38 protein-coding genes are annotated in these 40,410 nt (G+C 60.0%); 14 read left to right on the forward strand and 24 right to left on the reverse strand.

What is annotated here, in order from left to right; translation table 11 throughout:
- Nucleotides 1-13 precede the first annotated feature (13 nt).
- On the forward strand, nt 14-136 hold the full coding sequence (locus ACKLNI_RS02595; RefSeq protein WP_413716966.1) for an integrase core domain-containing protein: 123 nt from the start codon (nt 14-16) through the stop codon (nt 134-136).
- Nucleotides 137-213: 77 nt separating this feature from the next.
- Here ACKLNI_RS02595 and ACKLNI_RS02600 read toward each other — a convergent pair whose 3' ends face one another.
- Nucleotides 214-555, reverse strand: coding sequence for a TraR/DksA family transcriptional regulator (locus ACKLNI_RS02600; protein ID WP_413717437.1), 342 nt, complete (start codon nt 553-555; stop codon nt 214-216).
- A gap of 83 nt (nt 556-638) precedes the next feature.
- On the opposite strand from ACKLNI_RS02600, the gene cysE reads away from it, so the two are divergent.
- Nucleotides 639-1,454, forward strand: coding sequence for a serine O-acetyltransferase (gene cysE / locus ACKLNI_RS02605; RefSeq protein WP_413717438.1), 816 nt, complete (start codon nt 639-641; stop codon nt 1,452-1,454).
- A 140-nt stretch (nt 1,455-1,594) separates the two neighbouring features.
- Nucleotides 1,595-2,662 (forward strand): PLP-dependent cysteine synthase family protein, encoded by a 1,068-nt coding sequence (locus ACKLNI_RS02610; protein WP_413717439.1) that lies wholly within the window; start codon nt 1,595-1,597, stop codon nt 2,660-2,662.
- 48 nt (nt 2,663-2,710) lie between these two features.
- Here the strand turns inward: ACKLNI_RS02610 and ACKLNI_RS02615 are convergent, their stop codons facing one another.
- The 9 genes from ACKLNI_RS02615 to ACKLNI_RS02655 all read right to left on the reverse strand — a co-directional run bounded on the left by ACKLNI_RS02615 (nt 2,711) and on the right by ACKLNI_RS02655 (nt 10,383).
- Entirely contained in the window at nt 2,711-3,058 is a 348-nt protein-coding gene (locus ACKLNI_RS02615) for a carboxymuconolactone decarboxylase family protein (protein ID WP_413717440.1), read from the reverse strand.
- Between the two features lie 86 nt (nt 3,059-3,144).
- Nucleotides 3,145-3,432 (reverse strand): hypothetical protein, encoded by a 288-nt coding sequence (locus tag ACKLNI_RS02620; protein ID WP_413717441.1) that lies wholly within the window; start codon nt 3,430-3,432, stop codon nt 3,145-3,147.
- Nucleotides 3,429-4,730, reverse strand: a complete 1,302-nt coding sequence (locus ACKLNI_RS02625) for a pyruvate dehydrogenase complex dihydrolipoamide acetyltransferase (RefSeq protein ID WP_413717442.1) — start codon at nt 4,728-4,730, stop codon at nt 3,429-3,431. Before ACKLNI_RS02625 ends, ACKLNI_RS02620 begins: the two co-directional genes overlap by 4 nt.
- A 6-nt stretch (nt 4,731-4,736) precedes the next feature.
- Complete coding sequence (locus ACKLNI_RS02630; protein WP_413717444.1) at nt 4,737-5,003, reverse strand: hypothetical protein; 267 nt, start codon at nt 5,001-5,003, stop codon at nt 4,737-4,739.
- Complete coding sequence (locus ACKLNI_RS02635; protein ID WP_413717445.1) at nt 5,000-6,367, reverse strand: pyruvate dehydrogenase complex E1 component subunit beta; 1,368 nt, start codon at nt 6,365-6,367, stop codon at nt 5,000-5,002. The genes ACKLNI_RS02630 and ACKLNI_RS02635 overlap by 4 nt, the downstream gene beginning before the upstream one ends.
- Nucleotides 6,368-6,383: 16 nt before the next feature.
- Complete coding sequence (pdhA, locus tag ACKLNI_RS02640; RefSeq protein WP_413717446.1) at nt 6,384-7,394, reverse strand: pyruvate dehydrogenase (acetyl-transferring) E1 component subunit alpha; 1,011 nt, start codon at nt 7,392-7,394, stop codon at nt 6,384-6,386.
- A 151-nt stretch (nt 7,395-7,545) separates the two neighbouring features.
- The gene (locus tag ACKLNI_RS02645; protein ID WP_413717447.1) at nt 7,546-7,848 is read right to left on the reverse strand and encodes an FtsB family cell division protein; all 303 of its coding nucleotides are present in this window, start codon (nt 7,846-7,848) and stop codon (nt 7,546-7,548) included.
- A 189-nt stretch (nt 7,849-8,037) separates the two neighbouring features.
- Nucleotides 8,038-8,919 (reverse strand): fructose bisphosphate aldolase, encoded by an 882-nt coding sequence (locus tag ACKLNI_RS02650; RefSeq protein WP_413717448.1) that lies wholly within the window; start codon nt 8,917-8,919, stop codon nt 8,038-8,040.
- A gap of 264 nt (nt 8,920-9,183) precedes the next feature.
- The gene (locus tag ACKLNI_RS02655; RefSeq protein ID WP_413717449.1) at nt 9,184-10,383 is read right to left on the reverse strand and encodes a phosphoglycerate kinase; all 1,200 of its coding nucleotides are present in this window, start codon (nt 10,381-10,383) and stop codon (nt 9,184-9,186) included.
- Between the two features lie 170 nt (nt 10,384-10,553).
- On the opposite strand from ACKLNI_RS02655, the gene ACKLNI_RS02660 reads away from it, so the two are divergent.
- The 3 genes from ACKLNI_RS02660 to ACKLNI_RS02670 all read left to right on the forward strand — a co-directional run bounded on the left by ACKLNI_RS02660 (nt 10,554) and on the right by ACKLNI_RS02670 (nt 12,457).
- Nucleotides 10,554-11,060: a peptidylprolyl isomerase gene (locus ACKLNI_RS02660; protein ID WP_413717450.1), complete on the forward strand. Its 507-nt coding sequence runs from the start codon at nt 10,554-10,556 to the stop codon at nt 11,058-11,060.
- Complete coding sequence (locus ACKLNI_RS02665; RefSeq protein ID WP_413717451.1) at nt 11,053-11,616, forward strand: peptidylprolyl isomerase; 564 nt, start codon at nt 11,053-11,055, stop codon at nt 11,614-11,616. Before ACKLNI_RS02660 ends, ACKLNI_RS02665 begins: the two co-directional genes overlap by 8 nt.
- 94 nt (nt 11,617-11,710) lie before the next feature.
- Nucleotides 11,711-12,457, forward strand: a complete 747-nt coding sequence (locus tag ACKLNI_RS02670; protein ID WP_413717452.1) for a YebC/PmpR family DNA-binding transcriptional regulator — start codon at nt 11,711-11,713, stop codon at nt 12,455-12,457.
- 151 nt (nt 12,458-12,608) lie between these two features.
- On the opposite strand, the gene ACKLNI_RS02675 is transcribed toward ACKLNI_RS02670, so the two are convergent.
- Entirely contained in the window at nt 12,609-13,223 is a 615-nt protein-coding gene (locus ACKLNI_RS02675) for a methyltransferase family protein (RefSeq protein ID WP_413717453.1), read from the reverse strand.
- A gap of 91 nt (nt 13,224-13,314) precedes the next feature.
- Nucleotides 13,315-14,568, reverse strand: a complete 1,254-nt coding sequence (gene tyrS, locus ACKLNI_RS02680) for a tyrosine--tRNA ligase (protein WP_413717454.1) — start codon at nt 14,566-14,568, stop codon at nt 13,315-13,317.
- A gap of 58 nt (nt 14,569-14,626) precedes the next feature.
- On the opposite strand from tyrS, the gene ACKLNI_RS02685 reads away from it, so the two are divergent.
- Nucleotides 14,627-15,751: an anhydro-N-acetylmuramic acid kinase gene (locus tag ACKLNI_RS02685; RefSeq protein ID WP_413717455.1), complete on the forward strand. Its 1,125-nt coding sequence runs from the start codon at nt 14,627-14,629 to the stop codon at nt 15,749-15,751.
- Nucleotides 15,752-15,757: 6 nt separating this feature from the next.
- On the opposite strand, the gene ACKLNI_RS02690 is transcribed toward ACKLNI_RS02685, so the two are convergent.
- The 3 genes from ACKLNI_RS02690 to ACKLNI_RS02700 form a co-directional block, all read right to left on the reverse strand.
- A complete protein-coding gene (locus tag ACKLNI_RS02690) occupies nt 15,758-16,174 on the reverse strand; it encodes a cupin domain-containing protein (RefSeq protein WP_413717456.1) in 417 nt (138 codons plus the stop codon).
- Entirely contained in the window at nt 16,171-16,848 is a 678-nt protein-coding gene (locus ACKLNI_RS02695; protein ID WP_413717457.1) for a haloacid dehalogenase type II, read from the reverse strand. The genes ACKLNI_RS02690 and ACKLNI_RS02695 overlap by 4 nt, the downstream gene beginning before the upstream one ends.
- A gap of 340 nt (nt 16,849-17,188) precedes the next feature.
- Nucleotides 17,189-18,223 carry an alpha/beta fold hydrolase gene (locus ACKLNI_RS02700; protein ID WP_413717458.1) on the reverse strand — a complete coding sequence of 345 codons (1,035 nt, stop codon included), beginning with the start codon at nt 18,221-18,223 and terminating at the stop codon, nt 17,189-17,191.
- A gap of 109 nt (nt 18,224-18,332) precedes the next feature.
- Between ACKLNI_RS02700 and ACKLNI_RS02705 the strand changes: the two genes are divergently transcribed.
- A complete protein-coding gene (locus ACKLNI_RS02705; protein ID WP_413717459.1) occupies nt 18,333-18,527 on the forward strand; it encodes a hypothetical protein in 195 nt (64 codons plus the stop codon).
- 64 nt (nt 18,528-18,591) lie between these two features.
- Here ACKLNI_RS02705 and ACKLNI_RS02710 read toward each other — a convergent pair whose 3' ends face one another.
- A complete protein-coding gene (locus ACKLNI_RS02710) occupies nt 18,592-18,858 on the reverse strand; it encodes a hypothetical protein (protein ID WP_413717474.1) in 267 nt (88 codons plus the stop codon).
- Between the two features lie 161 nt (nt 18,859-19,019).
- Between ACKLNI_RS02710 and ACKLNI_RS02715 the strand changes: the two genes are divergently transcribed.
- The gene (locus ACKLNI_RS02715) at nt 19,020-19,316 is read left to right on the forward strand and encodes a YMGG-like glycine zipper-containing protein (protein WP_413717461.1); all 297 of its coding nucleotides are present in this window, start codon (nt 19,020-19,022) and stop codon (nt 19,314-19,316) included.
- Nucleotides 19,317-19,320: 4 nt separating this feature from the next.
- Here ACKLNI_RS02715 and eno read toward each other — a convergent pair whose 3' ends face one another.
- Together eno and ACKLNI_RS02725 are read right to left on the reverse strand one after the other, a co-directional pair.
- A complete protein-coding gene (gene eno / locus ACKLNI_RS02720) occupies nt 19,321-20,598 on the reverse strand; it encodes a phosphopyruvate hydratase (protein ID WP_413717462.1) in 1,278 nt (425 codons plus the stop codon).
- Nucleotides 20,599-21,151: 553 nt separating this feature from the next.
- A complete protein-coding gene (locus ACKLNI_RS02725; protein ID WP_413717463.1) occupies nt 21,152-22,027 on the reverse strand; it encodes a DMT family transporter in 876 nt (291 codons plus the stop codon).
- A 108-nt stretch (nt 22,028-22,135) separates the two neighbouring features.
- On the opposite strand from ACKLNI_RS02725, the gene mutL reads away from it, so the two are divergent.
- The 4 genes from mutL (at nt 22,136) to ACKLNI_RS02745 (ending at nt 29,231) form a co-directional block, all read left to right on the forward strand.
- Nucleotides 22,136-23,962 carry a DNA mismatch repair endonuclease MutL gene (mutL, locus tag ACKLNI_RS02730; protein ID WP_413717464.1) on the forward strand — a complete coding sequence of 609 codons (1,827 nt, stop codon included), beginning with the start codon at nt 22,136-22,138 and terminating at the stop codon, nt 23,960-23,962.
- On the forward strand, nt 23,959-25,203 hold the full coding sequence (locus ACKLNI_RS02735; RefSeq protein ID WP_413717465.1) for a DNA recombination protein RmuC: 1,245 nt from the start codon (nt 23,959-23,961) through the stop codon (nt 25,201-25,203). Before mutL ends, ACKLNI_RS02735 begins: the two co-directional genes overlap by 4 nt.
- Before the next feature lie 140 nt (nt 25,204-25,343).
- On the forward strand, nt 25,344-27,215 hold the full coding sequence (locus ACKLNI_RS02740; RefSeq protein WP_413717466.1) for an extracellular solute-binding protein: 1,872 nt from the start codon (nt 25,344-25,346) through the stop codon (nt 27,213-27,215).
- A gap of 429 nt (nt 27,216-27,644) precedes the next feature.
- Nucleotides 27,645-29,231: a hypothetical protein gene (locus ACKLNI_RS02745; RefSeq protein ID WP_413717467.1), complete on the forward strand. Its 1,587-nt coding sequence runs from the start codon at nt 27,645-27,647 to the stop codon at nt 29,229-29,231.
- Nucleotides 29,232-29,518: 287 nt separating this feature from the next.
- Here the strand turns inward: ACKLNI_RS02745 and ACKLNI_RS02750 are convergent, their stop codons facing one another.
- The gene (locus ACKLNI_RS02750; protein ID WP_413717475.1) at nt 29,519-30,052 is read right to left on the reverse strand and encodes an IS5 family transposase; all 534 of its coding nucleotides are present in this window, start codon (nt 30,050-30,052) and stop codon (nt 29,519-29,521) included.
- Nucleotides 30,053-30,238: 186 nt separating this feature from the next.
- On the opposite strand from ACKLNI_RS02750, the gene ACKLNI_RS02755 reads away from it, so the two are divergent.
- Nucleotides 30,239-31,468, forward strand: coding sequence for an Lcl C-terminal domain-containing protein (locus tag ACKLNI_RS02755; RefSeq protein ID WP_413717468.1), 1,230 nt, complete (start codon nt 30,239-30,241; stop codon nt 31,466-31,468).
- A gap of 22 nt (nt 31,469-31,490) precedes the next feature.
- On the opposite strand, the gene ACKLNI_RS02760 is transcribed toward ACKLNI_RS02755, so the two are convergent.
- The 5 genes from ACKLNI_RS02760 to ACKLNI_RS02780 all read right to left on the reverse strand — a co-directional run bounded on the left by ACKLNI_RS02760 (nt 31,491) and on the right by ACKLNI_RS02780 (nt 40,202).
- Nucleotides 31,491-34,103: a cation-translocating P-type ATPase gene (locus ACKLNI_RS02760; RefSeq protein ID WP_413717469.1), complete on the reverse strand. Its 2,613-nt coding sequence runs from the start codon at nt 34,101-34,103 to the stop codon at nt 31,491-31,493.
- Nucleotides 34,104-34,113: 10 nt separating this feature from the next.
- Nucleotides 34,114-35,322, reverse strand: a complete 1,209-nt coding sequence (locus ACKLNI_RS02765; protein WP_413717470.1) for an efflux RND transporter periplasmic adaptor subunit — start codon at nt 35,320-35,322, stop codon at nt 34,114-34,116.
- 4 nt (nt 35,323-35,326) lie between these two features.
- Nucleotides 35,327-37,690 (reverse strand): ABC transporter permease, encoded by a 2,364-nt coding sequence (locus ACKLNI_RS02770; protein ID WP_413717471.1) that lies wholly within the window; start codon nt 37,688-37,690, stop codon nt 35,327-35,329.
- 5 nt (nt 37,691-37,695) lie between these two features.
- Nucleotides 37,696-38,412, reverse strand: coding sequence for an ABC transporter ATP-binding protein (locus ACKLNI_RS02775; RefSeq protein ID WP_413717472.1), 717 nt, complete (start codon nt 38,410-38,412; stop codon nt 37,696-37,698).
- A gap of 191 nt (nt 38,413-38,603) precedes the next feature.
- The gene (locus ACKLNI_RS02780; RefSeq protein ID WP_413717473.1) at nt 38,604-40,202 is read right to left on the reverse strand and encodes a GMC family oxidoreductase; all 1,599 of its coding nucleotides are present in this window, start codon (nt 40,200-40,202) and stop codon (nt 38,604-38,606) included.
- Nucleotides 40,203-40,410: the final 208 nt, after the last annotated feature.

Consider the following 40,410-nt stretch of genomic DNA (forward strand, 5'->3'; position numbering starts at 1 on the left):
AGCTCAGATCGTCATCAATCACTGGCTCAGGCAGTACAATCACACCCGGCCGCATCAGGCACTCAACATGCGCCCGCCCGTTCCTGAAACCCTATTAGAGAAACCCCTGATCAGTGGCCCATACACAGGGGGCTAGACAGAACCGTGGCTCGACAATGCCGACTATTGTTCCTGTCTCGTTCTGGTATTCGAGGCCCTTTGCAGCAAGAGTTTTCAACCCCGTGCGCAGGAAACGCAAACTGGCACTGTTGGGTCCAATTCAAGTCGGGCAAAGGCTATCTCGTCCCCACAGTCCTGACAGAAGCCGAATTCATCTTCCTCAATCCGCTGAAGTGCGCCGTCGATGCGACGACGTCGTGCATTTCTTCGTCGTTGTGTTGCTTCGGCCATGGCCTGGCGTTGGAGCGCGTCCATCCTGCTGAGACGCCCGACCGACTGCTGGTCAAGAATGACCGTACCACGATCCTCCGCACTTTGTGCATCCTCCCGCAAAAGTTCGGCTCGTTCCCTCAGGAGCCTATCGCGAAAGACTTCGATCTGGGCGACGTTCAGCATCGATTATCCCGGCTTTCAGCCTTTTTCATTGGTTGTGCGCGCCTATCTGTTGTAGAACGCCCCGGCATCGGAAGGAATACGCCATGGCCGAACATCAGCGAAAACCCCGACCTCTTGATCCTGTCTGGGACAGGATTCAGGAGGATGCGAAGGCGGCGATTGCGTCCGAGCCACTTATGGGCGGAATGATCCACACGACTGTTCTGCACCACAATTCGCTGGAAAGCGCGCTATCGTACCGGATCGCAATGAAACTGGCTTCGGATGAGATGCCTTCGCAAATCGTTCGGGAACTGGCAGATGCCGCCTATACCGCCGATCCATCCCTTGGGGATGCCGCGCGTGCCGACCTAGTTGCAGTTTACGAACGAGACCCGGCATGCCACTCGCTGCTGCAGCCGTTACTGTTCTTCAAGGGTTTCCAGGCGATCCAGGCCTACCGGATTGGTCACTGGCTGTGGCGCAATGATCGGAAGGATCTGGCTTATTTTTTCCAGGCTCGCGTCAGCGAAGTGTTCGGTATCGACATCCATCCGAATGCACGTATCGGAAAAGGTCTTATGATTGACCACGCCCATTCCATCGTGATCGGCGAGACAGCCGTTGTTGGTGACAATGTGTCCATGCTGCACTCGGTGACGCTTGGTGGAACCGGCAAGGAAGATGACGATCGCCATCCGAAGATCGGCGACGGAGTTCTGATTGGTGCTGGAGCCAAGGTTCTGGGAAACATCCGCATCGGCAATTGCAGTCGCATTGCGGCGGGATCTGTGGTGCTGCAGGAAGTCCCGCCATGCAAGACGGTGGCCGGAGTTCCGGCGCGCATCGTTGGCGAGGCTGGCTGCGATCAACCGGCGCTGACAATGGATCAAATCCTGAATAGCAGTCCAGGCGATTAGGTTCCGGCAGAAACCATTTTCGCTTGAGTTGTTCGCGGGCGGATTTCGTCCTGAATTGCAGTGCTGTAATGGATTCCGGTGCGTAGAACTTTCACATCTGCTATGGTGGGGGTGAAAATAAGAACGGGGGGACTAGGAACATGGCGATACGACAAACCGATGGTCGCGGAACACTCTACGACAGTATTCTTGATACCGTCGGCAATACGCCGGTCATCCGCATTAACAACATCGCGCCAAAGAATGTGAAGGTCTACGTCAAGTTCGAGGCTTTCAATCCCGCTGGATCGGTCAAGGACAGGCTTGCCCTAAATATCATCGAGGCAGCGGAACGTGACGGTCGACTTAAGCCCGGGCAAACGGTAGTCGAGGCCACAAGTGGAAATACCGGCATCGGACTTGCGATGGTCTGCGCCGCAAAGGGATATCCGCTTGTGGTGACTATGGCCGACAGCTTTTCGATCGAGCGCCGCCGACTGATGAGATTTTTGGGAGCAAAGGTCGTTCTGACGCCTCGTGCCCAGAAGGGCTTTGGCATGTACCAGAAGGCCAAGGAACTTGCGGAAAAGAACGGTTGGTTCCTGGCAAGCCAGTTCGAAACGCCTGACAACGCAGACATTCACGAAAACACGACGGCCCGCGAAATCATCGGAGACTTCGACGGCGAGCGCCTGGATTGTGTCGTCACGGGATATGGTACGGGCGGCACAGTCACCGGAATTGGCCGAGTGCTGCGCAAGGAGCGCCCCGATACGAAGATAATCCTGTCGGAGCCGGAGAATGCTCAGATTGTAGGCTCCGGATACGTCAACGCTCGGAACGAGGCGCATCAACCCACCGAAAGCCACCCGAACTTTCAGCCACATCCGATTCAGGGTTGGACACCGGATTTCATTCCGTGGGTGTTGCAGGAGGCACTGGACAATTCACTCTATGATGAACTGATCCCGGTACCTGGCACGGATGGAATTCATTGGGCCCAGCAACTGGCCGCCAGGGAAGGTATCTTCACCGGCGTGTCGGGGGGCTCCACCTTTGCTGTGACGATGGGACTGGCTGAAGTGGCCCCGGAGGGCAGCGTCTTTCTATGCATGTTGCCCGATACCGGTGAGCGATACCTCTCTACACCACTGTTCGAGAAGATTGCCGAAGACATGACCGAGGAAGAGGTGGCTCTATCTCTGTCGACACCAGGTTTTCAACTCTAGGCGCTGGCGAGGTTTCGACCGAGCAGCACATTCGGTTTCGTCGTGGGGTCAGGCTTCGCGCGATGCGATCAGTTGGTCATATGCCTCCAGTGCCTTGACGCCGTACATATAGGCCGGCCCTCCACCCATCAGAATGGCAACCGCGACCGTATCTGCAATGTCGTCCCGACTGGCTCCGGCTTTGGCAGCCGCCTGGACGTGAAACCCGATACAGTCGACACATTGTTTGGAGATTCCGATTCCGAGCGCGACCAGTTCTTTCTCGCGCACGGTCATGGCGCCGTCCTTCATGGCAGCACGGTGCATGGCGGTGAAGCCGTGTCCTGCGTCTGGTCTCACGCTTCGAAATGCGTTCAGGTTCGCGCTGGTTTCGTCGAGCTGGTGTTTCCAATCCATCCGCCAAGTCCCTTGTCCACATCCAAGAAACGCCTTCGCCCAATCCGGGAAAGGCGTCCTTGTCATGGATCAAGAAACGATCGGACTCAGCCGCGCATCTGGTCGCAAAGGTAGGTCTTTTGACCATCGTTGAGCCGAGCATCCCTCATGCCTACTGCCCAACTGTAGCCCGGCTTGGCATAGAAGTTCGGTCTGTCCGGATCGGGGCGAGGCAGAAGCTCGACCCGACCATCCGGGAAGAACAGCGTCGCTCCGGTCTCGTCGTATATCACCGTCATGTCGGGGCCATTCGGGCAGGTGAAGGTGGCCTCCGAGCGTTGGCTCGAGCAGGCGGAAAGCGCCCCGAGAACGATAATCAGCCAAGTCTTTTTCATGCGAGCATCGCAACTGGATTTTCAAGGTTTTCCTTGATTGCTGTCAGCAGTGCGGCACCGAGGGCTCCGTCAATCACCCGGTGATCGACCGACAGCGTCACGCTCATGACAGTTGCCACAGCCAATTCGCCAGCTTCGTTCACCACCGGTTTCTTGACACCTGCGCCGACCGCAAGGATGGCGCCATGCGGGGGGTTGATGACCGCGTCGAAATTATCGATGCCGAACATGCCGAGGTTTGAGATAGCAAAGCTTCCGCCTTGGTACTCCTCGGGCGAGAGTTTCCGATCGCGGGCGCGGGTGGCAAGGTCCTTCATCTGTGCGGAGAGCGTAGAGAGCGACTTCTGCTCAGCATCGCGCAGCACTGGAGTGAAGAGGCCACCTTCGATCGCGACGGCAACGGCTACGTCAGAAGGCTTCAGCTTCAGTATCCTATCACCCGCCCAGACGGCGTTTGCATCGGGCACTTGCTGAAGAGCAAGAGCGCAGGCTTTGATGATGAAGTCATTGACCGACAGTTTCACACCACGCGATTCAAGCTGTTTGTTCAGCTGGCTCCGGAACTTGAGCAGGGCATCCAGCTGAATATCGCGACGGAGATAAAAATGCGGAATCGTTTGTTTGGCCTCGCCGAGGCGCGCAGCAATGGTCTTGCGCATTCCGTCGAGCTTGATTTCTTCATACTCGCGACCGGTATACATCCGGGCGACCATGTCGGCCGAGGGGCCGCTTGATGCTGTGGTTGCAGATGCGGCCGACGAAGCGGTTGCCGGCGCTGCTGTCGGAGCTGCCCCGGGTTTCGCTGCTTCCACGTCTGCCTTCACGATCCGTCCTTTCGGGCCGGAACCCTTGACCTGGGAAAGGTCTAGTCCCTTCTCCTTTGCGATCCGGCGCGCCAGCGGTGAGGCAAAAACTCTGGAACCGTCGGCGGTGGCTGGCGCTGCCGGAGCAGGGGCCGCCTGCGCAGCTACGGGAGCGGGAGACGCTTCGGCCTTGGGCGCCTCGGAAGACGCTGCTTTCGGCGCCGGTGCGGCTCCGATGTCGTCCGCGCTCTCACCGTCCTGCAGCAAGACCGCAATCGGAGTGTTGACCTTTACGCCCTCGCTGCCTTCGGCGACGATGATCTTGCCAACGATACCTTCGTCGACCGCCTCGAACTCCATCGTAGCCTTGTCGGTTTCAATTTCCGCAAGTAGGTCGCCTGCAGAGACGGTATCGCCTTCCTTGACCAGCCATTTGGCAAGGGTGCCTTCCTCCATCGTTGGCGAGAGGGCGGGCATCAGGATTTCTGTGGGCATCTCGTCTTACTCCTCCACGAGCGACAGCCGGTCGAAGGGAGCACCTACGGACCTGTCGCCATCGGACATTTTCTTGAGCGTTTTCATAATCTTTTCGCGATGAGCCGCGATAAACTGATAAGCGTCGCTGTGTGGCGGCGTGCCCGGTCGGCGTAACCAGTCCACTACCAGCGTCTCGGGAACGAGACCGCGGATCACGCGGTCTCCATCCTCGAAGCTGACGCGGTAGCCGCGCGTTTCCGGGTCTATGCCGTGCACGTTCATGCCGCTCACCGGTACGTCACCGCCTTGACTGCGTCGATGACCTCTTTGGTGCTGGTCAGAGCCAGCTTTTCGAGGTTCGCCGCGTAGGGCATCGGAACGTCTTTGCCGGTGCACTTCAAAACCGGTGCATCCAGGTAGTCGAAAGCTTCACGCATGATCTCCGAGCCGATGTGGTCGGACATTGAACAAACCGGCCAGCCTTCCTCGACGGTAACACAGCGGTTGGTCTTCTTCACGCTTTCAATAACCGTCGCCATGTCCAGCGGGCGCAGGGTGCGAAGATCGATCACTTCGGCTGCGATGCCTTCTTTTGCAAGCTCGTCAGCGGCTTCCAGGGCGTAGTTCATCCCGACACCCCAGCTGACAATGGTCACGTCGTCGCCTTGGCGCCAGATACGGGCCTTGCCAAATGGGATCGTGAAGTCGTCCAGCTTAGGGACGTCAAACGACCGGCCGTACATGATTTCGTTCTCAAGGAAGACAACAGGGTTGGGATCGCGGATCGCTGATTTCAAAAGTCCCTTTGCGTCAGCAGCCGAATAGGGCTGGACGACCTTCAGGCCCGGGACACTGGCGTACCAGGCTGCATAGTCTTGGGAGTGTTGGGCACCTACGCGCGCTGCGGCGCCATTCGGGCCGCGGAATACGATGGGACTGCCCATTTGGCCGCCGGACATATAGAGTGTCTTTCCCGCCGAGTTGATGATCTGGTCGATCGCCTGCATGGCAAAGTTCCAGGTCATGAATTCCACGATGGGCCTCAGACCACCCCAAGATGCGCCAACGCCGATACCGGCAAACCCGTGTTCGGTGATCGGAGTGTCGACGACGCGTTTGGGGCCGAACTCGTCCAGAAGGCCTTGGGAGATCTTGTAAGCGCCTTGGTACTCTGCGACTTCCTCGCCCATCAGGAACACCGTCTCGTCACGGCGCATCTCTTCAGCCATGGCGTCGCGAAGTGCTTCTCGGACAGTTGTCGAGACCATCTCGGTTCCTTCGGGATAGTCCGGTTCCAAGGCACGGCTAATAACGGCCTGGGCCGGTGCTGATACAGGAGCATCGGCCGGTGCGGACGCAACCGCTGCCGTCTCTGCGGGAGCGGAGGCCGGCGTTATATCGTCAGCACTTTCGCCTTCCTCGACCAATACAGCGATCGGCGTGTTCACTTTAACACCTTCAGTGCCTTCAGCGATCAGGATCTTCCCGACGATGCCTTCGTCGACGGCTTCGAACTCCATCGTCGCCTTGTCGGTTTCGATTTCTGCCATGATGTCGCCAGCGGAGACGGTGTCGCCTTCTTTGACCAACCATTTGGCCAGCGTGCCTTCTTCCATCGTCGGGGACAGCGCGGGCATGAGAATTTCAGTAGCCATAGTCGTCTTCCTCCCCTCAGGCGTTTTGCGGCGCTGCGCCGTCAACGTAGATATCGGTCCAGAGTTCGCTCAGTGCGGGTTCCGGGCTCTCCTTCGAGAACTCCGCCGCTTCGTTCACGATATCCTTGATTTCCTTATCGATCGCCTTGAGTTCGTCCTCGGTGGCATCACCATCCAGAAGGCGCTTGCGGACCTGCTCGATTGCATCACGCTCCTCGCGCATCTTCTGAACTTCGTCGCGGGTACGGTACTTGGCGGGATCCGACATCGAGTGACCGCGATACCGGTATGTCATCACTTCCAGAATGTAGGGTCCCTTGCCAGCGCGGCAGTGCTCGACGGCTTTCTCGCCAGCGGCCTTCACGGCCAACACGTCCATGCCGTCAACTTCTTCTCCGGGAATACCGTAAGCCGCCCCGCGCTGCCAGAGAGATGGTGACTTGGTCGCGCGCTTGACGCTGGTGCCCATGGCGTACTGGTTGTTCTCGATCACGAAGATCACCGGCAGCATCCAGAGTTCCGCCATGTTGTAGGTCTCGTACACCTGGCCCTGGTTGGCGGCGCCGTCTCCGAAATACGTGAAGGTCACTCGGTCATTGCCCATGTACTTGTCTGCGAAGGCAAGCCCGGCGCCGAGCGGGACGTTCGCTCCGACGATGCCGTGACCTCCGTAGAACCTCTTCTCAGTCGAGAACATATGCATTGAGCCGCCCTTGCCGGCGCTGAAGCCACCATCACGTCCGGTCAGTTCGGCCATGATACCCTTTGGATCCATGCCACACGCAAGCATATGGCCATGATCCCGGTAAGTGGTGATGCGCCGGTCGCCTTCTTCGGCGGCTGCTTCAAGCCCAACGACGACGGCCTCTTGTCCGATGTAGAGGTGGCAGAAGCCGCCAATCAAACCCATTCCATACAGTTGGCCCGCCTTTTCCTCGAATCGCCGGATCAACAGCATTTCTCGGTAGTATTTCAGGAGCTCCTCTTTCGAGGCATTGGATTTCCGGGTCGCCCGTTTTGCGGCCATCGGCGGCATCCTCCCTTGTGTCGGTCAAAATTAGTTCAGCGTTAAACTATCTATTACAGCATGACGCTGAGGAACGCACGCAGAAAGACGTGAAGGGCCGGAAAAGCAGCTATGCCGTGTCTGCAAGGCTGTGCGCTGAAGCAATGCGAAGTTAATTCAGGACGATTTCGTCCGACCGGATCAGACCGAGGACGTCACGCGCCTGGCTGTCGAGCAGATCAAGATCCAGGTAGGTGTCACTCAATCTTTTGGTCTTGTTCTCAAGCCCTACGACCTCTGCTGCAAGGCGGTCGCGTTCAATTGTCAGTGTCGTGGCCTCAGCTTCGATTTGGACCCTTCGGAACAATCCGAAGTCTCCCTGAACGCTAGCGAACATGAAATATACGCCAAGCGAAAACATTAGCGAAAAGTAGGCTACTACGCCCAATCCAGGTCTCTTGAGTGTGCTCGTCATACTGCCTCTTCAGCTCTCTTTGGAGCTTTTGAAGACACTTGCATGTTCGGAGGATGTTTTGAAAGCAGAAAATTGCATTTTGGCGAAGCTCTGCCGGTCAGCGTTGGAGAAAGAAACGTCGCTGGTAATGGTTGCCGGAGGAGATGGCCCCTCCGGCATTCTGCTCGACCCTGGGCGAGCGAAGTATGATCAGGTGATCGACGCCTGATAGATCGAGTCGATGGTCGCCGCGATGGTTGCGTTGAACTCATCATCGGACTGTGCATCGGAGAGACCCTCCGTAAGCGCGCGACTGAAGCTGGCGATCATTCCGGTGTTCTGGGCCAGAAGACGGTTCGCGTCCTCGCGTGAATAGCCGCCAGAAAGCGCAACAACACGCATAACGTTTTTGTGGTCGATGAGCGGTTTATAGAAATTGGCCTCAGAGGGCAGAGAAAGCTTGAGCATAACTTCCTGATCCATCGAGTCGAGATGCTTCAGCAACTCGTCGCGCAGTATCGCCTCCGCCTCTGCCTTGTCCGCAATCTTGATGTTCACTTCGGGTTCCAGAATCGGCATCAAGCCGTGACCGAGGATCTGCCTGCCGATTTCAAACTGCTGCGCGACGTTGGCGGCGATACCTTCGGTATTCGCTGCGTTGATGACCGAGCGCATCTTGGTGCCAAAAATCCCCTTCGACGCCGCGCGGGAAAGCAGACCATCAAGATCGCCCATCGGCTTCATCAGTTGCACGCCATTGACCTCATCCTCGAGCCCCTTGTCGCACTTGAGGAAAGGGACCACGCCACGGTTCTCCCAGAGATACTGAGCTGCCGGCTTTCCGCCGAACTCTCGGTCCATGGTCATCTCGAAGAGGATGGCGCCAATGACCTTGTCTCCGGTGAAAGATGGTGCATTGACGATCCGTGCGCGCATTTCGTGGATCAAATCGAACATCTCGGCTTCCGAGCTGTATCGGTCTTCTTCGATGCCATAGAGCTTCAGCGCTTTGGGCGTCGAGCCGCCTGACTGGTCGAGCGCGGCGACGAAGCCCTTGCCGGAGCGCATCTGCTCTGCCTGTTTCTGATCCATTTGTGTACTCCCTTCCACATTACTCGCGCCTGTCGTAGTCGCTTGGTTGTCCTCTGACAATCCACTGGTAGCGCTCTCACCCCTGAAGTGGTCGCGTGTGCGCCATTCGGACGCGCGAGCCCGGACACTGTCGGCAAGTTCGCTGCCGGGGTCCATGACTTGGTCCTTCAGGCCCGACACCTTGCTAGTGACCACATCGGCGGCATCACGCAGCCGATTGAGCGGTGTCTTTCTTTCCTGATCACTCATCGGAACCTGTCAATGTCAATTATTGGCGAGGTTCAAGGCAGCGACGCCGGGCAATTCCTTGCCTTCCATCCATTCGAGAAATGCTCCGCCAGCTGTGGAGATGTAGCTGAAGTCATCTCCAACGCCTGCCTTGTTCAAGGCGGCGACTGTATCGCCGCCCCCGGCCACGGAGATCAGTTTTCCGGCCTTCGTAAGTTCGGCGGCTTTGCCGGCGGCGGCATTGGTTGCCGCGTCGAAAGGTTCGATCTCGAAAGCGCCCAACGGGCCATTCCAGATAAGTGTCTTGGCGGCCTCGAAGGCCGCCATGATCCTCTCAACCGACTTTGGTCCGGCGTCCAGGATCATCCGATCACTGGGGCAGGCATCGGCGGGTACGGTCACGTTGTCGGCATTCGAGGCAAATTCGGTGGCGCAAACGATATCGACGGGAAGCAGGATTTCGCAGGCAGCCTCTTCAGCTTTCGAGAGTATCTCTCGGGCGGTTACCGCCATGTCATGCTCTGCAAGCGATTTTCCGACGTCCACGCCTTGAGCTGCAAGAAAGGTGTTCGCCATACCGCCGCCGATCACGAGCGTGTCTACCTTGCGTACGAGGTTGCCCAGCAAGTCGAGTTTGGTTGACACCTTGGCTCCGCCCACGACCGCGACCACTGGTCGTTTGGGCTGACCAAGTGCTGCTTCCAGGGCCTTCAATTCGGCCTCCATCAACCTGCCGGCGGCGGCAGGAAGCAGACGCGCAAGGCCCTCGGTCGAGGCGTGGGCTCGGTGGGCGGCGGAAAATGCATCGTTGATGTAGACGTCGCCGACAGAGGCCAGGGCTTCCGCAAAAGCCGGATCGTTCTTTTCTTCGCCCTCGTGGAAACGCGTGTTCTCCAGCAGAAGGACTTCTCCTAGTCCAAGACTTCCGACGGCGGACTTGGCGGTATCTCCGATGCAGTCGGTGGCAAAGCGAACCGGGATACCAAGGCAGCGTTCCATTTCGTCCCGGATCTGGGACAACGACATCTCGGGAACCACTTTCCCTTTTGGCCGTCCGAAGTGAGCAAGCAATACCGGCTTTGCGCCATGGTCCAGAATATCTCTGACCGTAGGCGCTATCCGTTCGATACGGGTTGCGTCGGTCACGCGTCCCGCCTCAACTGGCACGTTAACGTCGACGCGCACCAGCGCGACCTTTCCAGCCAGTTCGATGTCATCGAGAGTTTTCCAGCCCATTTACGGCCTCCAAATGAATTTTATGCCTTGAGTACGCACTTCGGCGGTCTGGTCAACCGGCGGGATGTCGCGTTTCACGAATTCGGCGACCTGTTGCGTGCCTTTGGGCCTTTTCCTTCGCCAACCTTGCCCCTAGGGTCTGCCGCGAACACAAGCAAAGGGAGGGCCTGATGGCCGAGTACAAGGACCCCGAGAACACCATCCTCATTGAGCTTAAGGACGGTGTCGTCGCAATCGAGCTGTTGCCGGACATCGCGCCAGCGCACTGCGAGCGGATGAAGGATCTCGCCCGCTCTGGAGAGTACGACAATGTCGCCTTTCATCGAGTGATCGACGGATTCATGGCGCAAACCGGCGATGTTGAACATGGCGACATGGAAGACGGATTCGATTTGCGGCGCGCGGGAACTGGCGGTTCGGATCGCCCCAATTTACCTGCGGAATTCAGCCGCATTCCCCATGACAGGGGGACTTTGGGGGCTGCACGATCGCAAAATCCCAATTCTGCCAACAGCCAGTTCTTTATCAATTTCAAGGACAACCATTTCCTGAATGGCCAGTACACGGTCTATGGCCGGGTCATTGCTGGAATGGAATATGTCGACACGATCGCACGGGGTGAACCTCCGATGACGCCAGACAGGATGATCAGCGTGAAGGTGGCCGGCGATGCGTAAGCTTCTAACGATAGTGGCTCTGGCTGCAACGCCAGCGTTTGCCCAGGAGGACGGACCGGGTCCAAATCTCGTCATAGAAGTGGGCGGCGAAGCGAACGGGCGCGTTGTCATCGACATGCTCGATGACGTCGCGCCCGAGCATGTTGCCCAGATCACAGGACTCGCGGAAGAGGGGGCCTACGACAACGTGGTGTTCCACCGGGTCATCGACGGTTTCATGGCGCAGACAGGGGATGTCGAATTCGGCAAGCTCGGCAGCGATATGCGCATGGCCGGTCGCGGGGGCTCGTCCCGACCTGATCTGCCGGCGGAGTTCAGCAACGTGCCCTACGACCGCGGAATCGTCGGTATGGCGCGTTCTCAGGATCCGAATAGCGCCAACAGCCAGTTCTTCATCATGTTTGCTGAAGGATATTTCCTGAACGGGCAATACACCGTCGTCGGGCGCGTGATCGAGGGAATGGACGTGGTCGACGCGATCAAGCGTGGCGCCGGACCAAATGGTGCGGTGCTCGGCGAGCCGGACCGGATGGTCAGCGTCACCGTCGAGCGGTAGGGATCGTGAAGAATGGCTGGGTGGACGGTCTTGCGCCGCCGCCCATGCCTGGCGTATATCCCGCGCCAATTTCCAATTCTCGAGGACAAGGTTCATGGCAGGCCATTCAAAATGGGCGAACATCCAGCACCGCAAAGGACGCCAGGACGCGGCACGTTCCAAACTGTTTTCCAAGCTGTCTAAGGAAATCACAGTCGCGGCGAAGATGGGCGACCCAGATCCGGAGAAGAACCCGCGCCTGCGCCTTGCTGTGAAGGAAGCGAAGTCTCAATCGGTGCCCAAGGATGTCATCGAGCGGGCGATCTCGAAGTCTCAGGCGGGCGAGGGCGATGATTACGAGGAAATCCGCTACGAGGGATACGGTCCGGGCGGTGTCGCCGTAATCGTCGAGGCGATGACGGACAATCGCAACCGCACCGCGTCGACGGTGCGCTCAACCTTCGGAAAACATGGTGGAAACCTGGGCGAGACCGGGTCGGTCAGCTTCATGTTCGAGCGCAAGGGGGAGATCGTTTATCCGGCGTCTGTCGGCGATGAGGACACCGTCATGATGGCGGCGATCGAGGCGGGGGCGGAGGATGTGGAGTCTTCAGAGGAAGGACACGTCATCTTTACCGCCGATACCGACCTGGCTGCCGTTTCCAGCGCGATCGAGGAGCAACTCGGCGAAGCGGAATCGACCAAGCTGATCTGGAAGCCGACGACTACGACGGAGCTGGATCTTGAGGGAGCTCAAAAGCTTATGCGCCTGATCGAGGTTCTGGAGGATGACGACGACGTCCAGCGCGTGACAGCGAATTTCGAAATTTCCGACGCTGTGTTGGAGCAACTTTCGGCCTGATCGACGGATAACAACGCACCGAATTTTGCCGTCGGCGAACCGTCGGCAATGCGTCGGCAAAACGTATGGCACTTGTATGGCAGATCCTCGAAAGGGTCTGCCTTTTCATTCGGCGGCGCCGTTGGTCCGCGATTTCACCCAGGTCATCGGATCAAGGGATGGCGAGACCGGGGACGCCGGGCAGTGAGTGCCCCCATTCGAGAATCTCGGCCAACGGTATCAGCGCGACGAAAACGGTGGCGTCCCAGAAGTTCTGTCGCAGCTGGGACACGCTGAAAGTGACCTCTTCCTTCGTGTGGAAGTTCCCAATCGCGGGAATGATGGCGGGCGTCGTCCGCGCGTATCTGTCATAGTCGGGCCCGAACATACGGCGCAGCCGTGCCTCCTCGCGAAGCGCGTTATAGTAGAGTGCGCCGCCAAAGACTCCGGTCAGGACGACCACCAGCAGGACACTTTGAAGCATCATTCCGAAGCCAAGGACGGCTATCGTCGAGAACAAGTAGAGCGGATGGCGGCAAAGAGAGTAGGGGCCGTCGGTGATCACTTTCCGGTTCTTGTGGCCGCCGATGTAGAGAATGCTCCACGCTCGACCAAGAACGCCGCCCACAATCAGGACGAGTCCGAGGTTTTCCATGAGTTCGCCAGGAAAGGTTTCGCTCAGTGGTGCATGGACGATCACAAGGATCGGCAGAAGAAGCAGGAACATTCCGCGCAGCAGGTTGATGCGCAGCTTCTCATAGGTCGAGAAAGAACTGTCTATGGACATGGGGATCTTCCAAAGGGTGTGCCGAAACGGAGTTAGCCTGCTCCGTGCCGGCACTCAACTAACCCAAAGGTGTAGAGCCTCCGTTTCAGGTCTATTCGGCGAGTTTCACCAAGGCGTGCCGCTTCTTTCCGGCGGACAGTTTGACCGGTTCGCGCAGCGTGGCCGCGTCGAACATGCGGCCCGGATCGGTCAAGGGCTCATCATCGACCCGCGCTCCGTTCTCGGCGATCAGGCGTTTGGCGTCCTTGCCCGATTTGGCAAGACCGGAACGCACGATCAGTTGCGCTGCCGAGATACCATCGCCGACTTCCTCGGCGGTCAGTTCCAGCGTCGGAAGGTCGTCGCCAATGCCGCCCTTCTCGAAGACCTCCCGTGCAGTCTCCTCGGCTGCAGCGGCGGCGTCTGCGCCGTGAAGCAGCGTCGTGACTTCGTTCGCGAGCCGGATCTTGGCCTCGTTGATTTCGGAGCCTTCAAGCGCGCCCATCCGGTCGCATTCATCGACCGGAAGTTCCGTGTAGAGTTTCAGGAACCGCCCCACATCGGCGTCGGTCGTGTTGCGCCAGAACTGCCAGAACTCATAGGGCGAGAGCATATCGGCCGAGAGCCAGATCGCACCGCCCTGGCTTTTGCCCATCTTGCGCCCGTCGCTGGTCGTCAGGAGGGGCGTGGTCAGGCCGAAGATCTCGTGATCCAGAACGCGGCGCGTCAGGTCGATGCCGTTGATGATGTTGCCCCACTGATCCGAACCGCCCATCTGCAAAAGGCAGCCATAGCGGCGGTTCAGTTCCAGGAAGTCATAGGCCTGGAGGATCATGTAGTTGAACTCGAGGAACGAAAGCGACTGCTCGCGGTCTAGGCGGGACTTGACCGACTCGAACGACAGCATGCGGTTGACGCTGAAGTGCCGCCCGATGTCGCGCAGGAAGTCGAGGTAGTTCAACTGGTCCAGCCACTCGGCGTTGTTCAGCATCAGCGCGCCCGTCGCGCTGTCGTCATAGGACAGGTAGCGGTCGAAGACTGTCTGCATTCCGGCGATGTTGTCGTCGATGGCTTCCGGCGTCAGAAGCGGGCGCTCTTCGGAGCGGAACGACGGATCTCCGACCTTCGTGGTTCCGCCACCCATCAGGGTGATCGGTTTGTGACCGGTCTTCTGAAACCAGCGCAGCAGCATGATATTCAGGAGGTGACCCACATGCAGCGATTTCGCCGTGGCGTCATAGCCGATATAGGCCGGGACGACCCCCGCGATCAAAGCTTCGTCGAGGCTTTGCAGATCCGTGCAGTCGGCCAGGAAGCCGCGCTCGATGATCGTAGCCAGAAAGTCGGATTTCGGGTGGTAGGTCATGGTGTCTCGTCTATGGTCAGGCGTGTTCTATAATGGCGGTCGGTGCCGAGGGAAAGAGATGAGCGACAATCGGGCGATCTGGGCGTTGGGGGCTATGTCGGGCACCTCGCTTGACGGCGTGGACGCCGCGATGGTGCTGACAGATGGCCACCGGGTTCTGGAGTTCGGAGAAACCGGGTATCGCGCCTACTCAGACGCGGAACGCGCGATCCTGCGTGCGGCGCTGGGGCGTTGGTCCGGGTCCGAGGTCGAGGAGGCGGCCGAGGTTGTCGAGAATGCCCATGCCGAGCTTCTGTCGGGGTTCGATGGCGCTGAACTCATCGGCTTTCACGGCCAGACGACGTCTCACCGCCCAGAGGTCGGTGCGACCTGCCAGGTGGGGAATGGCACGCTTCTGGCCGAGGTCTTGGGACGAAGGGTCGTCTGGGATTTTCGCACCACGGACATGACGCTGGGCGGGCAGGGCGCGCCACTGGCGCCATTCTATCATTACGCGCTAGCTCGGTACCTGGGCTTCGAGAAGCCCGTGGTCTTCCTGAACATCGGGGGAGTTGCGAACCTGACCTGGGTCGATCCCTCGAAACCCGGCCCCGAGGTTGTCGGGGCCTGCCTGGCCTTCGACACCGGGCCGGGCAATGCCAAGATCGACGATCTTCTTATGGCGCGGCGCGGTGTCCGGATGGATGAGGATGGCCGGTTGACCCGCGCAGGTGTTGTGGACGGTGACATATTGGAGCGCCTTCTGGCGAAGGAGGCGTTCTTCAACCGGATGCCGCCAAAATCGCTGGATCGCGACGATTTCCGTGGCTGGGGCGATGCGGTGGCGCAGTTGTCGGATGCCGACGCGGTCGCAACCCTTGCCGCCGCGACCGCTGGCGCGGTGGCGCGGGGTCTGGAGCACTGTCCTTCGCTGCCGGAGCACGTGCTGGTGACAGGCGGCGGCCGCAAGAACCCGGGACTGATGGAGATGCTGGAGGCGCTTGCGCCCAGTCCGGTGCTGCCGGTCGAGGAGGTCGGTCTGGACGGGGACATGCTGGAGGCGCAGGCCTTCGCCTTTTTGGCGGTGCGGGTTCTGCGGGGTCTCCCGACCAGTGCGCCGGGCACGACCGGGGTTGCGGCGCCGGTGGGCGGCGGGCAGGTCAGCCGTCCGGGGGCGCTTACGGCGGTTCTGCGAAGCGGTTGAGCGCGTTCAGGGGATGTCGAATCCCTGTGGCGCCAGTTCGAAGCCTTCGAACCGGAAGCCGGGGCTGACGGTGCACCCGACCAGCGTCCAGCCGGTCGTGGCCTCGGCCGCTTGCCAGTAGTCCTTCGGCACGATGATCTGAGGTGTCTCGCCTCTTGCGAGATCGGGGCCAAGAATGAGCGGGACGGCCGGCCCCTCGCTGGTCTCGGCGAGCCGGAGGATCAGGGGGCTTCCGGCGTAGAAGTGCCAGATCTCGGTAGCGTCGACCCGGTGCCAGTGGCTGCGTTCGCCTTCTTTCAGCAGGAAGTAGATACAAGTTCCCGAAGCGCGGGGGTTTTCGTCGCCGATCCATGTCTGCCGGAACCATCCGCCCTCGGGATGGGGGGCGAGTTTGAGGCGGTCTATGATGTCGTCGGCTGTCATGCCATCTGCTCCGCCAGGTGGAGGAAGTCCGTCGCGATCCAGTCCCAGTCGCTTTCGGGGGCAAGGTCCGTCATTTGTCCCGGGCCATGCTCGGTCGGGCGGGCGACGAAGGCGGTCTTCAGCCCCGCGGCGCGTGCCGCGAAGAGGTCGTCGTTGTGGGCGGCAACCATGACCACCTCGCTTGGCTGCAACCGGAGCGCAGCAACCGAGGCCCTGTAAACCTCGGCTTTCGGCTTGTAGTCCCGCGCGAGATCGGCTCCGAGGATGCAGTCCCATGGCATTCCCGAGTACTTCCCCAGCCGGGTCATAAGGGCGATCGAGCCGTTTGAGCACGGTGCAACGATGTGGCTCTTCTTGAGCGCAAGCAGGCCGGGGACAGTATCGGGCCATGGGGCGAGCCGCTCCCATGCGCGGCTGAGTTGTTCTAGGTCGGAGCAAACGACGCCTAAACGGTCAAGCACGACTTGCAGGTTTTCGAAATGGAGATCGTCCAGCGGAACATAGCCGCGATTGCCGGCACGGATGCGTTCCATCGCGGGTTGATACTCCGCGCGCCAGGCGTCCGCGAAGCTTAAGGGATCGACGCCGGGCAGGACGTCCGCGACCTGACGCGCGACCGACGAGCGCCAGTCCACGCAGGTGCCGAATACGTCGAAGATCAGTGCCTGTCTCATCTGGCCGATAATCGTCGGATCGGAGAACAAGGCAAGTGTGACAAGCTAGACTCATGCTGATCGGTGCATGTTTGGGCCGGATAGGCGATGATGGTCCGCTCTGCTATTTTGCTGAAAACAACAAACAGGAGCAGTCACCATGTCACGTAGTGGTCCCCCGCAGTCATTGCCGAATTCCGCCGAACAGGCGAAGGCCGACGGTCTTATGACCGCAGCAGACAATACTCCGATTTTGTCAGATCTGCTAGCAGGCCTCCCTGCAATCCCGGTAGAAGAGGAGACGGAGCATTACCCCGACGTTCCGGAAGAGGCCTTAGCACACGTGCCCTGGCTTTAGGCCTCAACCGCCCCGCATCTTCAAGATCGCTTCCTGACGGGAGCTGACGCCGAGTTTGGCGAATATGTTGGTTGCGTGATTGCGCACGGTCTTCTCACTCATGTCCAAAGATCGGGCGATTTCCTTGTTGCTTTTGGCTGCGCAGATCTCGGTCAGGATAGCGCGTTCGCGGGGTGTAAGGTCGGGATCGGCGGATATTCCAGCAGCTCCGACAAAGCGAAGAATGGCTTCCTGAGCTTCGGCACAGGCAGGTTCGTCGGGTTGGAGGATATGATTCTCGCTCTCGAGGACGTGAAACTCGGCGTCCGGGATGCGCTGCGCCAGTAGCCTGCCTTCGGAAAGAGGCGCGACGCCGTCGCCCTGGGCATGCAGAACCAATGTTGGGCATTGGACGCGTTCGAGCCAGTTCACGACGTTCATGTCACCGCGCGCGGCGAGCAGTCGCGCGCCTGTCTCGGCGTCGGTTGTCCGGCGACACAAATCATTGAACCAGCGGATCTTCTCGGGATCTCCGTCGGGAATGAAGCGGCGGGTGAACACGTCCCGGAACGCTGGGTTGTTGTCGTCGAGGCCTGCCGCGAAAATCTCGGTCACTGCGCGGTAAAGGCTGGCGGCCCGGTCGTCTTCCCGGCAATGGGCACCGCGCGCATAGCCACCGATCAGGACAAGATGCGACACTTTTCCGGGGTGCTCGGCGGCATACCGCACCGCCGCCCCGGTTCCTTGCGACATCGCCAGCAGCGCAAAGGGTTTCGGGATGCCGGAGGCTTCCACGACGCGTGAGAGATCGTCGGTCCAACTGTCGATATCGAGCTGACCGGTCTTGCGGTCCGACAAACCGCAGCCGCGCTCGTCGTAGCGCAGGTAGTCGAAGTTATCTTCGAAGAACTTCACCCAATGGGCCCACACCGGGCTTTCCGCATCGTATTCCAGATGTGTCAGCCAGGCCGCTGCCTTGACCAGCGGCGGGCCGCCGCCTGTTCGTGACCATGCCAGTGACAGCCCGTCATGGGTGCCGGCAAATCTGACGGCGCGCATGCATACCCCCAATCCGGGACATGTGTCCCATGGCTTTTTCGCTTCTCGCCACCAAACCGGGACATCTGTCCGATATGAGGCGGAGCCTAAGTCGCGCAGTCTGAGTGTCATGGAAACACAGCGTGAAGATCAAGCCTTCACCGCTCAGACAAGGACAGACGAGATGATCAGGATGACCGACAAGATCAGAAATCGCCGCATGCCGCGTCAGGATGCCGAGGCGGCTCGCTCGATGGAAGACAAGCTGGACCGGTCGCGTGCCCGCGATATCGCGCGCCTTTACACTCCGCGAATCTGGCTCTGAGTTCCCGTTTGCAAGTGCGGGACAGGCGCGGCGTCCGGGCTCCCATCCGGCGCTGCGCCGTTTTTCAGGCGGCGAGTTCGTAGTGGTTGAGGTGCCTTTCCCGTACGATGCCGTCTTCGTCCGGATGGATATGCGGCACCTGCCAGTCATCGCCGACAAAGACGCGCAGCGCGTCGAGATCGCGCCAGACCATGACGATGGCGAATTGGTTCGGCGTTTCAGGCAATGGCAATCCGAAGTGGATCTCTTCGATGCCGGAGGTTTGCTTCATCAGCGGAACCGCCGTGTTCAGGAAGAAGTCCCTGAACGCCTCGATCTTGTCGTCGTGAATTTCGACGCGAAAAAATGCGGATAATCATTCGCAGGCCCTCCTGTTGAAACCGTCAGTATAGCACAGAGCATGCGGCCGACGGGTCTTGATGGCGATCAAGGCGGGAAGGGTGCACTTGATGTTATATTGATTATTCATCTTCAACCAGGAAGGAGACCAGGATGAGAGGATCGCGATTTGTGCCCGTCTTTGTCGGAGTCTTTCTTTTGTCTGCCTGTCAGGGGATGTCACCCGAATCCAGAACCGTAGCTGGAGTTGCCGGGGGAGCGGCAGCCGGGTTGATACTTGCCGAGGCTTTGCACGCCGATGACGACTGGCGGATAATCTCGGCGCTGGCCGGCGCCGCAGCCGGCGTGCTGGTGGCCGAGAACATGGCCACGGGCGAATGCGCCTATGCGCGCGGGGACGGCACCTATTACGTGGCGCCGTGCCCGAGGTATCGTCATCGCGCCGGCTGAAGTCTCAGCCGCGCAGGATGGAGCGGCCCGCGTAGACCGCGGTGTCGTCCAGCATCTCCTCGATGCGGATCAGCTGGTTGTACTTGGCCAGCCGGTCCGAACGCGCCAGTGAGCCGGTCTTGATCTGACCACAGTTCGTGGCCACCGCGAGATCGGCGATCGTGGCATCCTCGGTTTCGCCGGAACGGTGCGACATGACGGAGGTGAAGCGCGCGCGGTGCGCCATGTTCACGGCGGCAAGCGTTTCAGACAGGGTGCCGATCTGGTTTACCTTGACCAGAAGCGAGTTGCCGCATTTCTGTTCGATGCCCTGAGCCAGGCGTTCGGGGTTCGTCACGAAGAGGTCGTCGCCAACGAGCTGGACCTTGCCGCCGAGAACCTGGGTCAGTGTCGCCCAACCGTCCCAGTCGTCCTCGGCGCAGCCGTCTTCGATCGACAGGATCGGGTAGTCGTTCACCAGCGCCTGCAGGTAAGCGACGTTCTCGTCCGAGGTGAGGACCTTGCCTTCGCCCTTCATGTGATAGGCGCCGTCCTTGAAGTATTCGGTCGAAGCGCAGTCGAGCGCCAGCATGATGTCGTCGCCCGGCGTGTAACCAGCCTTTTCGACGGCCTTCAGTATGAAATCCAGCGCGTCGCGCGTGGACGACAGGTTCGGCGCGAAGCCGCCTTCGTCACCGATACCGGTGGAGAGGCCGGCCGACGACAGCTCTTTCTTGAGTGTGTGAAAGACTTCCGAGCCCATGCGCACCGCCTCGCGGATATTCGCGGCGCTGACGGGCATGATCATGAATTCCTGGATGTCGATCGGGTTGTCGGCGTGCTCGCCCCCGTTGATGATGTTCATCATCGGGACCGGCAGGACGCGGGCCGCCGTACCGCCGACGTAGCGGTAGAGGGGCTGAGCGGTATAGTCGGCTGCGGCCTTTGCGGCGGCCAGCGAGACGCCGAGGATTGCATTCGCGCCCAGTCGGCCCTTGTTGTCGGTGCCGTCCAGTTCGCACATGGCGGCATCGATGGCTTCCTGCTCCGTCGCATCGAACCCGACCAGAGCTTCGGCGATCTCGCCGTTGACCGCCTCGACCGCCAGCAGAACCCCTTTGCCCATGTAGCGGGACTTGTCGCCGTCGCGCTTTTCCACGGCCTCGTGTGCGCCTGTCGATGCGCCCGAGGGAACGGCGGCGCGACCCATGGTGCCGTCTTCCAGTGTGACGTCGACTTCGACGGTCGGGTTGCCGCGGCTGTCAAGTATCTCGCGGGCGTGGATGTCGATGATGGTGCTCACGGTGAATCTCCGGCTGACTTCAATTTTTCCGGCTCTATAGCAGCGGGATTGGGTGAGGGAAACGCAAGTTCTTCGCGGGCGCAGAAACGGTAATTCAACAATCGGGTGGGCCGGGGCGCATTGTTGATAGCGGATTTCAACCTGTGGGCGGCATATTGTTTCCGGTCTTGAGGATAATTTCTGAACAACAGGAGAGAATGTTTCCTGTGCAGCGAGAAACCATTCCGTCACCAGACCGTTTCCGCTCAGTCCGGATTGGGGCGCGTCCGCGCCGTATTCCGGTCACAAACCGGATGATGAATGGGCTTGCCTTTCGGGGGAACCCGGCGGCGCAGCACAGGTTACTCACTCATGTCGCTCACTTGGGACAGAACCGATAACAGGGAGGAAAACGGCAAGAGCCTCGCTCGGGTCGATACGGTTCGGGGGGCCGTTGTTGGAGAGAATACCGGATTGGACTGCCACCTGGTCCCTTACGGTATTCCCGTCGATAACGGTCCCGGTCCTCAAATAATATTGGGTCCCAGGTTCAACTGGGTCCTCTGACACACTCTCAAGCGTCTGGCCGGGCGGAATGAACGCGCCGCTCGCGCCAGAACGCATAAAGCCCTGATCCGGAAATCAGGGCCGCTCCGAGAAGTGTTGTCGGGCCGAGGGTTTCGCCGAAGGCGATGATGGCAATCAGCAGGCCGAACAGGATCCTGGTGTAACGGAACGGAGCAACCGCAGAAACCTCGCCGATCCGCATGGCAACCGTGATCAGCGCGACTGCACTTGCCGTGAGCGCCACGAAGCACACGAGCAGGATCAGCGTCGGACCCGGTACCGGTTGCCACCCGCCCTGGAAGCTCATCAACACTACTCCGAGCACGACCAGGAGCGGCATCGACCATGCGACGGCGAAGGGCGTCGACACCTGTGGGGGCAGGCGTCGGCTGGCGAGGTCGCGAGCGGCGAGGCCGAACACGTAGAGGATCACCCACAGCAGGCCGGGTTCGTAGCTGGTGCCTCCGGGCCTGAGGATCAGAAGGACGCCCGCCATTCCCAATCCTGCGGCCATCCAACGCCGCCAGCCGATCGTCTCGTTCAGGAAAAGCGCTGCGCCGACCATCACCACGAGCGGCATTGCTTGCCCCAGAACGGTGACCGACGACAAGGGCGCCATGGAGAGCGCGAGGATGATCCCGGTCGTACCAATCACTTCGCCGAAGGTGCGCACCAGCATGGCCGAGCCCAACGCGGCCCGGTTGAAAAAGCGTTCGCCGTTCCGGCGCAGAAGGGCGAAGAAGAGGAGGAACAGCGCACCCGACGTGACAGCCATGAACTGGCCGGTCTCGATGGTCGCGCTGGCAAACTTGACCAATGCGTCCGCCATTGCGAACGCAGCCATGGACAGGACCATGAAAAGGATGGCGCGGGTGTTGCCCAATCAGGTTCTCCGGGGGTGGTGGGAGGCCTTCATAACAGGGTGGCTCTGGAAGGGAAATGCTACGTTTCGGCGTGGACGTTTTGACCGTGCGATGCTATCCCTTGTGTCATGCATGCCGCCGACCCCAAGATAAGCCGGGAAGTACCGCGAATTCGTCAGCTGGACGAAGGCGCCATCAACCGTATCGCGGCCGGCGAGGTTGTTGAGCGGCCCGCCTCGGCGGTGAAGGAACTTGTTGAAAACGCGATAGATGCGGGCGCCCGCCGGATCGATATCGCCGTGGCGGACGGCGGGAAACGAGTGATCCGCGTCACCGATGACGGCTGCGGAATACCGGCAGAGGACCTGCCTCTGGCGATGTCGCGCCACGCAACGTCGAAGATCGACGGATCGGACCTTCTTGATATCCACACCTTCGGGTTTCGCGGGGAAGCGCTTCCTTCCCTTGGCGCCGTCGGGCGGCTTGCGATCACCTCTCGCGTCGCGGGGGGCGAGGCGGCGCGCATAGAAGTTTCCGGGGGCAAGATCGGTGCGGTGAAGCCGGCTGCGGGCCAGCCGGGAACGGTGGTCGAATTGCGGGACCTGTTCTATGCGACGCCGGCGCGGCTGAAGTTCCTTCGGACCGATCGGGCCGAAATGCAGGCGCTGACGGACGTGGTAAAACGGCTTGCCATGGCTGAGCCCTACATCCGGTTTTCCCTGACCGACGAGAGCGAGGGCTTACGCGAGGTTTTCTCGGTGTCCGCCGAAACAGGCGAGCCGATGACGGCATTGTCGCGGAGATTGAAGGCCGTGTTGGGAGTCGAGTTCGCAGAAAACGCGCTCCCGATCGATGCCGAGCGCGAGGGGCTGCACCTGACCGGCTATGCGGCGCTGCCCACCTATTCCCGCGGTTCGGCTGTCCAGCAATACCTGTTCGTGAATGGTCGCCCCGTGCGGGACAAGCTTCTGGTCGGTGCCTTGCGGGGCGCTTACATGGATTTTCTCAGCCGCGACCGGCATCCGGCGGCTGTCCTATTCATCGATTGTGATCCTCATCTCGTCGACGTGAACGTGCACCCTGCGAAGACCGAGGTCAGGTTCCGGGAGCCGGGCGTTGCGCGGGGCCTGATCGTGTCCGGACTGCGTCACGCGCTGGCCGAGGCGGGTCACAGGGCGTCGACCACGGTGGCGGGAGAGACGCTCGGAGCATTCCGCGCGCCGTCTCCGGAGCCGCGCGTTTATCAGATGGACCGTCCCCGTGTTCCGGCAGGGAGAGCTTTCGAAAGTCTTTCCGGAGACAGCCTGGGGTTTCCCGGCGGTTTCGCTGAGAGCGCCTCGGCGCGCGTGGAGCCCGAACCTGAACCGGAGGCCGAGGAATGGCCGCTGGGCGCGGCGCGCGCCCATGTTCATGAAAATTACGTCATCGCCCAGACAGCGGACGGCATCGTGATCGTTGACGCACATGCAGCCCACGAGCGGCTGGTCTACGAGAAGCTCAAGCGGCAGATGGCCGAGAACGGCGTGACCACGCAGGCGCTGCTGGTGCCGGAAATCGTGGAACTGGGCAGCGACGCCCCGCGGCTTCTCGACATGGCGGAGGATCTGGAGCGGCTTGGCCTTGTGATCGAAGCCTTCGGTCCGGGGGCGATCGCCGTGCGCGAAACGCCTGCAATTCTGGGTGGGGTAAGCGTCGAGGGGATGTTGAGGGATATCCTCGACGAGTTGGACGATCAGGGTCAGAGTACCGCGCTTCAGGCGCGCCTGGAAGCGATCCTGAGCCGGGTGGCTTGTCACGGATCGGTCCGAACCGGGCGCAGGATGCGTTCGGAAGAGATGAACGCGCTTCTGCGGGAGATGGAGGCGACGCCCCATTCGGGCCAGTGCAACCACGGCCGGCCGACGTACGTGGAACTGAAACTTTCCGATATCGAGAGGCTGTTCGGGCGGCGATGATCACGATCGGCGACCATACATTCTCGTTCGACGATCCGCGCGTTCTGGCGGCTATCGTCGGTGCATTGCTTGTCCTGCTGGTTCTGGGCCTGCTCATTTCCGCCGTGCGCCGCGCGGGCCGTTCCGCGGACGCCGTAGGCCAGGTTGCGGAGCAGGTGGGCCGCTTGAATGCGGACGTCCAGATGCTCGGGGCAGGACAGCAGCAACTGGCGGGCAACATCCAGACCGTTTCGGATACCCAGACGGCAGCGCAGACCCGCATCATCCAGACGATGGAAACCCGTCTGGCGAACGTGCAGCAGCAGATGAGCGACCGGCTTGCTGACAATGCGATGCGTACGAACCGTGCGCTGACCGAAATGCAGGAGCGGATGAAGGAAACGCTTCACGGATCGTCCGAGAAGACCACCGAAAGCCTGACCCAGCTTCAGGAACGGCTGGCGACCATCGACAAGGCCCAGATCAACATCGAGAAGCTGTCCGGCGATGTTCTCAGCCTGCAGGACATCCTGTCGAACAAGCAGACACGGGGCGCGTTTGGCGAAATCCAGTTGCGGGACATTGTCAGCAAGGCTCTGCCTTCGGACGCCTATGCCTGGCAGGCGACCCTGTCGAATGGGCGGCGCACCGATTGCCTGATCCATCTGCCGAATCCGCCGGGGCCGATCGTGATCGACGCCAAGTTCCCGCTGGAGGCCTACGAGGCGCTGGTCAATGCCGCGACGGAAGATGAGCGCAGGCGCGCGCTTCAGGGGCTCCGGCAGGCGGTGCGCGTGCACATCAAGGCGATCTCGGAGAAATACCTGATCGAGGGCGAAACAGCGGACGGGGCTTTGATGTTCCTGCCGTCCGAAGCGATCTATGCCGAATTGCATGCGCGACTGCCCGAGATCGTGCGGGAAGGCTTCGCGGCTCGGGTCTGGATCGTCTCGCCGACGACCTGCATGGCGACGCTGAACACGATGCGCGCCATCCTGAAGGATGCGCGGATGCGCGAGCAGGCGGGCGCGATCCGTAAGGCCCTGGCGCAGCTGCACCGGGACGTCGAGATCGTCCTGGAGCGCGCCGGAAAGCTGGAGACACATTTCGATCAGGCGCGGCGTGACGTCGAGGGCCTCACCACCGCCGCCGAGCGGGCAGGAAAGAGGGCGGCGCGACTGGACAGTTTCGATTTCGAGGAACTGGCTCCCGACGACGCGGAGAGCGTTGTCCGTCTGCCGTCGAAGGGTGGATCGGTCTGAGCGCGCATGGAATGTCGCGATTTTGGGCGGTCTGCCTGTGCGCGCAATCATTTTCGCGAATGGAAAGGACCGAACGGCTCCTTGACGACTTTGTGCGATTGCCTGGGGCAAGTGGCGTGTTAGGCTTTGACTGTAGTGGCATGAAGCGGAGAACACAGATGGGCTGGATCGGGCGCGGTGTCTTGAGTGTCGTCGTGGGTTTTGCGGCGACGGCAGCGGTCGCGGAAAGCCATGTGGAGATGGTCGAGAGCCATGGGATCTCGGCTTTTGGTGAGCTGAAGTATCCGTCCGACTTTCCGTATTTCGATTATGTGAATCCGGATGCTCCAAAAGGCGGCACGATCAGTTTCCGTGGCACACTGGCCAGCCAGACATTCGACAGTCTGAACTATTTCATCCTGCAGGGTGAGCCCGCGCAGGGGATCGAGCGGATTTACGACACGCTGATGGTCGAGGCCTTCGATGAGCCGGATTCGGTTTACGGGTTGCTTGCCGAGAAGATTACCTATCCGATGGATCGCTCGTGGGTCATCTATACCTTGCGGGAGGAGGCAAGGTTCTCGGATGGCGAACCGGTCACCGCCGATGACGTGGTGTTCACGATCGAGACGCTGAAGGAGAAGGGACGCCCTGCATTCCGCTTCACGCTGGACGATGTGGCCGGCGCGGAAGCGGTTGGTCCGCACGAGGTGAAAGTCATCTTCAACGAGGATGCCCAGACACGCGACCTGATCAGCCAGGTTGGGCTGATACCGATCATTCCCCGCCACTATTACGAGGCAGTGGACTTCACGAAGTCCACGCTGGAGCCGCCGGTGGGATCGGGCGCCTACGTGGTGGACCGGGTCGATGCCGGAAACTCGGTGACCTATTGCCGGAACCCGGATTACTGGGGAGCGGACCTGCCGGTGAATATCGGCAAGGACAATTTCCAGTGCTACCGCTACGAATACTTCGCCGACACTACCGCCGCTTTCGAGGCCCTGAAGGCCGGGGTTTACCTCTTTCACGAGGAGTTCTTTTCGGCGATCTGGGCCACCGGCTATGATTTTCCCGCGCTGGACAAGGGATGGGTGAAAAGGGAGGTCATTCCTGACAATCGGCCGTCCGGCGCCCAAGGCTTCTGGTTCAACCTGCGTCGGCCGCAGTACGAGGACCGGCGGGTTCGCGAGGCCATCTCGCTGATGTTCAATTTCGAATGGTCGAACGAGACCCTGTTCTACGGATTGTACGAACGAACGGACTCATTCTGGGAAGGGTCGAACATGCAGGCCGAGGGCGTGGCCGGGGGGCAAGAACTGGCGCTGCTGGAGCAATTCCGGGGCGACTTGCCTGAGGCTGTGTTTACGGAGCCTGCCTATAGCCCGCCGGTCAGCACGACCCGCAAGACGGATCGCGGTCTTGTGCGCGAGGCCAACCGTTTGCTGGAAGACGCGGGCTGGATCATCGGGGATGACGGCTTGAGGAGAAACGCGGCGGGCGACGTCCTGACGCTGAAGTTCATCGATGACGGCCCGGCATTCGAGCGGATCATCCTGCCCTATGTCGAGAATCTGCGGCTGATTGGCGTCGATGCGTCTTTCGAGCTGATCGATCCGGCGGAGTTTCAGGAGCGGCGTGAGAATTTCGACTATGACATCATCACGACGCGGTTCGTGCTGCCCTTGTCGCCGTCGGTCGAGTTGCGCAACCTGTTCGGATCGAAAAGCGCTGATGCGCCGGGCTCGTTCAACGTCTCCGGTGTCTCCGATCCGGTGGTGGATGCCCTGATAGAACAGGTGATAGCAGCCGCTGACCGTGAGACACTCGATATTCGCGTCAAAGCCTTGGATCGGGTGCTGAGGGACAAGCTCATCTGGGTTCCGAACTGGTTCAAGGGTTCGCACTGGATCGCTTACTGGGATGTGTTCGGCCGGCCCGAAGCGAAGCCTCCGTATGATCGAGGGATCGATTATTGGTGGTGGGAGCAGGGCAAGTACGATGCGCTGGTGGCCGCGGGAGCATTGCGCTGAGGTCCGGGTTGCAGGAGTTCGCAACGGTTCGGTCGAAGCCTGGCAATTATGCAAGTCGTCTCGGTCGTATCCAAGCGTGATCTCCGATCACGCTTGTCACAAGGTTTCGTCTCAATGGAGACAAAGTTTGGTGTTCACTTGACGGAGACAATCACGTGCCTTCTGGCTTGATGGGAGATGATGCGCATCCTGAGGGACTGCGGATACTCAGGTGCGAGGCGCGCGGTAATCTGAAGGTTTGAACGATTTGATTATCAGGAAGATAGCGGCGAAATTGAATCCGGTTGGGTGCCGCGGGACAAACGGTGGGTACGACGCCACTTTCTGCCGGACGAGCGGCGCATTCCCGGGCGAAATCACGTCCATATTCGCCGATTCCGCCTGCAGCAGGTCCTCGATGCTGAAAAGTGCTTCGGTAGGTTCTTTCCCATGAGCACGTATAAGTCGCACAGGACGGTTGGTGGGCTGGTTGAAGCATGGCTTGTCGTCCTTGGTGTATTGACCATTGCCGGCTCAAACCTCGTTTTCTGGCGCATCGATTATCCACCTCTGATCGATTGGGCCAATCACCTGACACGCCATGCGATTCAGTGCGCTGAGGATCCTTTGGCAGGTATCGGTCGGTACTATGAGTATCATTTCGCTTGGGTTCCGAATCTGACATCCGAACTGGTGCACAGGCTGCCGATTGCCTGCCGCTCCGTCATGACCACACAAAAGGTGCTCATCCAGTTCGCGACGACGGGGTTGTTGCTGGCGACTATTCTGCTGCATGCCAGCATATGGCGGCGTTGGTCGGTCTGGCCGCTGTTGTCGAGCTTCGGCATGTTCCACATGGCGTTTGCCTATGGGTTCGAGAATTATATCCTGGCGCTTCCTCCGATGCTGCTGGCGCTCTCGGTTTGGTTCTGGCGCAGGCAAAGGGGGGCCTTTGGCCGCCTTCTGCCCATGATCCCCGTGGTCGCGATCATTTTTATTCTCCATCTTTATGCATTCATGTTTCTGTTCGGCATGATCGGGCTCCTCGAGTTGCAGAGATGGTGGAGCGGGGGGCGGAACTGGCCGGAATTCGGGAGGGTCGCGCTCCTCATGCTGTTGATTGTCGCCGGTCCGGCGGCACATCTGGCCTCGGTCATTCAGGTGACGGCCGGCGTCGATATCGGCGAGATCGAATTCGGTTCGCCATCGGGCTGGCTTGGAGTTGTACTTTCACCGTTCGTGCCGCTGGGAGTCGCGATCCTGAACGAAGAGGTGTTCAAGGCGACGTGGATACAGTTTTTTGCCGTTTTGGCTGTCTTTGTCGGTTTCCGGTTTCTAAGGCCGCCATTGGCAATGAACCCGGTCGGAAGGCTTGCCGTGGTCGGGATGCTGATTGCAGCAATGATGATGCCGAAGATGCTTGGTGCCGTGCACTACACCGACATCCGCTTCCCCGTTGCGCTCTTTTGTGTGTTGATCGCCTTGTCGGATATTCGCTTTTCGCGTATCGGCGCATTTGTGTTCGTGGTTGCTGTCTCGGGCGCAAGTGTCGTGCGCGTCTCATGGTTGGAGACCTACTGGTCCAATCATGATCATCAGGTTCGCGAACTCTTGTCGCTGAGCGACGTGCTGTCCGGGGATCACCGCATTCTGGTAGCGCGGATTGCCGATCCGATTGAGGTGCTCTTGCATTCCCATTCAGCAGCACATCTGTCCAGGGTGACCGGAGCGTTCATTCCCGATATTTTTTCCAGTCACAATTCGCTTTCGGCTCGCCCAGAATTCGCATTGCGGGATGCTTACCAGTCGTTCCCTCAGCCGGTCTCCCGGCTGATCGAGGAGGTTAAGTCGCCGCGGCCTGCGGTCCGGGGGCAGGTGCCCGATGGCAGCCTCTACTGGGCAGACTGGACGAAGTTCTACACTCATGTGCTGGTTTTCTCCCGCCAGGGCGAGAGCGTGCCGGAGATACCGGAATTGGGGCGCGTGGTGGAGCGTGGCAGCTTTTTCGCCTTGTTCGAGACAAAAGGCTCGTTCTGAGCAATTTGGCCATCGTTCGGAGTTGACCGAAGCGAACATGCAAAAAAATGCAACGTGACCTTCGGGAAACTGCGTGTGTCAACTGGACTTGGATCGCTCCGCTGTCTAGTGTCCGCGCGCACACGAGGTCAGGATGCGTTGGTTTTGGTTAGTTATGATGTTGATGATCGCCTGCTTTAGCGGGTATTTTTTCTATGCCCATTACCAGGAACAGTATCACACCATTCCTTCAAGCCAGTAGCCTGGATCGGCTGAGGTCTTCCACTAGGGTCGGGACTCATTGAGTTTCAAGGCCAGCAGATGACGATGACCGCGAGAGCGATAGTTGACAGAAAGACCTTTGGGCACCTGTCTTCACGTGTCGCCACACGTCGCCAGTCCTTGAGCCTACCGGACATGATCTCGATGCGGTTGCGCCGTTTGTAGTAACGCTTGTCGTATATCATCGATTTCGGCCGCTGTTTCCGGTCAGGGATACAGGCGCGTATCCCTTTGTCTTTCAATGCTTCCCGGAACCGGTCGGTGTCATATCTTCGAGCTGCGAGGAGCCATCCCACCTTTGGCAAACTGCTCACTAAAGCGCGAGCACCTATGTAGTCGTTGACCTGACCGGTTGTGACAAACAGGTTTAGGGAACGTCCCTGGCTGTCACAGATGCGTGCAGTTTGGTGTTCATGCCGCCCTTGGTTCGGCCAATCAGGCTTCCACGCCCCCCCTTTTTTGACGCCCATGCTGGTCGCTGTCCGGTGGGCCTTCCGATACGTCGCGTCGATCATCACGGTGTTCTGTTCGCCGTGCTCGGTGTCCCGTCGGTCAGCCAGAAAATACCGCTCGTTTCACCGCTCCGTTTTCGGAGCCGTGAATCTTGCAGCGCGACCGAAATAAATGCATCCTGACTCTAGCCCTGCTGTTCGAATGAATCTTGTATAAATAGAAAAATTGCGTAACGGATTTTGATGATCAGCGCTCAAAGTTATCCATTGATACTTAATTGATAGGAGAAGGAAATGAAACAGACTCTTTGGAGAACGGTAAGCAGATCTGCATTGGTATTTCTTGTGTCTGTATTCCCGGCATATGCGCAGAATTATCCGGTTGTTGATACCAACCAGACGGATTTTTACAGTAATAAGGCGGTGATATCCTCACCATCTGAAGGGCAGGCGTTTTATGGGCAAGATGCCCACTATTCAGGGCACCTGCCATCCTATACCGATAACGGTGACGGAACAGTGACGGATAATGTAACCGGGCTGATGTGGCAGAAGAGTGTCGACCTGAATGGAGACGGCAAGATCAATGCTGCTGATAAACTCACTTATGATCAGGCCGTGGCAGGCGCATCAAGTTTTGAGCTTGCCGGATATAGTGATTGGCGGTTGCCCACCATCAAGGAAGCCTATTCGCTTATTTTGTTCAGCGGTCAGGATATTAGTGGATATGAAGGTGTCAATGCTGATGGTATCAAGCCGTTTATTGACGACGACTACTTTGAATTCGGATATGGCGATTTGGATGCTGGTGAACGTTTGCTTGAAGGCCAGATGGCGACGTCAACGGAATATGTAACGACAACAAACGGTGAAAAAACCATGTTTGGCGTCAACTTTGTGGACGGACGAATTAAAGGCTACGGATTGGAAACCTCATTTGCTGGCGGCCCGAAAGTTTTTTATGTCATGCATGTGCGCGGTAATGAAGACTATGGCATTAACAAGTTTAAAGATAATAAGAATGGGACGATCACTGACGACGCAACGGGTCTAATGTGGATGCAGCAGGATAGCGGAAAAGGCATGCTGTGGGAAGAGGCATTGAGTTATGCAGAGAACTTTGAGTTCTCTGGATATGATGATTGGCGGTTGCCGAACGCCAAGGAATTGCAAAGTATTATTGATTATACGCGATCACCGGCCACAACACAATCGGCTGCCATTAATCCGCTATTCACGAGCAGTCATATAGAAAATGAGGCGGGAGAGGTTGATTTCCCTTACTACTGGACAGGGACAACCCACGTTTCATGGAATGAGCAAAGGGCGGGGTCGAGTGCCGTTTATATCGCCTTTGGACGGGCGATGGGGTACATGGGCAACCGTTGGGTCGACGTCCATGGCGCGGGAGCGCAGCGCAGCGATCCAAAAATAGGGAATCCTGAGGAGTATCCGACCGGATTCGGGCCACAGGGCGATGCGATTCACGTTTATAATTACGTCCGACTGGTGCGGACACAGTAAATGTGGCGGAAATCAATGGAACCTAACCCAAGGTGTCCCGGGACGCCTTTCCTGCGCCGAGTCTGACGGTCGATTTGACGATTTCCGGAACAATGACGATCGGCAATCCCAGGAGCAGGATCAAACCCCAGGTTCTGGCGTCAATCGCCGTTGTCTGTAGGAGTAGCTGGAGCGGTTGCCAGTAGACCGCGAGGCCCTGGGCCAAGAGGCTGAGGGTAAGTGCTCCTAGCAGGAACGGGTTCGAGAACCATCCGATCCGCCAGCAAGGTTGTGTCAGAGACCGGAAAGCGAAAACGCTGAGCTTCTCGAAGACCACCATGCCAGTGAAGGCGGCGGTTCGTGCCACGTCGATGCCAAGAGGCGCGAGACTGTAGAAAATCCAGAGACTGGCGGTGCCGGTATATACGCCGAACATCACGATAAGCGCGGCACCGTTGAAACCGAGTATGGGTTCGTCCCGCCGGCGCGGGGGATCTTCCATTTGCCGTGCTTCGCCTTTTTCCAGTCCCAGAGCCACGGCAGTCAGCCCGTCGGTGATCAGGTTCATCCAGAGGATCTGGGTCGCGAGAAATATCAGCGGTCCGCCGAGAAGAAGGTTCGCGACGATGGCCAGGACCTCGCCCGCGTTCGAGGAAAGCAGGTAGCGGACGAACTTGCGGACGTTGTCGAATTGCCTGCGACCCTCGGCGATGGCGTTGACGATGGTGGCAAAATTGTCGTCGAGGAGCACGAGATCGGACGCGTTCTTGGAGACATCGGTTCCACGCAAGCCCATCGCGATGCCGATGTCGGCCCGTTTGAGCGCCGGGGCGTCATTCACTCCATCTCCCGTCATGGCAACGATATGCCCCTTGTCCTGCAATGCGGCGACAATGCGCATCTTGTGCTCGGGGCGCGTGCGGGCGAAGAGAACATCCTCGGTCAGGAGATCGGCGAGATCGGACTCGGAGAGTGTATCGACGCTTGTGCCTTCTATGCAGCGGGGTTGGCCCATCTCCAATTGTTCGGCGATTGCAAGCGCGGTCACAGGGCTATCGCCGGTAATCATGATGACGCGTATTCCCGCCATTCGCGCGCCCCGGACAGCATTGCGGACCTCGGGTCTGGGAGGATCGATCATTCCGACGAGGCCGAGAAAGTCCATGTCGTGCTCTTCGAGGCTGTCATCCCCGGAGAGGCGCGAGGCGAGTGCGATGACGCGGAGGCCTTTTGTCGCCATGTCCTCGTAGGCGGTCTGTATCGTTCTGCGATCCGCTTCGGTGACGGGTCGCTGTCCGTCGGCGGTTCGAATGGTCGCGCACAAGTCCACGATGACTTCCGGCGCACCTTTGACATGATGGCGGAAGCGGTCGCCTTCTCGCACGACAAGCCCCATGCGTTTGCGCTCGCTTGAGAACGGACGTTCGGCCACTGTGTTGCGTTCGTCGGGCAGTGGTGCCCAGCCCTTGTAGGCCAGCGTCACAAGGGCGCCTTCGGTCGGTGCGCCGGTCATGACCCAATCGTCACCGTAGCGGCTCAGATGAGCGTGGCTGCAGGTGATTGCCGTATCAAGCAGGTCGGCGAGCGCGGGATCCTGCGAAGCGCGCACGCGGGCGCCGTCGCGCGCGATATGACCCGCGGGATCATATCCGCTGCCCGTGACATCGTAGCTGGCGTCCGCCATCCAGATGCGGGTGACGGTCATCTTGTTTTCCGTCAACGTCCCCGTCTTGTCGGTGCAGATCACCGATGCCGCGCCGAGTGTCTCGACCGCCTGCAGGCGGCGGGCCAGCGCCTTCTTTCTGGCCATTGCCGAAGCGCCGAGGGCCAGCGTGATCGTCACGACGGCCGGCAGGCCTTCCGGCACCATCGCTACGGCAAGTGACAGTCCCGTCATGAACATGTCGAACACAGGTCGTCCGACGTAGGTACCAAGAGCGACGATGGTCGCCGCGATCAGGATCGATGCCAACCCAATCTGCTGCGCCAGGCGGCCGAGTTGCCGCTGGAGATGGGTGGTCTTGATGTCCACGGAGCAGGTCATCTCGGCGATCTGGCCGAAAGCCGTTCCCGTACCTGTCGCAACGACCACGCCTTCGCCTCTGCCGGACACCACGGCGGTTCCAGTCATGAGTTTGCCGCTGTCGCCTTCGGTGTGAGGGGATTTCTCGACGGGTAGGGATTCGCCCGTGACCAGGCTTTCGTCGACCTTCAGATCGGTTGCCGCGTCAAGCCGGAGATCGGCAGGTACGCCTTCACCGGCCGCGACAATCACAAGGTCGCCAGGAACAAGCTCGCGCGCCGGCAAGATGCGTTCCTCTCCGTCCCTGACGACCAGTGCATTGGGCGTGAGCATGGACTTCAGTGCATCCAGCGCGGTTTCTGCTCGCCATTCCTGAACGAAGCCAAGGATCGCGTTCAGGAGCAGCACCATCGCGATGGCGATGGCATCGATGGTTTCTCCGAGGGCAAAGGCGATTGAGGCGGCTGCGACAAGGATCAGGACGAGAAATCCACGGAACTGGCGCAGGAGTATGCGGATTGGCGACACCCGCGCGACCTCGGGGAGTTCGTTCCAGCCTGAACGCCTGCGCTCGGCCTCCGCCTGTGCTGTCGTCAGGCCCCTTGGCGGGGACGTTTCATATGTGTTGGTCACGGGGGGCCGATCAGAACGCGGTGCGCTCGACGATCAGGGCGTCATCGGAAAGCTTGTCGCTGGGATGCACGACGACCCTGTCACGTTCCGAAAGCCCGGAGGTCACCGACGCGTAGCGTCCGTTCCTGCGACCAAGCTCGACCGGCACTGTCTCGACGCGGTCACCGTTCGCCCGGAATACGGCCCATCCGTCGCCGAGGCGAAACGCGGCGCTGAGAGGCAGCAGTATCGCATCTCTTTCCTCGTATTCGGTGATGCGGAGGAAGACTGCGAAGCCATGCCCGAGGCCCTGCCGGTCTTCGGCGGGCGACGTCAGATCGAACACCGCGTCGACGCGCTGTTCATCGATGCCAAGAGCCGAGACCTTGGTTCGTGCGGCAGGCTCGATGCTTTTCAAGCGCGCCTCGAGAGCTGCGCCACCCCAGCGTTCGACCTGCGCCAGCGCATCGGTGGGGAGCCGGACGGCGTCGCTGGACAGAAGATCGGCAACGATTTCGAGTTCCCGTGGGTCGCCGATGGTGAGGAGCCGTGTTCCCGCAGTGACGGGGCGCTCGCTGATGACGTCGATGGACAGGACGACCCCGTCGGACGGGGCTAGAATTGACGTACAGCAGACGGCCGCGGCATCCGACGGCAATGCCGGTTCGGTCAACGCCGCCTGCGCGCGGGCAAGTGTACCTTTGGCCTGTTCGATCCGGGCCTCTGCTGCCGCCACGGCCGCATCGGCAATGACACGTTTCTGATGGGCGTCTTCGAGGCGGGAGATGGACGAGACGCCGCGATCCACCAACGTGGCCTCGCGGTCGTACTGGGTCTTGGCATAGAGCTGGTCTTCTATGGCCCGGGCCAGGTCCGTTTCGGCCACGGTCAGGGCCGCTTCCGCCTCGCGCACCCCGGCCTCTGCCTGGAGCCTCGAGCGTGTATCGAGCAGCGCCGGTTCGACCGGTTCGACTTCGGCCACGACGGTCTCGCCGGCGATCACGGGCTGGCCGACCTCGACGGGTGATCGCAGGGCCACGCCTGATATGGGGGCCGCGACTTCGAAGAGATCCTTCACCCGCGTGGTTCCGTCGACATCGACGGTGATTGTCAGGGTGCCACGCCCGATGCTGTGCAGATCGACGGGTACCGGTTCGGGACGGAACGAGACATAGAGAAGTCCGCCGGCGACCGTGGCGCCTATCAGGCTGAGTATTATGTTGCGGCGTGTCTGGGCCATGGGGTCACTCTCGGGTTTTCATGACGGATACGAGGTTCATGTTGTCCAGTCTTCGGCGCACCAGCAGCACCGAGACAAGGGCGGCCACCAGAACCGTGAGACTGGCGTTGGCGAATGTCTTGGGTTCCAGAATTAGGGGTATCGAATAGAGATCGCTTGTGAAACTGTCGGTCATCAGCTTTGCGAAGCGCCAGCCCATCCACCATCCGACGGGTTGGGCGAGCAGGGCGAGAAGCATCGTCTCGCCGACGAGGATGTAGCTGACTTCGCCTCTCGAAAATCCGAGGATACGCAGGCTGGCCAGTTCGCGCGCACGCTCGGACAATTGAATTCGCGCCCCATTATAGGCCACGCCCACGGTGATCAGGGCGCCGAGGATGGCGTAGATCGTCGTGGCGATCAGGATGTTCTCGCTGATCGTGTCTTCGAAGCCCCTCCGGTTTTCGGCCATCATGATGGTGCCGGCCAGTGCCGGGAGTTCCTTGAGGCGAGCGTCCAGAGCATCGCGCTCGGCGGGATCGAAGGTGATGTTGATAGCCGAGAAACGGGGCTCTTGCTGAAACATCTGTGCGAGCGTGTCCTGGTCCATGTAGGCGCCGAGCCCGAAATACTGGGTCACAAGCCCGGTGACCGTCAGCTGGTAGGTGCCGCGCCGCCCTTCCAGAAACTCGGCCTCGACCCTGTCTCCGATCCCGACATCAAGGATGTCGGCCAGCCGCTCGGTCAGCATGAACCCGTCCGGGGGTGCATCGACTACCTTGCCGGAAGCATCAACGATCCGGCTGAGGTCTGAGCCCGGGCGCCGGGCTTCGATGGCGACCCTTTTCTCGTGATGCGCATTTCTCAGGAAGGCGCTTCGGTATTGCGTCCCTTCGGCCTGAAGAACGCCGGGCAGGTTCCTCGCGTCCCCAACGACCGATTCCGGCCGGTCCTCTGAAAAGAACAGCACGGCGTGTTGCCGGTTCGACTGGTAGAACGCCATGTCGATGATTTCGTCGAGCGAGTCGGGGAAGAAATTGGCGGCGACCAGCACCGCGACGGCCATCGCCATGCCCAGCACACTGAAGAGCGCGCGGAATGGCCAACGGATCAGGCTGCGCAGGATCATCATGCTGGGCTGGCTGACACGCAGATAGCCGAGGGTCCTGTCGATCCAGTTCCTGCGGAAGCGGGGCGGGGCCGGGGGGGACATTGCGACAGCGGGCGACAAGGTCGCGGCGCGAAGGGCTGCGCGGATCGCTCCGAAAGAGGCGGCGGCGAAACCGAGCAGGCCCGAGACGATGTAGGTGTTCCAGGAGACGTTGTAGATCAGGTACGGGAGGTTGAAGAATTCGGCGTAGAGCCGTGCCAGCTGGAAGCTGAGCCAGCTTCCCACCGCCCACCCAATCGCGACACCCACTACGGCGACCAGCCCGGCAAGGAACAGGTAGTGCAGGCAGACGGCAGTGTTCGAGTAACCAAGCGCCTTCAACAGCCCGATCTCGCTGCGCTCCAGCGTCACGATCCGCCCGATGACAAGGTTCACCAGAAATACCGTGATGCCAAGAAAGATGGGCGGGAGGATGTAGGAGATCGACCGCAATTGCTCGATTTCACCATCGATATAGGCGTTGGACGTCTGCGTCGTGCGGTCGAGGGCGCCGGTGCCGCCATAGGGCTCCAGCAGGTCGTCAACGGCATCCTTCACGGGATCGACACTGAACCCGGGGCGAAGTTTGATCGTCAGATTGTCGAATGCGCCAGTCCGGTCCACGGCGGCGGCAAGTGCCCGTTCAGGCATCCATGCTATCCCATAATCTTCATAGTCGGGCACCATGCTGCCGGGACCGATGGTGTAGATGAACTCGGGCGAAAGAACCGTTCCGGTGATCGTCAGCTTTCGCTTGTTCCCGTTGAGGTTGGCGCTGATCATGTCACCGATTCTGAGGCTGTTTGCCTGGGCAAAGGGCTCGTTGACCACGATCTGGTCGGTGGCATTCGGGTCCGGCCAGGTGCCGGTGCGCAGGAACGGTTCGTTCAGGAGAGGGCGGCCGCTGACGGGGAGGGAGACGAAATATCCCAGGGTGGAGGAGGTTTTGCCTTCGAGATCCAGCGTCGCGAATGTGGTAACGCGAGGCTCGGCCGATGCCACGCCGTCAATCGCGTGAATATCCTGCATAAGCGACAGAGGCACCCGTCGCGCGCTGGCAAAGACATCGGCGAAACGGTTGCGCTCGTAGTATGTGTCGCGTGTCTGGTCGAGAGCGGTCGACATGCCGAAGGACATCAGGAGGATCGACACGCCGCCTGCCATGACAAGCGCGATGGCCAGCGCCTGGACCCAAAGCCGCCTGAAGTCGCGGAGAAGTTTCCTGTCGAGCGCGTCCATGACCATCACCACACGATCTCGGACGGAGCGATCCGGGTGTCGTTGGTCTCGATTTTGTTCACCCGGCCGTCCTGAAACCAGATGACTCGGTGTGCCATGCGGCGGATCTCGGCGTTGTGCGTGATGACAACGGTCGAAGTCCCGAGGTCGTCGTTGACCTGCCGGAGGACCTCGAGAACCTGCACGCCGGTCTTGCTGTCGAGCGCGCCCGTGGGCTCGTCGCAAAGCAGAACCTCCGGGCGCTTCGCCACGGCGCGCGCGATTGCCACGCGTTGTTGTTCGCCCCCTGACAGTTCCGCAGGGAAATGATCGAGGCGATGCGAAAGCCCGACCAATTCGAGCGCTTCCTCGGGCGTCATGGGGTTTTTGGCGACATCGGTGACAAGCTGTACGTTCTCCCGCGCCGTCAGGCTGGCGACGAGATTGTAGAACTGAAAGACAAATCCCACGTGGTCGCGCCGAAACCGTGTGAGCCCCGCTTCGCGGAGCGACGTGAGTTCAAGGTCCCGAAACCAGACATGACCTGCGGTCGCGCGGTCCAGTCCGCCAAGGATATTGAGCAGCGTCGACTTTCCGCTTCCCGAAGGTCCCAGCAGAACCGTCAGTTCGCGGGCGTAAAGGCGCAGGTCGATCCCGGCGAGCGCATGAACCTTACCGCCGCCGGTGTCGTAGACCTTTGTCAGGCCTTCGGTCCGGAAAACGACCTGTTCTTCTGGGCTCATCAATCGCTCCAGGATGTCTGAAATCGTTGTGTTCGCGCATTCGAGCTATGGGATGCACCTTACAGGTCCGCGCGGGAGGGCGACTTGATGTCAGTCAAAGGTTCCGCGTGTTCCCGAGACGCAGTTACCGGATGACCAAGTCACAAACGGCCCGCGGGACACCGAATGTCCCTTTCGGCCTTTCCGCGCCTTCAGTGGCTTTCGGATATCAGGAGATCCGAGGCCTTCTCACCGATCATGATCGCCGGGGCGTTGGTGTTGCCAGAGACGATTTCCGGCATGATCGAACAATCCGCTACGCGAAGGCCGGTCAGGCCGTGGACTTTGAGCTTATGATCCACGACCGCGTCCGACCCTTGACCCATCTTGCATGTGCCCGTGGGATGATAGATCGAAACGCTGTTGTTGCGCGCCCAGTCCAGTGTCCCGTCGAAATCCTCGAGATCGAGGTCCGATTTCGGTCGGAATTCCTCGGAGATCTTGGAGGTCAGGGGAGCGTGACGCGATATCCGCCGGGCGATGTTGACGCCATCGACGATCGTGCGGCAGTCGGTATCTGTCGAAAGGTAGCGCGGCACGATTTTCGCATAGGTGCGCGGGTCGTTGCCGGACAGAAGAATCTCTCCCCGGCTTTCAGGACGCAACTGGCAGACCGATACGGTGAAAGCCGAGAAGGGGTGGACACCTTCGCCGGGGCTGTCGGCAGACCAGGGTTGAACGTGGAACTGGATGTCGGGTGTGGCGACATCTTCACGTGTTTTCAGAAAGCCCGTTGCCAGGCTGGCGGCCATCGTCATTGGGCCTGATCTGAACAGGGCATACTTCAAGGCAATGCGCGCCTGGTTGTAGAGGCTGCGCACTTCGTCGTTCAGCGTCGGTTCGTTGCATTTGAAGACAAGCCGCGCCTGCAGGTGGTCCTGAAGGTTCTTGCCGACGCCCGGGAGGTCGTGGCGCGGTTCGATCCCGTTGGCCTTCAGTTGCCCGGCTTCGCCGATGCCCGAGAGCATGAGTACCTGCGGCGAGTTGATCGCGCCGCCGGACAGGATGACCTCCCGGTTCACCTTGATCGTCTGTTCTGTGCCGGATGCGTCGAGATAGGTGACGCCGGTCACCCGCTTTCCGTCGAGATTGATCCTGCTGACAAGAGCCCGGGTGATGACGCGAAGGTTTTCCCGATCCCTGACAGGCTTCAGATAGGCGACGGCCGCGCTGCAGCGCCGCCCGTTGCGTGTCGTCAGCTGAAAGTATCCGACGCCTTCCTGCGTCGCGCCGTTGTAGTCGGGATTGAACGGATAGCCGGCGGCCTGTGCTGCAGCGACCCAGGCGTCGCAGATGGGCCGCTGAATTCGCATGTTGGACACTGCGAGCGGGCCATCGTCGCCGTGGAACTCATCCCGGCCGCGTTCATTGTTCTCTGCTCTCTTGAAGAGCGGCAGAACGTCGTCCCACCCCCATCCGATGTTGCCCATCTGGCGCCAGCGGTCGTAGTCGGCAGGTTGTCCGCGCACGTAAAGCAGGCCGTTCAGCGAAGAGGAGCCGCCAAGGACCTTGCCGCGGGGCCAGTCGATGGAGCGTCCGTTCAGGCCGGGGTCGGGTTCCGTCTTGTAGCACCAGTCGAGCGACGGGTTGTGCATCGTCTTGAAGTAGCCGACGGGGATGTGAATCCAGGGGTTCCGGTCCGGGCCACCTGCTTCCAGCAGGGTGACTTTCGTGTCCGGGCGAGCGCTGAGACGGTTTGCGATGACGCATCCTGCCGAGCCGGCTCCAATGATCAGGTAGTCTGTTTCCACGCCGCGCTTCCCCGAGAGTTCAAAAAAACTCTATGCAAATCGAAAATACTAATCTAGCCTTTTTTGAAACACAACGTCTCAATAATTGCAGAAACGGGAGGAAGCAATGGGAGTGAACGATCGTATCGGGGGGGTCTCGCGGAGGGATTTCTTCAGGATAGCTGGGACTTACGGGATGAGTTCGACGCTTCTGGCGGCGGGGACGTTT

Source organism: Silicimonas lutimaris, from assembly GCF_047314965.1.
Taxonomy (GTDB): Bacteria; Pseudomonadota; Alphaproteobacteria; order Rhodobacterales; family Rhodobacteraceae; genus JAVJUV01.

Excerpts from the sequence above, each read along its gene's own strand:
- ACKLNI_RS02600 (WP_413717437.1), bottom strand. The coding sequence starts at position 555 with ATGCTGAACGTCGCCCAGATCGAAGTCTTTCGCGATAGGCTCCTGAGG.
- cysE (WP_413717438.1), top strand. The coding sequence starts at position 639 with ATGGCCGAACATCAGCGAAAACCCCGACCTCTTGATCCTGTCTGGGAC.
- ACKLNI_RS02610 (WP_413717439.1), top strand. The coding sequence starts at position 1,595 with ATGGCGATACGACAAACCGATGGTCGCGGAACACTCTACGACAGTATT.
- ACKLNI_RS02615 (WP_413717440.1), bottom strand. The coding sequence starts at position 3,058 with ATGGATTGGAAACACCAGCTCGACGAAACCAGCGCGAACCTGAACGCA.
- ACKLNI_RS02620 (WP_413717441.1), bottom strand. The coding sequence starts at position 3,432 with ATGAAAAAGACTTGGCTGATTATCGTTCTCGGGGCGCTTTCCGCCTGC.
- ACKLNI_RS02625 (WP_413717442.1), bottom strand. The coding sequence starts at position 4,730 with ATGCCCACAGAAATCCTGATGCCCGCCCTCTCGCCAACGATGGAGGAA.
- ACKLNI_RS02635 (WP_413717445.1), bottom strand. The coding sequence starts at position 6,367 with ATGGCTACTGAAATTCTCATGCCCGCGCTGTCCCCGACGATGGAAGAA.
- pdhA (WP_413717446.1), bottom strand. The coding sequence starts at position 7,394 with ATGGCCGCAAAACGGGCGACCCGGAAATCCAATGCCTCGAAAGAGGAG.
- ACKLNI_RS02645 (WP_413717447.1), bottom strand. The coding sequence starts at position 7,848 with ATGACGAGCACACTCAAGAGACCTGGATTGGGCGTAGTAGCCTACTTT.
- ACKLNI_RS02650 (WP_413717448.1), bottom strand. The coding sequence starts at position 8,919 with ATGGATCAGAAACAGGCAGAGCAGATGCGCTCCGGCAAGGGCTTCGTC.
- ACKLNI_RS02655 (WP_413717449.1), bottom strand. The coding sequence starts at position 10,383 with ATGGGCTGGAAAACTCTCGATGACATCGAACTGGCTGGAAAGGTCGCG.
- ACKLNI_RS02660 (WP_413717450.1), top strand. The coding sequence starts at position 10,554 with ATGGCCGAGTACAAGGACCCCGAGAACACCATCCTCATTGAGCTTAAG.
- ACKLNI_RS02665 (WP_413717451.1), top strand. The coding sequence starts at position 11,053 with ATGCGTAAGCTTCTAACGATAGTGGCTCTGGCTGCAACGCCAGCGTTT.
- ACKLNI_RS02670 (WP_413717452.1), top strand. The coding sequence starts at position 11,711 with ATGGCAGGCCATTCAAAATGGGCGAACATCCAGCACCGCAAAGGACGC.
- ACKLNI_RS02675 (WP_413717453.1), bottom strand. The coding sequence starts at position 13,223 with ATGTCCATAGACAGTTCTTTCTCGACCTATGAGAAGCTGCGCATCAAC.
- tyrS (WP_413717454.1), bottom strand. The coding sequence starts at position 14,568 with ATGACCTACCACCCGAAATCCGACTTTCTGGCTACGATCATCGAGCGC.
- ACKLNI_RS02685 (WP_413717455.1), top strand. The coding sequence starts at position 14,627 with ATGAGCGACAATCGGGCGATCTGGGCGTTGGGGGCTATGTCGGGCACC.
- ACKLNI_RS02690 (WP_413717456.1), bottom strand. The coding sequence starts at position 16,174 with ATGACAGCCGACGACATCATAGACCGCCTCAAACTCGCCCCCCATCCC.
- ACKLNI_RS02695 (WP_413717457.1), bottom strand. The coding sequence starts at position 16,848 with ATGAGACAGGCACTGATCTTCGACGTATTCGGCACCTGCGTGGACTGG.
- ACKLNI_RS02700 (WP_413717458.1), bottom strand. The coding sequence starts at position 18,223 with ATGCGCGCCGTCAGATTTGCCGGCACCCATGACGGGCTGTCACTGGCA.
- ACKLNI_RS02705 (WP_413717459.1), top strand. The coding sequence starts at position 18,333 with ATGGAAACACAGCGTGAAGATCAAGCCTTCACCGCTCAGACAAGGACA.
- ACKLNI_RS02715 (WP_413717461.1), top strand. The coding sequence starts at position 19,020 with ATGAGAGGATCGCGATTTGTGCCCGTCTTTGTCGGAGTCTTTCTTTTG.
- mutL (WP_413717464.1), top strand. The coding sequence starts at position 22,136 with ATGCATGCCGCCGACCCCAAGATAAGCCGGGAAGTACCGCGAATTCGT.
- ACKLNI_RS02735 (WP_413717465.1), top strand. The coding sequence starts at position 23,959 with ATGATCACGATCGGCGACCATACATTCTCGTTCGACGATCCGCGCGTT.
- ACKLNI_RS02740 (WP_413717466.1), top strand. The coding sequence starts at position 25,344 with ATGAAGCGGAGAACACAGATGGGCTGGATCGGGCGCGGTGTCTTGAGT.
- ACKLNI_RS02745 (WP_413717467.1), top strand. The coding sequence starts at position 27,645 with ATGAGCACGTATAAGTCGCACAGGACGGTTGGTGGGCTGGTTGAAGCA.
- ACKLNI_RS02755 (WP_413717468.1), top strand. The coding sequence starts at position 30,239 with ATGAAACAGACTCTTTGGAGAACGGTAAGCAGATCTGCATTGGTATTT.
- ACKLNI_RS02765 (WP_413717470.1), bottom strand. The coding sequence starts at position 35,322 with ATGGCCCAGACACGCCGCAACATAATACTCAGCCTGATAGGCGCCACG.
- ACKLNI_RS02770 (WP_413717471.1), bottom strand. The coding sequence starts at position 37,690 with ATGGACGCGCTCGACAGGAAACTTCTCCGCGACTTCAGGCGGCTTTGG.
- ACKLNI_RS02775 (WP_413717472.1), bottom strand. The coding sequence starts at position 38,412 with ATGAGCCCAGAAGAACAGGTCGTTTTCCGGACCGAAGGCCTGACAAAG.